General features: G+C 35.3%; 35 protein-coding genes and 1 pseudogene (1 of these 36 only partly in view). 17 read left to right on the top strand and 19 right to left on the bottom strand.

The window, feature by feature from the left end; all coding sequences use genetic code 11:
- Nucleotides 1-242: 242 nt before the first annotated feature.
- The 4 genes and pseudogenes from KO509_RS15265 to KO509_RS15255 all read right to left on the bottom strand — a co-directional run bounded on the left by KO509_RS15265 (nucleotide 243) and on the right by KO509_RS15255 (nucleotide 5,021).
- Nucleotides 243-461 (bottom strand): hypothetical protein, encoded by a 219-nt coding sequence (locus KO509_RS15265; RefSeq protein WP_215974134.1) that lies wholly within the window; start codon nucleotides 459-461, stop codon nucleotides 243-245.
- A gap of 130 nt (nucleotides 462-591) precedes the next feature.
- Nucleotides 592-2,433 (bottom strand): NACHT domain-containing protein, encoded by a 1,842-nt coding sequence (locus tag KO509_RS15260; protein WP_215974133.1) that lies wholly within the window; start codon nucleotides 2,431-2,433, stop codon nucleotides 592-594.
- A gap of 467 nt (nucleotides 2,434-2,900) precedes the next feature.
- A pseudogene (locus KO509_RS18130) lies at nucleotides 2,901-3,231 on the bottom strand (tyrosine--tRNA ligase); the annotation flags it as partial.
- A 74-nt stretch (nucleotides 3,232-3,305) separates the two neighbouring features.
- Nucleotides 3,306-5,021, bottom strand: a complete 1,716-nt coding sequence (locus KO509_RS15255; protein ID WP_215974132.1) for a cation:proton antiporter — start codon at nucleotides 5,019-5,021, stop codon at nucleotides 3,306-3,308.
- A 285-nt stretch (nucleotides 5,022-5,306) separates the two neighbouring features.
- On the opposite strand from KO509_RS15255, the gene recC reads away from it, so the two are divergent.
- Genes recC through KO509_RS15235 form a run of 4 tightly spaced genes read left to right on the top strand, consistent with a single transcriptional unit; the run spans nucleotide 5,307 to nucleotide 15,261 of the window.
- Entirely contained in the window at nucleotides 5,307-8,996 is a 3,690-nt protein-coding gene (gene recC / locus KO509_RS15250; protein WP_215974131.1) for an exodeoxyribonuclease V subunit gamma, read from the top strand.
- Nucleotides 8,993-12,748 carry an exodeoxyribonuclease V subunit beta gene (recB, locus tag KO509_RS15245; RefSeq protein WP_215974130.1) on the top strand — a complete coding sequence of 1,252 codons (3,756 nt, stop codon included), beginning with the start codon at nucleotides 8,993-8,995 and terminating at the stop codon, nucleotides 12,746-12,748. Before recC ends, recB begins: the two co-directional genes overlap by 4 nt.
- On the top strand, nucleotides 12,748-14,697 hold the full coding sequence (recD, locus tag KO509_RS15240; protein WP_215974129.1) for an exodeoxyribonuclease V subunit alpha: 1,950 nt from the start codon (nucleotides 12,748-12,750) through the stop codon (nucleotides 14,695-14,697). Before recB ends, recD begins: the two co-directional genes overlap by 1 nt.
- 54 nt (nucleotides 14,698-14,751) lie before the next feature.
- Nucleotides 14,752-15,261, top strand: a complete 510-nt coding sequence (locus tag KO509_RS15235; RefSeq protein WP_215974128.1) for a DUF3087 domain-containing protein — start codon at nucleotides 14,752-14,754, stop codon at nucleotides 15,259-15,261.
- Between the two features lie 137 nt (nucleotides 15,262-15,398).
- Here KO509_RS15235 and infA read toward each other — a convergent pair whose 3' ends face one another.
- The 5 genes from infA to ald form a co-directional block, all read right to left on the bottom strand.
- Nucleotides 15,399-15,617: a translation initiation factor IF-1 gene (gene infA / locus KO509_RS15230; RefSeq protein WP_011043571.1), complete on the bottom strand. Its 219-nt coding sequence runs from the start codon at nucleotides 15,615-15,617 to the stop codon at nucleotides 15,399-15,401.
- A gap of 171 nt (nucleotides 15,618-15,788) precedes the next feature.
- Nucleotides 15,789-16,505, bottom strand: a complete 717-nt coding sequence (locus KO509_RS15225) for an arginyltransferase (protein WP_215974127.1) — start codon at nucleotides 16,503-16,505, stop codon at nucleotides 15,789-15,791.
- 23 nt (nucleotides 16,506-16,528) lie between these two features.
- Nucleotides 16,529-17,263: a leucyl/phenylalanyl-tRNA--protein transferase gene (gene aat, locus KO509_RS15220; RefSeq protein WP_215974126.1), complete on the bottom strand. Its 735-nt coding sequence runs from the start codon at nucleotides 17,261-17,263 to the stop codon at nucleotides 16,529-16,531.
- Between the two features lie 98 nt (nucleotides 17,264-17,361).
- Nucleotides 17,362-18,309, bottom strand: a complete 948-nt coding sequence (trxB, locus tag KO509_RS15215; RefSeq protein WP_215974125.1) for a thioredoxin-disulfide reductase — start codon at nucleotides 18,307-18,309, stop codon at nucleotides 17,362-17,364.
- Between the two features lie 186 nt (nucleotides 18,310-18,495).
- The gene (gene ald / locus KO509_RS15210; protein WP_215974124.1) at nucleotides 18,496-19,614 is read right to left on the bottom strand and encodes an alanine dehydrogenase; all 1,119 of its coding nucleotides are present in this window, start codon (nucleotides 19,612-19,614) and stop codon (nucleotides 18,496-18,498) included.
- A 221-nt stretch (nucleotides 19,615-19,835) separates the two neighbouring features.
- On the opposite strand from ald, the gene lrp reads away from it, so the two are divergent.
- The 12 genes from lrp to KO509_RS15150 all read left to right on the top strand — a co-directional run bounded on the left by lrp (nucleotide 19,836) and on the right by KO509_RS15150 (nucleotide 34,492).
- A complete protein-coding gene (lrp, locus tag KO509_RS15205; protein ID WP_215974123.1) occupies nucleotides 19,836-20,318 on the top strand; it encodes a leucine-responsive transcriptional regulator Lrp in 483 nt (160 codons plus the stop codon).
- 105 nt (nucleotides 20,319-20,423) lie between these two features.
- Nucleotides 20,424-22,973: a DNA translocase FtsK gene (locus KO509_RS15200; RefSeq protein ID WP_215974122.1), complete on the top strand. Its 2,550-nt coding sequence runs from the start codon at nucleotides 20,424-20,426 to the stop codon at nucleotides 22,971-22,973.
- A gap of 11 nt (nucleotides 22,974-22,984) precedes the next feature.
- Nucleotides 22,985-23,725, top strand: a complete 741-nt coding sequence (lolA, locus tag KO509_RS15195; protein ID WP_215974121.1) for an outer membrane lipoprotein chaperone LolA — start codon at nucleotides 22,985-22,987, stop codon at nucleotides 23,723-23,725.
- Nucleotides 23,726-23,870: 145 nt separating this feature from the next.
- Nucleotides 23,871-25,199, top strand: a complete 1,329-nt coding sequence (locus tag KO509_RS15190; protein WP_215974138.1) for a replication-associated recombination protein A — start codon at nucleotides 23,871-23,873, stop codon at nucleotides 25,197-25,199.
- On the top strand, nucleotides 25,192-25,593 hold the full coding sequence (gene crcB, locus KO509_RS15185; RefSeq protein ID WP_215974120.1) for a fluoride efflux transporter CrcB: 402 nt from the start codon (nucleotides 25,192-25,194) through the stop codon (nucleotides 25,591-25,593). Before KO509_RS15190 ends, crcB begins: the two co-directional genes overlap by 8 nt.
- 59 nt (nucleotides 25,594-25,652) lie before the next feature.
- Nucleotides 25,653-26,933, top strand: coding sequence for a serine--tRNA ligase (gene serS / locus KO509_RS15180; protein ID WP_215974119.1), 1,281 nt, complete (start codon nucleotides 25,653-25,655; stop codon nucleotides 26,931-26,933).
- A gap of 376 nt (nucleotides 26,934-27,309) precedes the next feature.
- Nucleotides 27,310-27,816 carry a TlpA disulfide reductase family protein gene (locus tag KO509_RS15175; RefSeq protein WP_252727622.1) on the top strand — a complete coding sequence of 169 codons (507 nt, stop codon included), beginning with the start codon at nucleotides 27,310-27,312 and terminating at the stop codon, nucleotides 27,814-27,816.
- Between the two features lie 95 nt (nucleotides 27,817-27,911).
- A complete protein-coding gene (locus KO509_RS15170; RefSeq protein ID WP_215974118.1) occupies nucleotides 27,912-29,054 on the top strand; it encodes a M14-type cytosolic carboxypeptidase in 1,143 nt (380 codons plus the stop codon).
- Nucleotides 29,055-29,176: 122 nt separating this feature from the next.
- A complete protein-coding gene (locus KO509_RS15165) occupies nucleotides 29,177-30,685 on the top strand; it encodes an alanine/glycine:cation symporter family protein (RefSeq protein ID WP_215974117.1) in 1,509 nt (502 codons plus the stop codon).
- A gap of 107 nt (nucleotides 30,686-30,792) precedes the next feature.
- The gene (locus KO509_RS15160) at nucleotides 30,793-31,119 is read left to right on the top strand and encodes a hypothetical protein (RefSeq protein WP_215974116.1); all 327 of its coding nucleotides are present in this window, start codon (nucleotides 30,793-30,795) and stop codon (nucleotides 31,117-31,119) included.
- Nucleotides 31,120-31,131: 12 nt separating this feature from the next.
- Nucleotides 31,132-31,470 carry a DUF1315 family protein gene (locus KO509_RS15155; RefSeq protein WP_215974115.1) on the top strand — a complete coding sequence of 113 codons (339 nt, stop codon included), beginning with the start codon at nucleotides 31,132-31,134 and terminating at the stop codon, nucleotides 31,468-31,470.
- A gap of 76 nt (nucleotides 31,471-31,546) precedes the next feature.
- On the top strand, nucleotides 31,547-34,492 hold the full coding sequence (locus KO509_RS15150) for a DUF349 domain-containing protein (RefSeq protein ID WP_215974114.1): 2,946 nt from the start codon (nucleotides 31,547-31,549) through the stop codon (nucleotides 34,490-34,492).
- 122 nt (nucleotides 34,493-34,614) lie between these two features.
- Here the strand turns inward: KO509_RS15150 and KO509_RS15145 are convergent, their stop codons facing one another.
- The 10 genes from KO509_RS15145 to KO509_RS15100 form a co-directional block, all read right to left on the bottom strand.
- Nucleotides 34,615-35,484, bottom strand: coding sequence for a hypothetical protein (locus KO509_RS15145; protein ID WP_215974113.1), 870 nt, complete (start codon nucleotides 35,482-35,484; stop codon nucleotides 34,615-34,617).
- Between the two features lie 149 nt (nucleotides 35,485-35,633).
- Nucleotides 35,634-35,870, bottom strand: a complete 237-nt coding sequence (locus KO509_RS15140) for a hypothetical protein (protein ID WP_215974112.1) — start codon at nucleotides 35,868-35,870, stop codon at nucleotides 35,634-35,636.
- A gap of 180 nt (nucleotides 35,871-36,050) precedes the next feature.
- Nucleotides 36,051-37,070: an asparaginase gene (ansA, locus tag KO509_RS15135; protein WP_215974136.1), complete on the bottom strand. Its 1,020-nt coding sequence runs from the start codon at nucleotides 37,068-37,070 to the stop codon at nucleotides 36,051-36,053.
- Between the two features lie 2 nt (nucleotides 37,071-37,072).
- On the bottom strand, nucleotides 37,073-38,980 hold the full coding sequence (sppA, locus tag KO509_RS15130; protein ID WP_215974111.1) for a signal peptide peptidase SppA: 1,908 nt from the start codon (nucleotides 38,978-38,980) through the stop codon (nucleotides 37,073-37,075).
- Nucleotides 38,981-39,558: 578 nt separating this feature from the next.
- Nucleotides 39,559-39,807 (bottom strand): hypothetical protein, encoded by a 249-nt coding sequence (locus KO509_RS15125; protein ID WP_215974110.1) that lies wholly within the window; start codon nucleotides 39,805-39,807, stop codon nucleotides 39,559-39,561.
- Nucleotides 39,808-40,137: 330 nt separating this feature from the next.
- Nucleotides 40,138-42,132 (bottom strand): response regulator, encoded by a 1,995-nt coding sequence (locus tag KO509_RS15120; RefSeq protein ID WP_215974109.1) that lies wholly within the window; start codon nucleotides 42,130-42,132, stop codon nucleotides 40,138-40,140.
- Between the two features lie 20 nt (nucleotides 42,133-42,152).
- Nucleotides 42,153-42,635 carry a response regulator gene (locus KO509_RS15115; RefSeq protein WP_215974108.1) on the bottom strand — a complete coding sequence of 161 codons (483 nt, stop codon included), beginning with the start codon at nucleotides 42,633-42,635 and terminating at the stop codon, nucleotides 42,153-42,155.
- Between the two features lie 36 nt (nucleotides 42,636-42,671).
- Complete coding sequence (locus tag KO509_RS15110) at nucleotides 42,672-44,168, bottom strand: sensor histidine kinase (RefSeq protein ID WP_215974107.1); 1,497 nt, start codon at nucleotides 44,166-44,168, stop codon at nucleotides 42,672-42,674.
- Nucleotides 44,169-44,183: 15 nt separating this feature from the next.
- Nucleotides 44,184-44,414 (bottom strand): histidine kinase, encoded by a 231-nt coding sequence (locus KO509_RS15105; RefSeq protein ID WP_215974106.1) that lies wholly within the window; start codon nucleotides 44,412-44,414, stop codon nucleotides 44,184-44,186.
- A 37-nt stretch (nucleotides 44,415-44,451) separates the two neighbouring features.
- Complete coding sequence (locus KO509_RS15100; RefSeq protein ID WP_215974105.1) at nucleotides 44,452-45,798, bottom strand: sigma-54 dependent transcriptional regulator; 1,347 nt, start codon at nucleotides 45,796-45,798, stop codon at nucleotides 44,452-44,454.
- A 335-nt stretch (nucleotides 45,799-46,133) separates the two neighbouring features.
- Here KO509_RS15100 and KO509_RS15095 point away from each other — a divergent pair, with 335 nt between their 5' ends.
- Nucleotides 46,134-46,211 carry the 5' portion of a BON domain-containing protein gene (locus KO509_RS15095; protein WP_215974104.1) on the top strand. It continues 492 nt past the right edge of the window, so 78 of the gene's 570 nt are visible here — the first part of the coding sequence; the start codon lies at nucleotides 46,134-46,136; its stop codon lies beyond the right edge, outside the window.

Raw genomic sequence — 46,211 nt, 5'->3', positions numbered from 1 at the left:
ATTTTGCTATCGGTGAATAATATCTATTAGATCACAGTGAGGAACTTGCTTCAAGCTTAAAAAACAAACAATTGAGGAAATATAAAAAAAGACGTAAATACGTCTTTTTAGAGAAATTCTACAGCCTCAACGCCACTTTAAGCGGCAAATGATAGTTGGTTAAAATAGGCGACGAAGGAGCAAAAACCAACTGTTATTTGTCCGACTTTAAAGCCTTGTTATATGCAAAGCACCAAATTAATTTATGTATCCTCTTTTTCAGTAGGTAACAACTCAGATAATACTTTTTGAAAAACGTAAACCGCCAAGATAAATGAAAATATAAAAGTCATCAAAGGAGAAATACCACGTTCAAATAGAAAAGAGAATAATAGATCTAATAGTGAAATACTGATCATTCCAAATATAAATATTTTAGTTGAATGCTTATGCACTATCGCTTTGATTTTCTGCTCAGTCATATCGTAAAACTCCATTTTATGAAAGCATATAACGCTTTGCTAAGCGGCAAAAAATTAGCTGGCTAAAATTAGCGAGGAACGAGCAAAAGCCAGCTGTTTTTTGTCCGTTTAAGCAACTTGTTAGCTGTATTTAACTAAATAACAATTCAGACAATTCATTTTGTTTACAAGTATATTTTTCTCGTAAAGATGATAATTTTTCCTTTGAAAAATTCAGGTTAGTATTTACATGACCGTAACAGTTAGAAGTATAGAGTAATGAAATGACTTCAGATGGCATTGAAGATAGATCCTCTAAGCTAAGGAAATCCTGCTCTTCTCCTTCACCTTCAAGAATTATTTCAACTAACTGTTTCTCAGCTTCTTTAACTTCATCACTTTCATCAATATCTCTTTGAGTTTTATGATAATGATGAATCTCTTCACCATAAATTTTGAAAAGGATATGTATAAAACGTGTATGGTCGCCTTCTCGACTATATAACCTAAAAGCAATACTAAACTCTCCCTCATTGTCATGTGTTGTTAAGCCTTTATACATCAGCGACAATAACTTGGCTTTCCCTTGTTTCGTATCAGGAACTACAGACAATTCATCAATCATCGTTTCCATTCGTGGAATTACCCACTCCTGCTCCAAGAAATCTTGATTTATATCGAAAACCATAGGTATGACATCGTCTCTATCATTTACAAATGCAATTTTATCGATTATTTTAAATTTATTATCTGAGGCATAATTAACAATAAAGATCGAAGTAAAGTATTCTTGGAAAGAACGATGTGTGAAAGTATATCCATTACCATCGCGCTGCATGATGCAAACTGTATCTAATAGATCATTTAAAAAAAGGCTTTGATCTATTTTAATACCTGAAACCCGAATAGCATTTTCCAAGTATTTTTTTATTTCATCTTCAGAAAAGTAATATTTTCTATCCGCGTAACTTACTATTGAAAATGCCGATAATAATTTCTTAAAATCGTCTAATGGTAAGTTTGAAAATGACTTTCTTTTATATAAGCTTTTCAATGAATCATGTTTATTAAAAAGAGTTAAGAATGCTTGTTCATAAAATAAGTGTATCTTATTAGGTATTTCTGCAATTTGTTCATAAGTTAAAAGCATCATTGTTAATAACAATGGATTACTCGCAAAACTTTCGTGTTTTTCATAAAGGCTTTTATCTAAAACATCTAAAAACTTACGTTTTACTTGTCTGTCATAATCAAGTTTGCTTATAAGAGCTTTTGATTTATCTTTATCTAAAGGGAGAACTTTATATACATAAAACTCCTCCCATGAATGAAAACGCCCATCAGGGCGACTAGAAAGCAGCAATAAAATTTTTTGGTACTTTGAAGCTATATTTACAATCTCTTTTTCGTATTTTTCTCTTAACTCATTATTTAGCTCATCAAAACCATCAAAAATTAGTAAAACTTTACCTAAATCTAAGGAGTAATCTAATTGTGACTTTGTAAAAGTAGACTCTATATCGGTTAAAGTTTTTAATATAAAATCAAACAAACTAGTTTCAGAGTCAGTATTTAAATGTCTTAACTCAACAAAAATAGGAAAAATCCCTATTGGGTTCTCTATTAAATCCAAAAAAATACTTTTACAAAAAGTTGATTTCCCTGAACCAGCTGTACCAGAGATAACTAATCGTTTGTTTTTCTGAAGTTCTTTTATAAAATCAGATTCTTGAATTTTTTGACCAAAGCCTATTTCAAGATCGGTTCTAACATAGAACTCCTTAATGTTAACTGGCGCGTCACGATACAATAGTGTTTTTGTTTTAGAATATCTATCATAACTTCTAGTAATATATTTAGAAAAACAGGTATTTAAAGTGACTTTTAATTTATCATGCGCTTCCTTAGTTAACTTACCAACACCATCAAATATTGGTTTAGCAAACTGTTTAACTAATTCTACTGCAATCTTATTTGGATCTAATTCTTTCACACAAATTCCTTTTTAATTAATCATATTCATATGCGCCAATAATTTCGATAAACATTGACAGCTAACAGTATATTATCCATAATTCACGATAGTAACGGATTATGAAATAAAATAATAACAAAACAATAATAATTAAATCATTACCTGTCAAAGCTTTATAGTAAAATAGGTGGTTTTATTTTAAACATTAAGTTTGTAGAAACTAAGCACTGCGTCATACTCAGCTATTTTGTGCTGAGTATGACGCAGTCCTTAAAAAATTAAATACTAAAAATCAATAAATTAGAAGTTTAGCTATGTAGAAAGTGAGCATATTCGTGCTCACTTTCTACACAAAAAATTGTGTTTTTGGGGAAAATACATTATAACTGTATATAAATACAGCTTGGTAAAGTGTTTTTTTTATGATCATAAAATCTCCTTTTTTACAGCCTCTTCGAGATGTAATTCGAGTTAAACGCTATAGCTTACAAACAGAAAAAATTAACGGGGACGCCACTCAAAATAACTAAATTTCTATCCGTCATTTTTTCGCCATCTATTTTCGCAGCGCCTTATTTAATCATGCGGTAAGCATCTGACGTACTTCCCACTAAACCAGCTTCTTTTAATAAATTCTTGATGAGCCACTTCCGCTGCTGCTTGATCATGGAAACGTGCGATTAACTCTTTTGCTAAGTCAATTTTAACATCGCGTGGGTTTTTACCTTGTTCAATTTCAGTTTTATACCCTTCAATTTCTGTTAAAGGTTTAAAGCTTAATAATTCATAATAACGTCACATAAGCACATCGGTAATATTACCTTAACAGCTAAAGCAAAGGCCGACGCAGCATTCTGTTTCGACCTTTATTTTAATGAATATTTACCAACTTACTCTTTTAATTCATGACTTACAGAGCTGTCTGATTGAATAGCAAGACCCTCTAAAAGCATTTTAGCTGCTCGGTCTGCTGTATCCTGAAAAGGCTCTAATATGAGTTCAACATCGAGTAAGTTTAATTCTTCGGTATCTATACTGCTTTGTGAAACAGCAGCTAATTTACCCTTATACCCAGCTGATCGGGTTAATTGAATCACGGTTCTTCTAATATCTTCTGACGACAAGCCTGTATGTAAATGTGGGATTGTTGAAACAACCCAATTTGCATGATTTAATGGTAACTCGATGATAAATTCAGCATCGGTTGCGTCGCCATATTCACATTCTAAACCTAACAGTCGCCAATGTTTTATAGCAGCAGGGTTGAAGTCGATACCTAACACGCTAATACCTTGTTCTTTAAGTCGCATCGCAATAGCAGTGCCAAGGCGCCCTAAACCAAAGATAATAACGGGGTAGTGAGCATCAGTATGATCATCCGTCATATTTTCGCGAGGAACGCCTGAACGTTCAAACATACCAATAACGGGCGCAAAAATAGAATAGAGTTGATGTGAGTAGGTGATCATATACGTTGATGCGGCAATGGTGATAATACCAACTAATGTTACTAATCCCAGAATATCTTGTGGTACATGTCCTAAGCTAATACCCATCGCAATGAAAATTAATGAAAATTCACTAATTTGAGCTACGGTTAAACCAGCAAGGAAACCTGTTCTTTTACCATAGCCCATAAGCCCCATAATAATCATGACAATGAGTGGATTACCAATAAGTACAAACAGTGAGAAAAGCATTGCGCCTGGAAGATGCGCGCCTAATAAAGACAAGTCTAATGTTGCGCCTAAGGCGATAAAGAAAAACAGCAATAAAAAATCACGTAAGGGCGCAAGTCTGGCAGCGATACTTTCTCGATAAGGGGTTGAAGCTAAGGCAACACCTGCGAGTAATCCACCCACTTCCATACCTAAACCGACGATGTCTCCTATGGCGGCAAAAAGGGCTGCTTGTGCAATGGCGTATATTACTAATAGCTCAGGCGCTTTAGCTAGTTTTTCAGTAAGAGGGTTAGCTATATAACGCACAAAAATAATAACAAAACCCAGTAATCCCACACCTGAAATAGCGACTTGCCAAACAGATGAATTATTTGAATCGCCATGCCCAGAGCCAATACCAATAGTTGCTAATATAATCATAGCCACTACAACAACGAGATCTTGAACAATTAAAAAACCCAGTGCGATTTGGCCATGTAATGATTCAATTTCTCGTTTATCAGAGAGTAACTTTACAATAATAATCGTTGAAGAAAAGGTAAGTGATACTGCAACATAAAGACTAGTGATATGGTCTAAGCCAATACCTAAGCCTATGTAATAACCAAATAAGGATGTGAAAGCAACTTGACCAAGACCCGTTAGAACAGAAACGCCACCAATAGACTTAATTAACTTTACATCTAATTTGATACCAACAAGAAATAACAGTACCGCGATGCCTAATTCAGAGAGTAGCTTGATTTGATCTTTGGAATGAACAATATCCAGTACGGAAGGTCCTGCTATTAACCCCACTGCAATGAAACTTACAATAAGGGGTTGCCTTAATAATAGTCCGATAAATCCCATGAGTGCAGCTAACACGAGCAGCGCTGCTATTTCAGTAAATGACGACTGTGAAATTAGTTCAATTAAATTCATTACATAATCCCTATCCTGTGAATATAGTATTAGATAATTTTACATTAATAGAGGGGGGAGTGAATATATTAATTATTGAATAACATAGTTTTTATAAGGTTATTTGATCTGGATACTTAATTATAATAATAACGATGAAGTTAGCGCGTTAATTTACGCTAAAGTGTTTGTTAGTTATTTAAGCTTTTTAGTAATCATTCGGTGTTTATTCTCTGAAATACATGGTGTTCAATTCCTGCTTGTGGTTAAATTTAGGGTATCAAGCTTTATACGGTAAACACTACATTGATCAATCTTTATCCCGCTAACAAAATGGAAAATTTGTTACTGCTGCTTAATAAAATTTCCCAACTATCTCCCCTAGGTGTATTCAGTCAAGAAGTGATTGTGGTGCAAAATCCAGGGATGCAGCATTGGTTAAACCTCGCTATTGCCGAAGAACGTGGTATTAGCATGAATATAGGTTACGCGTTACCAGCTCAGTATCTATGGAAGCTAATAAGAACGCTGGCTAGTGATGAAGATGTACCAGAACAGTCACCTTACTCAAGAGAAGTGTTAACTTGGCGTATTTATGCTTTATTAGCGACAAAAAGTGTAATTGATGACAGTGATTTTATCGCTGCAACTCGGTATTGGCATAAGTCATCAGCAACAGAAAACGCTTATTCAAATCAAGAGCAGCCGAACGCTAGCAAAGAAAATATTTTCAGCAGTCAGGAGAATTTAAAGCGCTATCAGTTAGCAGAGCAAATGGCTGATTTATATGAACAGTACTTAATATTTCGTCCTGAATGGTTAGACTCTTGGCAAAAGGGACAAGAAGTTGACTTACTGTCTAATGACAGTAGGTGGCAAGCTAAATTATGGCAACAACTTATTAAACAACTCGCTTATAACCCAGTAGAGTTATTAAATAATGCTATTGCTAATATTGAGAATAAGCTTGCAGCAGATCCCTTGTTATTACCTAAACGGTTAAGTTTTTTTGGTATTAACAGCATGGCTCCGATGTGGTTGACCTTTATAAACGCATTAAGCGAGTATATCGAAGTAGACTTTTATCATCTCAATCCTTGTTTTTCTTATTGGGGCGATATTATTAGTGAAAAACAAGCTATTAGTAAACTCTCTCACTGGTCTAACGGTGTTGATGATGAGCATCTATTTGTTGGTAACCCTTTATTAGCTAATTTAGGACAGCAAGGGCGTGAATTTTTAGCTTTATTACAAGATTACAGTACGGTTAATGTTGAGCTATTTGTTAAAGCGAGCTCGGATAACCAAGGTGCAGATAATAATTCAATCAGTAGTGACAATGATAGTGATAGCAACAAGCCAGCAGAGCGAATTTTACATAAGTTACAAAATGATATTTTAGCGTTACATGATGCCACGAAAGCACCAGAGGTGTTAATCGATGACTCTATTACATTCGTTAGTTGTCATAGTGCTTTACGCGAAGTACAAGCCTTACACGACTTCCTTCTTCATCAATTTAATACATCTGCTAGTCAATCAAACAATACAGATAAGCTAACACCAAAAGATGTATTGGTTATGTGTCCGCAAATCGAGCAATATGCACCTTATGTAAATGCAGTATTTACGCGTGGCTGGCAAGAATTAAACGATGAAGTACCGCCATTACCTTGTTCTATTGCTGATCGCAGTGCAAAAGATAGTGATCCCTTGATTGCTGCGTTTAGTGAGCTATTAACCTTACCTGATTCTCGTTTTCAAGTATCTCATTTATTAAGCTTTATTCGTTTGCCTGCCGTTGCTAATAAATTTTCTATTAATGAAGAAGACGGCGAAAAAATAGCGGTTTGGTTGAAACAAGCAACTGTTCATTGGGGCTTAGATAAGTCGCATAAAGCTAAAATACTGGGTGATAATGTCAGTAATAGCTTTACTTGGCAGCAAGGGTTATCTCGATTATTAAGAGGTTTTGCTTTTTCAGATACCGATACAATTTATCAAGAGCAACTCTTACTGGCAGCAGTTGAAGGTGATGACGCAATATTACTTGGGCAATTAATGTTATTTATTGAACAACTACAAAGCTTAGCCCAACAGTTAAATACACCCAGAACAGCTAAAGATTGGCAGACTTTCTTACTAAGCCAACTGTCATTGTTGTTTACTACTAATCGTTATTTTTCTAACGAGACGAAATCGAAAAGTGCTTCACAAGCAATAAATGCACAGCTAAATAATCAAATTGAAAATAGCTTAGCGATTATCGAACAGGCAATCAGTGCCTTGGTTGAATATTGCTCTCATGCACATTTTGAAGAAGTAATTGATTTAGCCATTGTTGTAGACTTTCTCAATAACCACTTCAGTCAAGGTGATGCTAGTCGTCAATTTATGGTTGGACAAGTAACATTCTGCTCTATGCTGCCTATGCGTAGTATTCCATTTAAAATTATTGCGGTCTTAGGTTTGAATGATGGTGAATTCCCAAGACAACGACAACCATTAGGTTTTGATTTAATGGCAACTAGTCCAGCAAGGTTAGGGGATAGATCTCGTCGTGGAGATGATCGTTATTTATTTCTAGAAGCAATCATCTCAGCAAGAAATTCACTGTATTTAAGCTATCAAGGCCGTAATATTAAAAACAATAACGAAAAGCAGCCTTCACTCGTGCTTAAAGAGTTAATGGATTATCTTACGCAAGGTTATGGCTGGAACTTTGATAAAGACAATGAAGATGAAAATCCACCGAATCAATTGCAGCAAATGCCTATGCAGCCTTTTAGTGAAGGTAATTACTTGGCCGCGCCAGACTTAACCGCTAAATCGTCAGCAGCTAATTCTTCCATAGTAATTACTGCTTCACCAATAAAGGCGAGTTTTAATGCTAACTGGTTTAAGTTAGCACAAAATAATGGTCAAAATGTCCAGCGTGATAAAACGTCGTTAGTCATAACAGATGAAGAAATTGAGTTAGAATCAATCACCGCAAACGATTTAATACGGTTTTTTCAACACCCAAGCAAGATGTTCGCTCAAAAGGCATTAAACTTATACTTAGATGATAATAGCGTGCAACTACATGATGTAGAGCCTTTTAGCGCAGATTATTTAGATCGCTATTTATTAAAACAAGATTTATTAACTGCAAGTTTAGCAATGCTATCCGAACAAACCACAATACCGATGGTCAATAGCATAGAGCAAGTATTACATGCTGCTAAATTATCCGGAAAATTCCCTGATGCCCCTAGTACTCAAGCTGATTTTGATAATTGGTTAGACGAAACGCAACAATTTAGCCAAGAAATTGTTGATCACGGCTGTGATAATCCAGAATTAATTGATTGCCAGATAACCGTCAATCCACATAAAACAGCAAATTCTAGTAGGAGTCTACAGGCAAGCGCCCCTATTATTTTGATGGCAAAAATACCGGTTAAACAGACTCATGATGGTGTTCAGTTAGTCTTTTATCGTAGCTCTGGTGCGAAAGTGAAAGATTTATTTACGTTGTTTTTACATCATTTGATTGTGCAGTTATGGCAACAACAAAATATGGGCACTAAAGATTATGGAAGTAATATTCTTAGTCAAGTACAGAGTACCTGTGGTTTCTACTTTAATGCTAAAGCGCAAAGTGTCGAACATTATAGTGTTACCAGTATCGAAAATGCTGAAGCTGAGCTTAATATGCTTTTAAGCACTTATGAACAAGGCCAAAAACAAGCCTTGTTATTGAATAGTGAATTAGCGGCTCATGTGTTTAAGCAAGTACGTGGTAAGGTTGTGGAAATGACACAAGATCGTTTTGAAAATCTTTGGTATGGCGATGATTCTGTTTCGGGGCTCGGCCATGATCCTTATATTGCGTATTTTTGGCAACAATGTCCTGACATTACCGCATACTTACCGCAATTTAATACTGTTTATCAAAGTTTATTTAAGCATGTAAGCAAGCGTAAAAGTAAGGCTAAAGGTGAAAAGTCATGAGTCAGTCATCAAAATTTACCTTAACTAATTTAGATTCATCCACCATCCCATTAACTGGCCGACATTTAATTGAAGCCAGTGCTGGTACAGGAAAAACTTACAACATAACTCGTATTTATTTACGTTTATTGCTTGAGCGTGAGTTGAAAGTTGAAGAGATTTTACTGATGACTTTCACTAAGGACGCGACTCAAGAGCTAAGAGGGCGTATTGATGCCTTTATTCGTGAAGCGCTTAATAACTGGCCTACCTTGTGTAGTCAGGATTCTTATTTTAAAGCCATTGATAAGCGAGTGAACCCAGATAACGCTAACCCTAATAAAATCGAGTTTTTATTAAAACGTGCATTATTGTTTTTAGATGAAGCGGCCATTTTTACTATCCATGGTTTTTGTCAACGCGCGTTAACGCAACATGCTTTTGCGAGTGGTTTACCTTTTAACGCGAATATGTCGACCAATAGTAACGAATTAGTACTAGAAGCAACGCAAGATTGGTATCGTCAATTGGCGAAACAAAGTATTGAAAATTTTGTCTTAGTTGAAGCTTTTTGGGCAACGCCTACGGCCTTTGTTTCAAGTTTTGCTAAAGCTATTTCACATCGAAGTGAGTTGTCGGTTATTGATGTACAAAGCTTAGTGGCTAATTTTATCCAATTAGCCAAACATGCCAGTGTAGCTTTAAATAATAATACAAGCTTACTTGATGAAGGATTAGTGGCACACAAAAAACCAGAAGAGCAAGAAAAGCGCGCTGAAGAGCTTGTTAAATTAAAGCAATGGTTAGATAACATCGCGCAGTGCCAAGACCACAACGCTTTATTGGACGCTGCCGCCTATCCTATGCCAGATTACTTGCTAAATGGTAGTCGCCATCCTAAAGCATTTAAAGTGCAATTAGCGCAGGTTTTAGACAGTGCTAAAGAAATTAAAGCGCAAGTGAAAAACTTAGCTAAAAACATCAATAAAGCCCAAGCTTATCAAATTGTAAGAGGCGCTATTTATCAAATCAGACAACAAGTAAAACAAACAAAAGAGCAGCTTAATTGTTTAGATTTTGACGACCTTATTAATACCTTGGCTGATTGTTTGCAACAAACGCCTAAAAAGGATTCCTCAAGTTCACAGCAAACAAGTAATATTTTAGCGCAAACTTTATTAGCGCAATACCCTGTGGCGTTAGTTGATGAATTTCAAGATACAGATCCTCAACAATTTGCTATTTTGCAGGGAATTTATTATCAAAAAGATCAATCAGGTGTGAGCAGTGATAACACTAGCAGTGATGAAGAGAGTAAAAATGCACTCTATTTAATTGGTGATCCTAAACAAGCTATTTATGGTTTTCGTGGTGGTGATATCTTTGCTTATTTAAATGCTCGTAGTGATTGTGATTATCATTGGTTGATGGATACTAATTGGCGCTCAAGTCCTGATGTTGTCGAAGCGTATAATCAGGTGTTTTCTGGCTCGGCTACTGAGAGCAGTGTGAAACAATCAGTTTTTGGTTATGGCATCGACTATCAACCGGTACTTGCAGGGAAGAAAGCCGATGCTAAGGTTGACTCATTAACCAATAAGGGACGAGCATTAAGGTTTGTACATTTTACTGGCGAGGGGTTTACTGACAAAGTGCCGCAGTCGGTAAGACCATTAATGGCTACCTGGTGTGCTAATGAAATTGTCAGTTTACTTAATAAAAATGATATTACTAATCTTGCTGCTGAGCAGACAACAGATAATAAACAAATAAAACCAAAAGATATTGCCATTTTGGTACGTGATGGACGAGAAGCAAGTGCTATTAAAGAAGCGTTGTTACAAGCTAATTTAGCGAGTGTCTTTTTATCTGATCGGGCTAATTTATTTGATAGTGAACAAGCAGAGCAGCTGATTAAATTATTAAGAGGTATATTAGCACCAGAAGACGAACGTCTCTATTTAAGTGCTATTACTTGTGGATTACTTGGTATTAACGCTTCTGCGTTGTATAAACTGCAACAAGATGAATCGGCATATCAAACATTAAAATTTCACTTCTTCGACTATCGAGAACAATGGCAGCGTCAGGGTTTTATCTCAATGGCGATTACTATTATGCATCAGCATTTTGATTTCTCTGGTGCTAATGACAGCGGTAATAAATCTCGTGCATTGACCAATCTTTTGCATTTATTTGAGATTTTACAATCAGCAAGCCAACAGTTTTTACAACCACAAGAATTACTCTATTGGTTTGAACAACAGTGCCATGATGATAATGCTCGGGCAACAAATGATTTAGAAACAGAGCAACGACTTGAAAGTGATGGCGATCTAATTCGTATTGTTACGCAACATGGTGCTAAAGGTCTTGAGTATCCAATTGTTTTTATTCCTTTTGCCACTCGTCATAACGATCCACTTAAGTTTGGCAATAAATCCGTTAGTTATATTGAATACCATAATGAGCAAGGACAGTTATGTCTTAGTTTAGATGGCGATGAACAGGCTAAAATTGCTATGGCAAATGAAGCTTATGCTGAAAGTATTCGCCTTTTATATGTTGCCATAACACGAGCTGAACGTCGGTGCTACATTTTAAGCACAGCCTTTGATAAGTATGCATTGTCGCCTTTAGGTAAAACCCTGCAATGGCAACCTGAGCAAGATATTGTTCAAAGTCTTAACCAGTTAGTGGCTAGTTCACCAGAGACTATTAGTTTACAACTTGAATCGTTTGATAGTCTTGCTAATGATATTGCTAGCAATGTTATTTCGCAAAAACAGCAAGTTGAAAAAACAGCTGAACTAGAAGTTAGTAAATTTATTGGTAAAATTGAACGAGATTGGTGGCTAAGTTCATTTTCTGCCTTAAGTAAAAACTTACGCCATGGTGGGATTTCTTCGCCGGATAGAGACTCGGTAGAAGTCGTTGATAGCAGTGTAACAAATCGGAAAAGTGAAAAAGCATTACTCCGCTTTCAATTAGTAAAAGGCGCACATAGTGGTAATTTATTACATGATATTTTAGAGCACAGTAATTTTAAAAGCAGTGATGTGATTGAAAATAACATGCTTGAAAGTACTAAGTGGCCTTTACTTAAATATGGAGAGCTAACAACAGGTTTTACTGACGTTGATCTAGTGTGTTGGCTCGATGAAATTGTAAAAACCCCAATGACTAATAAAAGCGATACGCTTGATACTTTTTGTTTAGCTGATATTCCTGTACAGAAAACCCTGCGTGAAAATGAGTTTTACTTCCCAATGAATGAAGCCAATATTACAGATTTAGAGAAATTGTTAACCGATCATCGAAATACTAATACAACTACAGTGAAGCAAAATAATGTTAGGTTACCAAGCTATAAATCCTTAAAGGGCATGATGCATGGCTTTATTGATTTAGTGTTTGAGCAAAACGGTAAATATTATGTCTGTGATTATAAGTCTAGCCATTTAGGTGATGACTATAACGATTATGATTACAATGCATTGCGTGATGATATAGAAAAAAACTACTATGATTTACAGTATCTTATTTATAGTTTAGCGTTACATCGTTATCTTCAACAAAACCTACCTGATTATGATGTAGCGGAACATTTTGGCGGTATATATTATTTATATCTACGTGGTATGACAAACGATGCCAGCCATCAAGGGAAGGGCGTTTATTATCGACAGATCACGGAGAATGAGCTAATTCAATTAGATGATCTTTTTTTGGGCAAGCCGTTAGCTAACAAGTTAATGAAGGAGCAACAATAATGGCTCACATAATCGTTAACTTTAACCAAGCGCAACAACAATTAGCTAATATAGAGGCGATAGATTATTTTTTTGGGAAAGAATTACTCGCAGCGTTAACCGTTCAGGCTGATTTGTCTGATGAACAACAACAGATCTTATTCCATTTATTAATAGCATTAAGTGTTAGCTTACGTGCAGGACATACATGTCTACCAATAACTGAGATTGCTGGGGAGCATTGGGGTGTTGCTTTCGATGAACTCGGTGAGTGTAGCCATCAAGGCTATCTTTTCCCAAGTATTGATATTTTAGAGGGGCTATTAGCAGCTCTTAATCTTACGGCTGAAGAACATCAACCCGTAGTTTTCGATAATAATAGCTTATATATGCGTCGCTATTACCAATTTGAATGGGAGCTTGCTCAAGGTATTCATAAACGTTTAACGCAAAAATCTGCCGTGTCAGTGAATGATATTAGTAGCATTGTTAGTCAATTATTTCCAACAAGTCAGGGAAAAGATATCCTTCAGAATGAAGCTGTTAATATTGTAGAAAATAAGCGTGAAGAAATTGATTGGCAAAAACTGGCTGTTGCTAACGCCATTGATAAAAATTTCACTGTTATTGCTGGTGGCCCAGGTACAGGTAAAACTTATACGGTAACCAAACTACTTGCTGCGCTCTTAATGTTACATGAAAAAAATCAGTTACAAGAAGATGCACCGGCTTTAGAAATTGCGTTAGTTGCCCCAACAGGTAAAGCTGCACAACGATTATCTGAATCTATCATAAACGCAATAGCTGGCTTTAAAGGGCTTATTGATGATGATATTTTGGCTGCTATGCCAACACAGGCAAAAACTATTCATCGATTATTAGGGGTTATTCCTAATAATCATAATTTTAGACATAATCAAAATAATTTATTGTCTTGTGATGTGTTATTGATCGATGAAGTGTCTATGGTTGATTTACCTATGATGACACGTATATTTCGTGCCTTAAAACCTGAAACAAAAGTTATCCTATTAGGTGATGCTGATCAGTTACCTTCTGTGGCTGTTGGCTGTGTACTCGCAGATATTGCGCCAAGGCCTCATTCTGGTTACAGCAAGGAAAACTTAGCTTATTTGGCAAAGGTATGTGAAATAGAGCAGACATTTCTCGCCAGCCAATTTCATCAAGCTTCTGCAGAGCCGATGACTTATCATGATCATTTAAGCTTCTTAATGAAAAGTCGTCGTTTTGATGGAGAAGGTGGAATAGGCATATTAGCAAATTATGTTATTCAAGGTGAGTCAACGCTCAGTTGGCAGCTGCTAACGGCTTCAGCAAGTGAAGGAGCGTTAGCTGATAATAACCAGTTAAGCCTTGCGGATAATACCTTAAGTAGTTGGTTGCCACCTTTAATTCAAAAGTATTACCAAGGCATAGCACAATGTCGTGATGTTTCTGGTGCTTTTGCATTATTGGCTAAATTTCGTGTTTTGTGTGTTACTCGCCAAGGTGAGTTTGGTGTAGATGCGTTAAATCAATGGATAAAAGAGCAATTATTTTCTCGTTTTCATACTGAGGTTAATTATCATGGCATGCCAATTATGATCAATGAAAATGACTACCGATTAGGGCTATATAATGGTGATATTGGTTTGCTTTGGCGTACTGAAGAAGGCCAATTAATGGCATATTTTGAAGACACTGAAGACGGTTATAAACTGTTTATGCCATCACGTTTACCTAAATATGACATGGTTTACGCCATGACTATTCATAAAACCCAAGGTAGTGAGTTTGATCATGTTGCTATGGTAATGCCAAAACAAGCTGAACATCAATTATTATCACGTGAATTACTTTATACAGGGATTACTCGAGCAAAAACAATGTTAACGATTTCGAGTAATAAGCCAACTTGGCAACATGGTGTAAAAACCAAAATAAAACGTTACTCAGGACTAACACTTTAATTTATAATTTACACTACACAGCATACTTTTATTTTCTAAGGAAAGCGTCTCTTAATGCAGTTAATCAATATAGATAAACAACGTTACAGAAAACATTTAAACATAGTAATAGCCGGATTTATTGGTACTTTATTAATTTTGTCTTTAATTTTTGGTCAACTGCTTATTGCCAGTTTTGCCCAAGAAGGGGTAAGTAACTTTAGGTATAATCTACTTGGCGTGATTCTCGCTTTGCTTGCATGTGCTGGCATTATGCATACATTAAAAAGCTCTGATGCATTTAAAGAGATTTACTATGTATGGCAGATAAAACAACTACAAAATCTAATTTATCGAAAATTGAAAAAAATTAAAGTGGGTGTAAGTAATGATGAGCACAATGCTTTAATTATTTTAGTTTTTTATTATCAAAGTTTAATACAAGTTTATCGACTCGATGATAATACCCTAACTATTTCTGAAGTAGAAAAAAGGCTCAGTGACTTACAAGATACTATTGCTGAAAAAAATCTAACGGTAAGTGCTGACCAGTTTGAGCAGAAGTTACTAGATGATTATCGTTAATCATTGTCCTTATTTATTATGAACAAAAAAAACCAGTATTTAATTAAATACTGGTTTTTTAATTTTTAACATTAACTAATAATAAGTAACTATAAAAATTATTAGTGGTAGTGCTATATTATCTTTAGCGCAATAAACTATCTGGCACGGAAAATAATGCGACCTTTAGATAAATCATATGGCGTTAACTCAACAGTTACTTTATCGCCAGTTAAAATACGAATATAGTTTTTACGCATTTTTCCTGAAATATGAGCAGTAACCACATGGCCATTCTCTAATTCAACTCGGAACATAGTGTTAGGTAACGTGTCTAAAACCGTACCTTGCATTTCAATATTTTCTTCTTTCGCCATGGGGCGCTAAACCTCTATATGTTGTGCAAACAAGCAATAAGTTCAAATTAAATTGTTATAAATTATTGCCGATAAAAAAAGCTGCGCGAATAATGCCTAATTGTGCAGCTAATGTAAAGCTTTGTGGCGGTTTATTTATGAGAGATATTAAATAACATTAGAGAAATTATATTATTTTTGAACAAGTAACCATTGTTGCTTGGTAAATATTTCATAAGGAAAATATCTATTTTTGTAATTCATTTTTTTACAATCATCTATTTGATAACCTAAGTATAAAAAGGGTAAATTGAATTTTTTACAAAACTCTATTTGAGTCAGAATAGAAAAAACACCTAAACCATTTGCTCTATAATCAGGGTGATAAAAGGTATACACCGCAGACAAACCATTAGTTAATACATCAGTTACTGCTAGACACACTAACTTTTTGTCGTTATTTTCTTCTAACCAAGTCTCAATAAATAATTGTTTAGTTAACTTACTAGAAAGAAAGGTTTGAAATTGCTCATAATTTGCAGGAAACATGCTGCCGTCTTGATGACAGGTATTAATATAAGTTTCATACAAAGGGTAATATTCATCTTTTAATTGCTCAGAGGTCGTAATTTTGAAATGTGCATTTCGTTTTAATGAACGTTTTTGGCTTTTAGAAGGATGAAATTCATTCACAATAACCCGCACAGAATTACAAGCATTGCAGCTAGGGCAATGAGGCCGATAAGATTGGTCGCCACTGCGACGAAAACCTTCCATCATCAATATGCTGTAACCACGATTATTTTGTAATCGTTCATCAATAGCAATTAATAAACGCTCTTCTTTGTTAGGCAAGTAACTACAAGGAAAGGTTTTTGTTATACCTACTTTAAAAGTATCATCATTCATAGAGGGTTATTACTTATCTGCGATTACTCACTTAAGTTTAGTTCACGAGTATGCCAAAAATTTTTATCGATCGTTAGATCGATAGCTTTATTTTTTAAATCAATAAAATCATCTCGAGTCACCTCGCTTGCGCCCATGTCGGCTAAAAAAGGGTTAAGTAACTGGCAATCAATAAAATCTACGTTAACCGAACTTAATAATTTACTTATTGCTACCAAGGCAAATTTAGAGGCATTAGGTTTGCTATAAAACATGGATTCACCAGAAAAGAAACCATTAATAGCGATGCCGTATAAGCCACCGACAAGCTCTTCTTTTGGTGATAATGTGTCATCATTATTTATTTGCCAAACTTCGATTGAATGGGCAAAGCCAAGTTGATGTAAGTTGATATAAGCTGATTCCATTTCAGGCAAAATCCAGGTGTCATCATTACGAAAGGGAGCATTAGCACATTGTTTAATAACTTGTTCAAAGGCTGAATTAAGGGTGATTTTATAAGGTGATTTTTTTATTGCTTTACGCAAGGTACGGTTCACATGTAAATCAGAAAATTTAATAATGGCTCTAGGATTTGGAGACCACCACATTAGCGGGTCACCTTCACTAAACCAAGGAAATATTCCATGGCTGTATGCATTTATTAATCGATTAGGTTGTAAATCGCCGCCTAAAGCTAATAAACCATTAGGATCAGTGAGCGCAGAGCTAACAGGAGGAAAGGCCACGTTATTATCGTTGAGTTGATATAGGCGCATATTATCCTAAAAATTTTATGCTAAGAGAATTGTAAGGCTTATTATAAGCATATAGTTCATCAAGCTAGTAAACTATATGCTTAAACTTTTTTTGGTTACTACTGAGCGTCTAGGTAGCGTTCAGCATCTAAAGCAGCCATACAACCAGCACCAGCAGAGGTAATGGCTTGACGATAGATGTGGTCAGCAACATCACCTGCCGCAAAAATGCCTTCTACGCTTGTTTGCGTTGCATTACCTTGCGTACCACTTTGAATAGTTAAGTAACCATTTTCCATTGCTAATTGGTCTTTAAAAATATCGGTATTTGGTTTGTGGCCAATGGCGATAAATACACCTGCAACATCAATAACTTCAGTAGCATCAGAGTTGGTTTCTTTTAAACGTAAACTTGTTACACCCATGTTATCACCTAAGACTTCATCTAAGGTGCGATCGGTGTGTAAAACGATATTACCGTTTTTCACTTTTTCGTATAAGCGATCCGTTAATATTTTTTCAGATTTAAAAGTATCACGACGGTGAACAAGGTGTACTTCGCTAGCAATATTTGATAAGTACAGTGCTTCTTCAACAGCAGTATTACCACCACCAACAACAGCAACTTTTTGATTTTTATAAAAGAAACCATCACAAGTAGCACAGGCTGACACACCACGGCCCATAAAGGCTTCTTCAGAAGGTAAACCTAAATATTGTGCCGATGCGCCAGTACAAATAATTAATGCATCACAAGTATATTCACTGCTGCCTGTTAATTTATAAGGTTTAGAAGAAAAATCTACTGATTCAATATGATCAAAAACAATTTCAGTATCGAATTTTTCAGCATGCTTCTGCATACGTTCCATCAATGCTGGACCGGTTAAATCGTCAGCATCTCCTGGCCAGTTTTCTACTTCTGTTGTTGTTGTTAATTGACCACCTTGTTGCATGCCGGTGATTATTACAGGTTTTAAATTTGCACGTGCTGCATATACAGCAGCAGTGTAACCTGCAGGGCCTGAGCCTAGAATAAGTAGTGGGCAATGTCTAACGTCGCTCATGAATGAGTTCTCCAGAATTTTTGATAGTAATATATTTGAAAGATGTATAGCTTTATTAATTGGGATGATAAGAGGTTCTATCAAGGGTGTATAGTGAGAATATGCATTTTTCGAAAAAGAAATAAAAAAAAGAGCACAAATTTTAATTTGTACTCTTAATAAAATTTACCTTTAAAGACTTAAATACTAAAAGTTAAGTGCTGTCTTTGCTTCGACAAACTCATAACCTAAAACATCAGCTACTGGCTTATAAGTAATTTTACCTGCAGCAACGTTTAACCCTGCTAATAAATGCTCATCTTCAAGTAAGGCTTGTTTAGCACCTTTATTGGCAATAGTAACAGCAAAAGGTAATGTTGCATTAGTGAGTGCCATTGTAGATGTTCTTGCTACGCCACCAGGCATATTAGCAACACAATAATGAACAACATCATCAACCACGTATGTTGGGTCTTGATGAGTTGTTGCTTTGGATGTTTCAAAACAACCGCCTTGATCAATCGCAACATCAACTACAACAGCGCCTTTTTTCATTGCTTTAATGTGTGCTTTAGTGACTAATTTCGGCGCTTCAGCGCCAGGTATTAAGACGGCACCAATGACTAAATCTGCTTCAACAATTAATTGTGCCATTGCATCAGCTGTTGAATAAACTGTTTTTAAACGTCCGTCAAATTCAGTATCTAATTGACGTAAACGTGTTAATGAACGATCTAATATTGTTACGTCTGCACCCATACCAACAGCCATACGAGCCGCTTGAGTACCAACAACACCACCACCAACAACGAGTACTTTTGCTGGTGCCACGCCAGGCACACCACCAAGTAAAGCGCCTAAACCACCTTGTGCTATCTCTAATGCATGTGCACCTGCTTGGATAGACATGCGACCAGCGACTTCAGACATAGGTGCTAGTAAAGGTAAACCACCGGTAGGAGACGTTACAGTTTCATAAGCAATACAAGTAGCACCTGAAGCAATTAATAACTCAGTTTGTTTAGGGTCTGGTGCTAAATGCAAATAGGTAAATAAAATTTGGCCAGGTCTTAGCATTTTACATTCAATAGGCTGTGGCTCTTTTACTTTAATTATCATATCTGCAGTTGCAAATATCTCTGTAGCGTTATCAATTATTTTTGCACCAGCTTCTATATATTGTGCATTGTCAAAACCAATAGCGGCGCCGCCATTATTTTCAACAAGTACTTGATGACCATTTACCGATAACTCTTTAACACCTGCGGGTGTTAAACCTATACGGTACTCGTGGTTTTTAATTTCTTTAGGTACACCAATAATCATAATCTTATCTCTCTTAAGTTAAATTATGATACCCAAGCTACCTCAAAATATAGTGTTGTGTACTACATCTAAGCTAGCTTGGGTATCAGGCAGCTTATTAAAGAAAACTGCCTCGTTAGAGTGAGTAGTATAAAAGTGTTTTAATAGAATAACCTGTCGAAATTTATCGTTTTCCATTATATAATCCTAGAATTAAATAAAAATATAGTGATATATCCAGTATGCCTTTAGTAACAAATAAAGTGATAGATCGTATTGATAAGAATATTCTTGTTGAACTGCAAAAAGACGGTAGGTTATCAAATGTAGAATTATCAAAGCGTATAGGTTTAAGTCCAACAGCTTGTTTAGAAAGGGTTAGGCGACTTGAAAAAGAAAAATATATCACAGGCTACCAAGCAAATTTGAATTCAACAAAGTTAAACCTTGCTTTATTGGTCTTCGTTGAAATAACCTTGTCTAAAACTAGTCCTGATGTTTTTGATGATTTTGCTAGTGCAGTGCATGATTTAGATGTTATACAAGAATGCCATTTAGTTTCTGGAAATTTTGATTTTCTTCTAAAAACCCGTGTAAAAGACATGCTAGCTTATCGGCAATTATTAGGCGATATCCTCTTAAGGTTACCTGGCGTAAGTGAAAGTAGGACTTATGTTGTTATGGATGAAATTAAATCCAGTAATATCTTACCAATTAAGCGATAATTTGTTATTTTAACCGTACCATTGCTTCTTCAAAATGCCTATTAGTCTATTTTGGGTTAACATGGTTACATATAACACTCATCTTCTTTTATCATGGAATTTTAATTGTCTTCAGAACTCGTAAAAAATACTGACGAAACCAGTCAAAAATCTGTTAATACGCCGACTGACGAGCTAACTACACAATTAAGCGGTGTACAACGCTTATTAGAAACAGGCTTACTGTTTTTTAGTGTCTTGGCTATGTTTTTAATGTTGGCATTATTTAGCTTTGATCCAGCTGATCCCGGCTGGGCACAAACTGGTTATCAAACCCAAATTAGAAACCTTGGTGGTGCTGTAGGCGCTTATCTTTCTGATTTATTATTAAACCTTTTCGGCTATATTGCTTATACCTTACCTTTTGTTGTTGCACTTATTGGCTGGCTATTATTCCAAAAATTTCATCAATTAATGCAATTAGATTATTTGACTATTGGCTTGAAACTGATCGGTTTTATCCTTTTTTATATGGGGATAACTTCATTAGCAAGTATGAATTTTAACGATATATACTATTTTTCGGCCGGTGGAATTTTAGGTAATGTATTAAGTGACACCTTCCGTCCTTACTTTTCATTTGTTGGTAGTACATTAATTTTCTTAATGTTTACTTGTTCAGGCTTTGTATTATTAACTGGTTTTTCGTGGTTGAACTTTATTGATGATGTAGGTCGTTACTGTATTTCTTTCTTTATGTTGTTAAAGAACCTTCCACAGTTGATAAAAACTCAGTTTGGTACGGGTGATGCCAATACAGATGAAAAAATTGACAATGAGTTAGAAAAAAATTCAATAGCAGAAGAGCTCAACAATGATGAACCGGTAGTTGAAGAACCTGCTAAGAAAAAAATATCAATACCGTTTTTTAATAAGAACTCACCCCCTGAAGTGTCAGAAAAACCTGAAACTCAAGAGCCATTTGTTGATATTGACGACTTAATGGATGGTCCTTTTAGTATCAATGTTCAAGAGCATGTTGATGATTCTGAAATTACAGCTGCTTTTAGCACAGTTGAAAAAATTGATGTTGCCGACGATTTGCAGCCACGTGGTAAACTGTCAGCTAGTTCTGATACCAGCCAAGTTAATTTGGTACCCAGTGTTGAAGATAAATTTGAGGGTATGCCGTCAATTGATTTATTAGATAGGGCAGACAAAGCGAAAAACCCAATTAATCAAGAAGAACTAGAGCAGGTTAGTCGTTTAGTTGAAGCTAAGTTACTTGACTTTAAAGTAGTGGCACAAGTTGTTGCTGTGTATCCTGGGCCTGTTATCACCCGTTTTGAATTAGATTTAGCACCAGGTATGAAGGTGAGTAAAATTAGTTCATTATCAAAAGATTTAGCGCGAGCCTTATCTGCTATAAGTGTCCGTGTAGTTGAGGTGATTCCAGGTAAGTCTGTGATCGGTTTAGAGTTACCTAATAAGCACAGAGAAATTGTTCGGTTAAGTGAAGTTATTTCTTGTAAAGAATTTGAAGAGTCAAGTTCATCATTAACTATGGTATTAGGTAAGGATATTGCGGGCGAGCCGGTTGTTGTTGATTTAGCAAAAATGCCTCATTTACTCGTGGCAGGTACTACAGGCTCTGGTAAGTCTGTTGGTGTTAATACCATGATTGTAAGTTTATTGTATAAATCGACTCCTGAAGATGTACGCTTAATTATGATTGACCCTAAAATGCTTGAATTAAGCGTTTATGAAGGTATTCCACATCTGTTAGCTGAAGTGGTTACAGACATGAAAGATGCCGCTAATGCTCTTCGTTGGTGTGTTGCTGAAATGGAACGTCGTTATAAGCTTATGTCAGCTTTGGGAGTTCGTAATTTAAAAGGCTATAACAAGAAAGTTTTAGGGGCGATGAAAGAAGGTGAGCCTATTATTGATCCGTTATGGCAACCTAGCGATGGTTTAGATCAAACACCACCACAATTAGAAAAATTACCGAGTATTGTTGTTATTGTTGATGAGTTTGCTGACATGATGATGATTGTTGGTAAAAAAGTAGAAGAATTAATCGCACGAATTGCACAAAAAGCCCGTGCTGCAGGCATTCATTTAATACTTGCAACGCAACGTCCTTCTGTAGATGTCATTACCGGGTTAATTAAAGCAAATATTCCGACACGTATGGCGTTCCAAGTATCATCAGGTTTAAACTCTCGAACAATTTTAGACCAACAAGGGGCAGAGCAGTTGCTTGGTATGGGCGATATGCTTTATTTACCGCCTGGCACAGGCGTTCCTACCCGTGTTCATGGTGCCTTTATTGATGATCATGAAGTACATGCTGTCGTTAAAGATTGGAAGTTACGCGGTGAGCCAAATTATATTGAAGAAATTTTAGCAGGTGGTAGTGATCCTGATATGTTACTACCTGGTGAGCAGCCTGAAGGCAGCGAAGATGAAGAATTAGATACACTTTATGATGAAGCTGTTAATTTTGTTACTGAAAAGCGCCGTGTATCTATCTCGAGTGTCCAAAGACAATTCAGAATTGGTTATAACCGTTCAGCAAGAATTGTTGAACAAATGGAAATTCAAGGCATCGTATCTACTGCTGGCAATAACGGTGCTCGCGAAGTACTCGCCCCACCACCAATTAGAGATTAATTCGGATTAAAATGAATATGAATTATGTGAATATTATTACCCTAGCGCTAACATTAAATGTTGCTATAAATAACGTAGTGCAAGCAAATCAACTTGAACTCAATACCACTATACCCGTAAATAATGACGTGGCAGTAAAAGCACAAACTATGGCGAATGAATCCGTGATCACTACACAAACATCAGCCGCTAAAATCGAACTAATGGCTAAACTTGCTAATTTACATCATTTTAGCGCTAAGTTTGATCAACAAGTACAGAGCGAATCAGGCGATATACTTGAACAAAGCTCAGGAAAGTTAGCCATTAGCAAACCAAATTTAGCTAATTGGCATACGGCAGAGCCAGACGAGCTTTTGATTGTGTCTGATGGTGAGAATGTTTGGTTTTATAACCCATGGATCGAGCAAGTGAGTGTGTATTCTTTATCAGCTGCGATTGCACAAACGCCTATTTTATTGTTAACCAGCCAAGATGAGGCAATGTGGCAAGAGTATAGTGTTACTAATGAGGAAGATAACAGTTTTGTTATCACAGCAAAGGATGTAAACAGCCAAATTAAAAGTTTAACTTTGCTTTTTGATACAGACAAAGCTGGGGGGAAATTGAAACAGTTTTCCTTTTTAGATGCTACCGGTCAATTAAGTCATATTAAGCTAAGTGATTTTGACGATCATACGCTTCCTGAGGCAAATTTATTTAACTTTGTCGTGCCAGAAGGTGTGCAAATAGATGATCAACGCGCCAATTAGCTTATAACAGGAATGTGTGACTATTGTGGAAGACAATCAACAAACTAATTTATTTGGCTTAGCGTTAGAAACTTTTGATAACGAGCCAGTGCAAGATACTGTCTTAAGTTCAGCGTTTTCTTCTAACGCGCCACTGGCAGCAAAAATGCGTCCTAAAAGCTTAGAGGACTATGTTGGGCAACAGCATATTCTTGGGGAAGAATCCCCTTTAAAACAAGCCATTATACAAGGCCATTGTCATTCGCTTATTTTCTGGGGCCCACCTGGCAGTGGCAAAACGACCCTAGCAGAAATTATAGCAACCCATGCTAATGCTAAAGTAGTTCGATTATCTGCAGTAACGTCAGGTATTAAAGATATTCGTCTTGCTATCGAACAAGCCAAAATTAGAGCTAATAATTCAACACCAGAAAGTAAAACAGTACTCTTTGTTGATGAAGTACACCGTTTTAATAAATCTCAACAAGATGCTTTTTTGCCCTTTATTGAAGATGGCACCATTATTTTTATTGGTGCGACTACTGAAAATCCAGCGTTTGAATTAAATCAGGCTATTTTATCTCGTGCGCGTGTTTATACGTTAAAAAAACTTAATGCGGATGAGTTATCTCAAGTACTAACCAGAGCAATTAGCTTGGTATCGCAGGAGCAGGGCGTTAGTATCATTATCGACCAAGATGCTAAACAGAGTTTATTAAACCGCAGCGATGGCGATGCTAGAAGACTACTTAACTTGTTAGAAAACTGTCTTGATAGCCAAACCGCTTTTTTATCGGGAAAAGAGCACCAGATAACAATATCTGTTGAACTAATAGCACAAGTAGCAGGCAGTAAAATAGCGCTTTATGATAAAGGTGGTGATGCCTTTTATGATTTAATTAGTGCCTTTCACAAATCCGTTAGAGGCTCAGATCCTAATGCTGCACTTTATTGGTATGCTAGAATTTTAACCGGCGGTGGTGATGCACTTTATGTAGCAAGACGCTTACTTGCGATAGCGAGTGAAGATATAGGTAATGCCGATCCACGTGCGATGCAATTAGCGATTAATGCCTGGGACACGTTTCATCGAGTAGGACCAAGTGAAGGTGAACGAGCTATTGCTCAAGCTGCGGTATACATGGCATTAGCGCCAAAAAGTAATGCCGTTTATATGGCTTTTAATCAAGCTAAAGTGTTAGCGGAGCAAACCTCAAGTTTAGATGTTCCCGATCACTTAAAAAATTCAACCAGTGAAATTACTAAAAATTTAGGCCATGGCGTTGATTATCGTTATGCTCATAATGAAATTAATGCTTTTGCCGCAGGTGAAAATTATTTTCCAGAAGCATTAGCGAAGGCGAATGAACAAGCCAGTGGCTATAATACCGATCTTTATCAACCTAGCGATCGTGGTTTAGAAAAACAATTAAAAGAAAAGCTCGATTATTTAAATCAGCTAAATCAAAACAGTAGTGAGCAACGCTATGAATAATGCGATTAGTAACCTAACTTTATATGCTTTTGTTGCTTTAGGTGGTGCTTGTGGTGCTAGTTTGCGTTTTTATATTTCGCAATTAGTGTTAAATTGGCTAGGAAAGGGGTTTCCTTTTGCAACATTGATGGTTAATATCACCGGCTCATTTATTATGGGTTTGTTATACCAATTAATAGAACATGAAATTTTAGATATTAATGTTCACAGAACTTTAATAGGTATTGGATTTTTAGGTGCTTTTACCACCTTTTCAACATTTTCATTAGACTCCTTGTTATTAATTCAACAAGGAGACTTACTAAAAGCCGGCATTAATATTATATTGAATGTGTCGCTTTGTATTGCTGCTGCTGGTTTAGGACTTTATTTAGTCTCAGCAATAGCCAAATAATATAACTTTTGTAGATTAATTTTAATCTTAATTTTAAACCAGAAATAACGTGAATAATTATGCTTGATGCCAAACAACTTAGAACAGATACAGATAACATTGCCACACAACTGGCAAAGCGTGGTTTTACCCTTGATATTGAAACCCTAAATGCGCTAGAAGAACAACGTAAAGCGATTCAAGTTAAAACCCAAGATTTACAAAATGAACGTAATACCCGTTCGAAATCTATTGGTCAAGCAAAAGCCCGCGGTGAAGATATTGCCCCATTACTTGCTGCTGTTAGCCAACTTGGTAATGACTTAGACGCTGCTAAAGCCGAGCAAGATGAAGTACTTGCTAAAATTAATGATATTGCCAGCGCAATACCTAATTTATTAGATGAATCAGTACCAGAAGGTAAAGATGAAGAGGATAACGTTGAAATTAAGCGTTGGGGTACACCACGTGAATTTGATTTTGAAGTTAAAGACCACGTAGACTTAGGCTTCTCTGTCGATAAAGGATTAGACTTTGAAAGCGGTGCAAAATTAGCAGGCACACGTTTTGCTGTAATGCGCGGTAAAATCGCTAAGTTACACCGTGCATTAGCGCAATTTATGCTTGATATGCACACAGAAGAGCATGGTTATCAAGAAATGTACGTACCATACTTAGTTAATGCTAATTCTTTATATGGTACTGGACAATTGCCAAAGTTTGGTGAAGATTTATTTCATACCGATTTATCAGGTAAAAAATTCTCTTTAATACCTACATCAGAAGTACCGTTAACTAATATGTACCGTGATGAAATTGTTGAAGAATCAGAATTACCAATAAAAATGACCGCGCACACACCTTGTTTCCGTAGTGAAGCTGGCTCAGGTGGACGTGATATCAGAGGTCTAATTCGCCAGCATCAGTTTGATAAAGTAGAAATGGTGCAGTTGGTGAAACCTGAAAATTCATTTGAAGCACTAGATGAATTAACTAGTCATGCAGAAGCTATTCTGGAAAAATTAGAGTTACCGTATCGTACTATGGCATTGTGTAGTGGTGATGTAGGTTTTAGCGCAACTAAAACATTTGATTTAGAAGTTTGGTTACCAGCACAAAATACTTACCGAGAAATTTCTTCTTGTTCAAATATGGGGGCTTTCCAAGCGCGTCGTATGCAAGCTCGTTTCCGTAATAGTGAAACTAATAAACCAGAATTATTACATACTTTAAATGGCTCTGGTTTAGCCGTAGGTCGAACGTTAGTTGCGGTATTAGAGAATTACCAACAAGCCGATGGTAGTATTAATATTCCAACAGCATTACAACCTTATATGAATGGCTTAACCAAAATTGGTTAATTAGTTCGTAAATTACCGTTAGTCATTATTGTCGTTATTACTTTACGTCGTTATTCCGTAGGTGACTTAATACGGAATCTCGTACAGCTAATTTTGTAAAGAAAGAGAGCCTGAATCAAGTTCAGGATGACAATAAGTCGTTGTTCGGATTGACGATAAATAGTTATTTAGGTTAATGGTAAACAACTATTTAGGGTGGCGTTAAATCGTTATTTAGAATAGTAATGGAACTACATTGATACTAACGATAATCCTTTGGAAAGAGCTATTAACACTTTATTAATAGCTCTTTTTATTATCTATTGAAATATTTCTGTAATAAATTATCACTTATCGGGTCTACTCCTTGTAACCTAAAATTTAAAGGAATATTCACTTGCTTACTACACTCCGTAATTTGTTCATTCAAGCGTTGATTGTTGTTGTCGTTTTTCAAACTGTATCTTATCTTCGCGAAACCAGCATGCTATCTTCTGATACTAAAATAACGCCAACGAGTGCATTGTCATTTACGCAAGTGCCAACACTGTTAGGCGAGACAGTGTCATTAAATTCACAAGGTAAAAAAACAATTATTTATTTTTTTGCGCCGTGGTGTAGAATTTGTCATGTCAGTATTAGTAATTTGCAATCACTGTATGAAAAAAATAGCAATATTGATGTTATTGCAGTTGCGTTAGATTATAGAAAGCTTAGTGAAGTATCTGATTTTTCAAAAGACAAAAAATTAACTTTTCCTATAGCACTGGGAAATGAAGAAATTAAAAATGCTTTTTTAATTACTGCATACCCTAGTTACTATGTTATCGACGAAGAAAATACAGTTATTGGCAAATCTTTAGGGTATTCTTCTGAACTTGGTCTTTATTTAAGATCTCTATAGTGATCTTATTTATGTTTGTGTACACTGTTTCCTTACTCTTTAGTCCATACCGAGCAATAGATAAGTCGGTATGAAAGAAAAAGGCTTTCAATTTTATGCAAATATCTGACAACTTTGACAGCGGTAATATCCGTGTTATTGATGCAAGTAATATCAACAATATTCAATTAGAAATAAAACACGATAATCAATCTGAATTTTATCAGTGGTTTCATTTCAAACTCCAGACAGATACTAGTCCAAGTAATACTCGTCAAGAACATGTTCTTAATATTATTAATGCTGGAAAATCCGCTTATGTTGAGGGTTGGAAAGGTTATCAAGCGGTAGCATCGTATGATCGTGACCATTGGTTTCGTGTTCCTACCACCTTTGATGGTGATAAATTAACAATAACGATGACTCCTGAATTTGATTCTGTTTATTTCGCTTACTTCTCACCTTACAGTTATGAACGTCATCAAGACTTATTACATAATGCCCAAATGGATCTTGACTGTCAGTTACAAGTGTTAGGCCAAACAATTGATGGCAGAGATGTTAGTTTATTAAAAATTGGTGAAGAAGGTGAGGGGAAGCGTGTTATTTGGTTAACAGCACGTCAACATCCAGGTGAAACCATGGCCGAGTGGTTTATTGAAGGATTTCTAGATCGTTTACTTGATGAAGATGATGGTGTTGCACGTGCCTTATTAAATAAAGCAGTATTTTATATTGTGCCTAACATGAATCCCGATGGCAGTGTTCGTGGTCACCTGCGTACCAATGCTGTAGGTACCAACTTAAACCGTGAATGGTTATCGCCTTCAATGGAGAGAAGTCCTGAAGTTTATTTAGTACGTGAAAAAATGCTTGAAACAGGTGTTGATATGTTTTTAGACGTACATGGTGATGAAGCATTACCTGTTAACTTTGTAGCAGGTTGTGAAGGTGTAGTTAATTATGATGAACGCCATAAAGCACTTGAAGACAAGTTTAAAAGCATTTTATTGTCATTAACACCTGAATTTCAAGATGAACGTGGTTACGACAAAGATGAGCCTGGTCAAGCAAACCCTACAGTTGGAACAAATTGGGTCGGTAACCAATTTAAATGCTTAGCTTATACTATTGAAATGCCTTTTAAAGATAATGACTTACTTCCTGATTATAGTGTAGGTTGGTCTGATATTCGAAGTAGTCTACTAGGACGTGACTTCTTAACAGGTATCTATCACATGGTTGATGACTTAAGATAGATAACGCTTTACTGTATTCGTCAATGAAAATGTCACTAGAACATATAAATTGACGAATACATTTTCAAACTAAACACTATTTAATAAGTGTATAAAATAATAAAAATAAAGAGGAAGTTTACGTGCAAGATTTAGTCAATACTATTAATGGTTATATTTGGAGTAGTGCTCTGATCTACCTGTGCTTAGGTGCGGGTTTGTTTTTTACTGTGTTAACACGTTTTGTTCAAGTACGACAGTTTTCAGAAATGTGGCGTTTATTAATGTCAGGCCAAAGTTCAGAAAAGGGCATATCATCGTTTCAAGCTTTAGCCGTATCTTTATCTGGTCGTGTTGGTGCTGGTAATATCGCTGGTGTAGCTGCAGCTATAGGTTTTGGTGGGCCAGGTGCAGTTTTTTGGATGTGGATAGTTGCTTTTTTTGGTGCCGCGACAGCCTATATTGAATCTGCTAATGCACAAATTTATAAAGAAGAGCATGATGGTAAATATTATGGCGGTCCCGCTTATTATATTGAAAAAGCAATGGGACAAAAATGGTATGCATGGACTTTTGCCATAGCCACAATTCTTGCTACGGGTGTGTTATTACCTACCGTGCAATCGAATACAATAGGTACAGCTGTAGAGCAAGTATTTTCTAATAGTGGCAGTATTGCAACAGGCATTGGTGTAATAAGTTATGCCAAACTCTATACAGCAACAGGTATAGTATTATTGCTTGGTTTTATCATTTTTGGTGGTATTAAACGGATCGCTAATTTTACACAAGTTGTTGTGCCATTTATGGCGCTAGCCTATATTTTAATTTCATTAATTATTATCGCGTTAAATATCACTGAACTACCCAGAGCATTTATGATGATTATTAGTGATGCCTTTACGCCAATGGCCGGTTTTGGTGCTGCAATAGGTTGGGGGGTTAAACGTGGTGTCTATTCTAATGAAGCTGGTCAAGGTACTGGGCCTCATGCCGCAGCTGCAGCTGAAGTTGATCATCCTGCTCAGCAAGGGTTAGTACAATCATTCTCAGTATATATCGATACGCTATTTATTTGTTCTGCTACTGCATTTATGATTATTATTACCGGTGCTTATAATGTTCATGGTGTAGGTGATGGATTTATTGTGCAGAATGTAGCAAGTGATATTGCAGCCAATGGTCCAGAGTTTACGCAAATTGCAGTGGAAAGTGTTTTTACTGGCGTGGGTAAACCTTTTGTTGCTTTGGCATTATTCTTCTTTGCCTTTACAACTATATTGGCATATTACTTTATTGCTGAAAATAATATTTACTACATTAAGCGAACGTTTAAACTCCCAGGGGCAGTATTTATCCTAAAAGCCGTCATTATGATCGCTACTTTTTATGGTACTGTGAAAGCTGCTAATATTGCTTGGGGCTTAGGTGACATCGGTGTTGGGCTAATGGCTTGGTTAAATATTATTGGTATTATCATCATTTTCTTTATGTCGAAACCCGCGATAAAAGCGTTAAAAGATTATGAAGAACAACAAAAAGCCAATGTTGATAAATATACTTTTGATCCACAGAAACTAGGGATTAAAAATGCAACATTTTGGGAAAATCGTTTAGCAAAAGCTAAGAGTAACAAGATTAACGAGCCATAGTGCTGTATTAAGAGAAATAATAGTAAAAAACGTCTTTAGGGACGTTTTTTTTTGCCTGAAAAAGGGTAGAATATTGATAAAATAATGCGTTACAAAGGTTTATCAAAATGGCAGTAATTAATTGCCCTAGTTGCAAAAAAAAAATATCAGATAAAGCAAAAGACTGTAGCCACTGTGGATTAGCTTTACAAGCATTAGACAGTGAAAAGATCGCTAGTATAAATCGCGTCAATAGAATTAATAAAGCACAACGATTAATGAATTATTCTTTTGTTGCTATGTTAATGTTTTGTGGCGGCTTTTTGTTTATGTTTTGGGATAATGTTGAACAAGGCACTTGGCAACATACATTAGCGATGATTTGTACCATTATTGGTTTTATTATGTATTTAGTTATCCGAGTAAAATTACTTCTCTTTAAACGAAAAAAATAACCTGAGTCTCTTATGAATTTACAAGATACAATTGAACATATGCCAGAGGCAATGTATTTACGTCTAAAATGTGCAGCTGAAACGGGTAAATGGCCAGAAGGCACTGTGGTAGAACAAGCTCAACGTGATACCGCGCTACAATTAATTATGGCCTATCAGGCTCGTCACTTAAATAGTGATGAAATGTTAACCATTGGTAGTGATGGTCAAATGGTACACAAAAATAAACGTCAATTAAAAGAACAATTTTCCTCCAATACTAAAGAAGAAACTGTTAGCGCAAGCTCCATAGCTAACTCAGAAAATGAAAGTTCAATTAAGAGCGATATTGCTCATTTTACCAACCTATAATAATCAAAAGTATATTTTCTAATTCATTTTTCTTAGAAGTATTGGATGTTTATTTATCATCAAAATGTGATTTCCTATGATTTTCAATTTGTTTAAAAGTAAAAAAAGCTGGCAACATAAAGATAGCAATGTACGTATCGGCGCTATAAATGATGAATTAACTAATAATAATAGTGAGGATAAAGCGGTATTATTATCGTTACTACATGACGATGATAGCGAATTAGTCCGTCGTGCTGTGTTATTAAAACTCAATAGTTTAGAGCACTATTTGAACGAGAGTGTTGTTAATAATAATAAAAATGTAAGATCATTTGCTAAAGCGCAAGTACAAGATATTTTATCTGGCAAACATAATATTATTTTATCCACCAATGAAAAACAGGATTTTTTATCTAAAGTAATTGAATCAACAAAAACCAATCAAGAACTTGGTGTTGATAGTTCGGTGTTAAACCAATGGCTTGATCATGAAAATGAACCGTGTTTGGTGGTAAGCTTATTTGAAATTTTGGTTCACAATAAAAATACAGCGCAATTTCTATTACAAACGTTTACTAAAAAACAATCAGCTGAAATACAAAAGCACTTAATGTCGCTAGAACTTAATGAACTCAACGATGTGTCATTACTAACAAAGTTAAGTAAAAAAGCAATAAATGATGAAGTTGTTCAAGTTATCAACACCCGTTTATCACAGCTAATTGAAGAAAAAGAAAAGCCTATACGCGTACTAAAACAAAAACAATTAATACTTTCAAAGTTATTAGCACTGAAAGATCAATCAGATTATGCACATTACTTAACAAACAAATCAGTGTTAGTCGAAGCGTGGGAGCAAGATAATTCTGATATAACTTGTTTACCAAAAGAGGAGCAAGAAATTTTATTAAATAAATTTAATAAAATTATGGGGCAACTAACGCAAATTTTTGCGCCAAAAGAAGAGGCATACCAACAAGCAAAAATTGCAGAAAAATTGCTTAACGAAAAAAATTCAGCGAAAGAACGTTTTAATAAAACTATTGCTCAGTTAAATGAAAAAATAACCGCAGCAGTTTTCGATGGTAGCATAGAAGGGGCAACTTCTGATAAACAGGGTGATAACAATACAGAAGAGAAATTTCTAACCACCTTGGATACACTTAACGATAATATCACTGCAAGTGTTTTAAACAATAAAGAACAAAATGAGTTTTTACAAAAAAGCGAACAATTGAGAGTACGATTAACGCAATTGCCTGAAATTGCTCAATCGGTAAGTGAAGCAACTTACCTTATTTCCAATATTTCTCAATTGACGTTACCTGAATCACTTAATGAGTTAAATGAACGTCAACAAACATATAATGATTGGTTAAGTAATTACAAAGCGGTAAATAAAAAGGCACACGGTGTGTTGCCACAGTCTATTACTGAGTCTTATAAAGAGATTACACAGAGTTGGCAAAATGGCTTACGACCTTTGCAGCAAGAGCAAAAAAAATTATTTGAGCAAACTAAGAAAAAATTGATTGATTTAAAACGTTTATTACTTGGCGGCAAGTACAAAGTTTGTTTCGGTTTATTTAAAGGTGTTAATCAAGCAATTACCTTATTATCGATCCAACAACAGCAACAATTACAGCGTGATTTTGATAATGTCAGTAAAAGAATGGCCGAAATTAGCGATTGGGAACATTATATTGCAACGCCACGCAAACAAGAGTTATTAGTTGAAATAAATGCTTTAGTAACAACACCGTTAGATGATCCTAATGCGCAAGCGAATAAAGTAAAGCAATACAGAAAAACGTGGAATTCATTAGGCCACGCAGATGAAGACATTGATAAAGAGTTAAATGAGCAGTTTAACCTTGCGTGTGAACAAGCATTCGCGCCATGTCGCTTATTTTATGCTGAACAAGAGAAAATGCGAGCGCAACATTTAGTTACTCGTAATGAAATAATAACTCAAGCGCAAGACTTAGCAGAAATGTTACAACCTGAAAATACTGACAGCACTACAGTAGACTTTAAAGCAATTGATGGAAAATTAAATAAATTACAACAACGCTGGCAGCAAGCAGGTGAGGTTGATAGGGAGCAGTATCAAAAACTGTTTAAGCAATTTAAAAATATCATCCAACCTATCAAAAATGCAATTAAGGCTTTTCACGATGCTAATAGTAATAAAAAACAAGCATTAATTGTAGAAGCGGAACAACAGCTTGCTAATGAAGATACCTATCAAGCAATCGAAAATGTTAAAAAATTACAAGCACAATGGCGTGAGATTAGTTTTGCTGGTGCTCATCAAGAGTCTAAACTTTGGCAAAAGTTTAGAGCGATTAATGATCAAGTGTTCGCCAAACGAGATCAGGCTAAGTCTGAGCAAAAATCAGAATTAGCGCAGGTAGCTGAAGCGTTTAATAAAACGCTTATTGATATAAAAGTAAGTCTTAATGATGTAGCCGACGATAGTAAAGAAAACAGTATAGAAAAAAATACTATTATTAATGCTAAAACACAGGCGGAAGAATTATTATCACAAGTGATTGCCAATAAACCTGTTATTAAATCAGTGGCCAGCGAGATTGAAGTATTTATAAAACAGCTTAATAAAAAAATTGAACATATAATCGCCGAAGAAGAAAAGGAAAGTTGGCAGAGTTTATTTATTATGCTTGAGAAAGTGGCAAAGTCAGAAATTATGGCTGAAAATCTTATTAGTTTACCTGAGTATCAAGCGCTAACGAATTTTTGGCAAAAACGATTATCAGATCTATGTTTGACCACAGAGCAGGCTGATCCAAATGAACGTGCTGAAAAAACATTAGAGCTGGAAATTTTGGCTCAAGTTGAATCACCTGATGAACTTGCGTCACAACGAATGGCAGTACAAGTAAAGTTAATACAAGAACAAATGCAATCATCAGGTATTATTGATTTAAATAAACGTTTAATTGATTGGTTAGCATTAGGAAAATTAAATGCGTCAGATGTTGAATTATTGATTCGATTAAAGAAAGTATTTGTTTAATAATAACCTAAATAAGCATGGCTGCTCAGTTAAAACTGCTAATGCCGTTTACCGATAGTGAACGGCATTACTAATTAAAAGCCTTTATATTGTTTTATTTAAATGAATACATTGATTTTTAATTACATACAGCTTCCTAAACAAATTAAACCTCCTCCTTCTCTTTCTACACAAGAGACAGTAACTGGAATACATGAGTGTTCCCATTGAAGTGTAATTCCCCAATACCCCAAATATTGACTAAAACTTTGGGTATTTTCTTTTGACGAAAAAATATAATTTCCATTTACAACAGCTTTAGATAGTGGAATTGTATTCCCATCTGACTCCCGAGCAGAATTAGCAACAATGTCATATGTTTCTGTTTGTGGATTAGGAATAACTGTCAAAAGACTATCATCATTAAAAATTAACTTAATGCCCAATTTTATATCTTTTAAGTGAATAGATCCTAAACTTAGTTTAGATGTAATGCTGTTAACAACAACGGAAAACGCATTTACTTTTGTTGCTAAATGCAGTTGATACAAATCAGATCTCATCTTGCTTGTTTTAATGAAATCATAAGCGCTATCTCCATTAGGACCACTTGCTATTACAATATCCGCAATTAATTCACCAGAATGACTGTTTCGGTATTGTTTTCCGGAATAAAGTTCGCTAATGCCTTCAAGTAATTCAGTACCCGCTTCTTGTTCTAAACTAGTTAATGTTCTCTCTATACCTCGCCTGACAGGAACATTATGATCTCCAGTATTGGTCCATTCAGTGTAAACTGTATATTTTCTAAATGAATTGTTTTTCTTATCAACAACATAACTAATTCCATTTTGAGTTATTTCATATGCATTTAAGGCTGCTGACTTTGTATTTTCTGCATCACAACCATGACAAGCTGTTAATTTGAATCCATCAGCATGACTGGTATTACTGTAAAATGTAGAAATCGCTAAAAGTGCGCCTAAAAAAATACTATTTAAAGTTAACTTCATATTTCATCCTTATAAATATTTCGGTTAATATCGCTCATAAAAAATACTAATATTCTATTTATGATTGTCAATAATAGTTCGATATTCAATCAATATATGTATAATTTACACTCGTACTTATATTATGAATAGTAGATAATAAGTATAATTTAACTTCCTAAAATTATAGAAATCAAAATTAATCCTATACCTACTAGCCACATAAAAAATGGAATTTTAGCTTCCTGCCAATATATGTATAAGAATATAATTGTAATCGGCGGGAAAAATAAGCAGCCCAACCCCCACAAGATACTTTGTCTAAACGCTGTAGCTACAAATATAATGACACCTGCAAGCGTAACTCCGTAACCTATATTTACCAAATATAATAAAATATCCAACATAGTGATTCTTGTTATTTCAGTTAATCATCCTTTTTAACCTTGCTATGGTTATGAAAAAATACTTATGCTCTTTTCATCATACATGTACTAATTTCACAAATACAAATTCAAAATTTTTATATAATAATTATTTTTTGCTTGCTGTTTATTTATCTAAATATAAAAAAACTTGGTAGGGGGCTAACTTGTTAATTCGCCTCGTAAATTCACTTCCATCAAATGACACGTTTTCGCATAACTTAAATTTTGACTAAGCAAATAGTGAAGCTTAGTTAATGTTGCTTCTAATGTCATATCATGGCCACTAATAACACCTGCTTGATTCAGGGCATTGCCTGTTGCATAGCCTGACATATTAACCATACCTTTAATGCATTGACTACAATTAATCACCACAATTTCTTGCTGTTTCGCTTTAGTTAAACAAGCGAGCAGCGCGGGATCTTGTGGCGCATTGCCAACGCCATAACTTCTGATTATTAGAGCTTTTACTGGTTGCCTAATAACATTCTCTATAACATCGCTACTAATGCCTGGGTACAAATGCACAACACCAATGGGTTGAGGTGTAATATCGCGAACAATTACGGGAGGTGCATATACACATTGATCTGAAATTTTCCCCGCGATCACGTTAATATTAATACCCGCTTCAATTAATGGCGGCATATTCGGTGAATCAAAGGCATTAAAACCATCGGCATAAGCTTTTATTGAGCGGTTGCCGCGGTAAAGCTTATTATTAAAAAATAAACCCACTTCATTAATAGGGTAATTAGCTGCTATATACAGGGAGTTTAGCACATTAACCTGGCCATCAGAACGCAATTGACTAAGCGGTATTTGAGAGCCGGTGACAATAATGGGTTTGTTTAAATTTTCAAACATAAATGACAAGGCTGAACTAGTGTAAGCCATAGTATCCGTGCCATGTAATACAACAAAGCCATCATAATCATCATAATGTTTTTTTATATCATTAGCGATACGTTGCCAATCACTTGGTGTCATATTGGATGAATCAATTAACGGATGATATTCGTTAATGGTAAACTCTGGCATCTCCTCGCGATAAAACTCAGGTAATGCATGAATAGAGTCTGTTAAGTGACCTTTAACAGGAATATATCCTTGATCACTTTTTTTCATTCCAATTGTGCCACCAGTGTAGGCAACGTAGATTTTTTTCTTTTTAAGCATCATTATTGAACGTTACACGCTAAACATAAAGTATACATGCCTTGTGGATCATTAAATTGATTCATCTTGGTTATTTCCTTTTGCATTTGTTCAATAAATTGTGTCATTGGTTTTGCATTAACACTTTGTGGAGCTGATAAGTCGCTATCAAGCGGTAATAAAGTGTCGACAAACATAAATGATTGCGCTTCACCTATCATCTTTTGAAGAAATTTATCCCGTTCAGATACTTCTTTTTCAATTAATAACGTATCGTATTGTTCAATATTTGCTAAGTTAGCAGCAGCAATAATGGCATCGTTTAAATTACCTAATTCATCAACTAAGCCTAATTCTTTCGCTTTTGCACCTGACCAAACACGACCTTGAGCAATAGAATCTACTTGCGCTAAAGTCATGTCTCTATTTTCTGCTACTAAGGTAATAAAATCTTGGTAACCTTTATTGATAGAAAGTTGAAATAGCTGTGCCATACCTTCAGTTAATGGTCGAGTTGGACCAAAGCCCGCGATATCTGTTGTTCCGACACCATCAGTATAAACGCCTATCTTACTGAGTGAGTCTTCAAAGGTCATCATCATACCAAAAATACCAATAGAGCCAGTAATAGTAGCAGGAGAGGCATAAATTTTATTTGCAGGAGCTGATATCCAGTAACCACCTGAAGCAGCATAAGTACCCATTGAAGCAACAACAGGCTTACCTGCAAGTTTTAATAATTCGACTTCTTGACGAATTATTTCAGAAGCAAAAGCGCTACCACCAGGGCTATCAACACGCAGTACCACCGCTTTTACATTTTTATTTTCTCGTGCTTTACGTAATAAGGCTGCTGTTGAATCACCACCAATAGTTCCTGGCTTTTGCACACCATTTAAAATAGTACCTTTAGCAACTATTACGGCAACTTTATCTAATTGGGCAAGGGCGGTACTTTGATCAAAGGTTTTATCAAGATTTATAAGAGATAAGTAATCTTTAAAGCCAATATGACTATAGCTATCACCTTTTTTATTTTTACCAACCAGTTCAATTAATTCATCACGCATTTGAGTACGGGTTTTCAATTGATCAACCCAGTGATTATTCAGGGCATAATCAGCAAAACTGCCGTTGGCTTGTTCTATTTTTTTGACTAAATCTTCAATACTTTCATCAAAATTTTCAATATCAAAATCTCTTTGTTGTGCAACATCACTTTTATACTGAGTCCATAAATCATTTAGCCATAGTTCATTTGCTTCTTTTGCCGCGTCAGACATGTCGTCACGTAAGAAAGGCTCTACTGCTGATTTAAAAGTTCCAACACGAAAAATATGTTGGTTTATTGATAGCTTTTCTAACGCTGATTTAAAATACATTCCATATCTACCGTAACCTTCAAGTAACATATAGCCTTCGGTATTTAACCAAATATCATCAGCATAACTGGCAAGGTAATATTGATCTTGTGTATATTGATCACCTAGCGCAATAACTTTTTTACCTGAGTTTTTAAAGTCAACTAGTGCAGCACCAACATCTTGTAGTTTTGCTAAACCGGCTGAACCAAGTCCTTGTAACTGTAATACTAATATTTGCACCCGATCATCATTTTTAGCTTTGGTGATAACCTCGAGTAAATCTGAAAGTAAAACTTCAGGATTACCTTCTTTTTCACCTAGTGCTTCGACTAATAGAGTATCTAAAGGATTAACCTCTTTTTTTTGTTCTACTAAATCACCGGTCAAATTCAATACAAGCGCGGTATTATTCGGTACAGTGACACTCTTAGAGTCTGTGTTTAACATGGCTATTAGGCCGATAAAAAATACAATAAAAATAATATTAAGGACTACTGAGCGGGTAATCGTGAATACTCGCCAGAGGCTAGTGAAAATGGTTTTAAAAAAGTTAACTAAAGCGTTCATAAAAAATTATTCAAATAAAATTTAATAGGTAGCTATATATTACCTTAATCAAATAGCAAATAGACGATTAAGTGATAAATATATTAATATTTAACATGTACTTGATCTTGTTTAGACATATGAAGTGCTATGTATACAACGCTTGAATATATTTTATGGTTAATAAAAATAACGTTTGTCAGGGATATTCAAAAGTGGGGGATGAATAAGATTTAACTCTGTTGATGATTGTTTAGCGTTTAGTTACGTAAATGACGTCTTGAACGATAGTGATACATGAAAAAAGTATAAGTACATAAAGGAACTATAATCGCGGCGGCAAAACTCAAAAATAAACAAGTAATAGCTTTCGTAAATATTTTTTTAATCGTTATTAATAACATAAATTCCATTCTTATTTTTACGATGAAATAGGGGGCTTGGATAAATCATACGCTGATTTAGTCATTTAGTAAGAAAGGCTAGTTATTACACTAGCCTCTCTTTATCAGGCTATAATTTCTAAACCATATTCTTAAAGCTTTTAACTACGTCATTAGTATTTCAGTAGTTATTAACTTTAATCTATAGTTACAAAATTAACAGTCGGTATCTTCAGTATCCATTTTCTCTTTTGCGTCTTCACAGGCATCTTCGATAGCATTGCCTGTATCAGTGACTGCTTTTTGAATTTTGTCACCAGTATTCTTGGCAGCATCTTTGGTATTAGAAATCATATCATCAACTGTTTCGCCTGCTTCTTCTGCTTTATCATCACTACAGGCAGCTAAACTTAGTATTGCTGCAAATGAGATCGCCATTATTGAAAGTCTTTTATTGGTATTCATTTTGTACTCCTTAAAAATTTTAAAATAATTAAATTTGGGGATTTTTATTTTGTAATGCCATTATTATCAATAAGATGATGAGTAATACGACATAGGTACAAAAGTTAATGCTCAATCTAACATTATAGTTATCCTTAACTTAACGCTTAAAGATACTTATCTCTAATTATTGCAATTGTTGAGCCACATGTTAACTTGTTGTATTTTAAGTGTTTTGTGTTGGATTTTTTATCTGTGCTAGCGAAGAGTAGGTAAATATTACAGGGTGCTTTGCAGTATTTGCACAATGTTAGTACTTTTGTTATCTATAAAAGTTGCGCATAGCGACAATTAAGCTTCATTAAAAAGCTGTTGTAACATTGTTAAATTAACGGGCTTGAGAAGAGAGCTGTTTGCGCCATTTTCGGTTATTACTTGTTTGGATACTTCATAACCACTAACAATAGTGATAATAGTATTAGGCAATTGCGTTTTTAATGATGAACTTAATTCAAGCCCGTTACCATCAGGTAAGTTCATATCGACTAAAATATGTTGCCAATCTATATCGGTTTTCACAATATTTTTAGCTTGTTCAGCATTGTTTGCTACTTGCACGTGTTTACCCATAGTACTCAGTAATAACGCAGTTATTTCAGCAGCATCAATATCATCTTCAATCAGTAACACGCGTTGATTAGGTTTGTTTTCTTTATCGTTTTGTGTTGTGGGCACAGATGATATTACTGACTTTGTCTGGTTAAGAGCAGAAATTTGAAGGTTTAATTGTTGTTGTATTTTTTTGTGTAATTCATATTTATCAATAGGTTTCGCTACTACATCATTAAAGCCCAACCCCTTGAGTTCTTTCCGTACACCTTTCATTGTTGCTGCAGTGATTGCAATTATTGGCGTATTGACATGCATTTCTCTTAATTGTTTTATTGTTCGCTTACCATCTAAAACCGGCATATGAATATCCATTAAGACGAGATCATATTTCGTGTTTTCTTTGTCTGCAGACACTATTTTAGTGATGGCTTGTTGACCATTATTAGCATAACTTACTTCTAACCCAAAAGATCGACACACATAGCCAAGTAATCGTCTAATATCGTCAATATCATCAACAATCAGTATTTTACCTGAAATTTTATTGAGAACTTCAGTAGACGATTTATAGTCACTACGTTTAAAAGTTAAATTTTTACGTTCTGTATCGGCTATTTTTCCTGGGTCGATACAAACCACAAACTTACTACCAACACCAACGTTAGATTCTACTGAAATATTACCGCCCATATACTTTAGTAATTCACTACAAATGGACAAGCCAAGCCCTGAGCCTTCTTCGTTCCGTGACACAATGTCTTGTACTTGTTCAAAAGGTTTAAAGATTGTTGCTAATAAACTATCAGGAATCCCCATACCCGTATCGGTTATAGCAAAATACAAACGCGGTTGTTCGAGTAACTCATCTAACCACACGTCAATATTCACCGTTCCTTGATTAGTAAACTTGATCGCATTATGAATAATATTGATCAATACTTGGCGTAATCTAAGCGAATCAGCATTAATTTCAAGGGGTAAGGCTGATTTAGCTGATAAGGTTAAATTGATACCTTTATCTTGGGCTGCCATCGACATTAGTGTATAAACGTCTGCAATAAAGCTCTCTAGGGAGATAGTTGTAGCATTCAGCTCAAACTTTCCGGCAGCAATTTTAGAAAGATCGAGTACATTATTGAGTAATCCTAATAAGTGATTACCGTTATCTAATATAGTGGTTAATTCGGGTTGTATCTTTTTATTACTATCATCGCTGAGTAATAATTCGGTGTACCCAAGTATTGAGGTCAGCGGTGTGCGTAATTCATGACTCAAGTGCGCTAAAAACTTATCTTTAGAGCGACTTCTTGCTTCAGCTTTTATTCGTTCAACCCGTTCGTTTTCAATATCTTTCCTTGCTAAAGCGTAACGTATTGCTCTGTTAAATCTAGCACTGTTGAGTTCAGATTTTACTAAGTAGTCAACGGCACCGGCATCCAATGCATTATTATCTAATTCAGTATCTGTTTGGCCGGTAAGCATAATAATTGGTACTGTGCAGCCATCACCACTGGTTTGTTTAAGCACTGATAAACCGTTTACTCCGCCTAATTGATAGTCAAGTAAGCATATGTCGTGATTATTTTCTTTGAGTAACGCCAATGCTTCAATTGAGTTATCTACCCAATCAACGTTAAAGTGGTGGTTTGGCATTTGTTGAAGGTAATCTAGTGTGAGAATATAATCATCTTCATCATCTTCAACGAGCAAAATATGTTTAGTTAGCTTTGGCATAGCTTAATCATTGGCCTAATTTAATCATTGTTTGTCGTTGTACTATTTGACATTTTTTCTGATGAGGGAAGTTCAACAAATTCTACCCAATACTTACCTAACGCTTTCATTAAATCAACTAGCCCTTCGAAATTAACAGGTTTAGTAATATAGGAGGCAGCACCAAGATCATAGCCTTTAATCATGTCTTCTTCCTGTTTTGATGTAGTTAAAATAACAACGGGTATGCTTCTTAGGTTAGGGTCAGCTTTAATTTCTTTTAATGCTTCCCGCCCATCTTTGCGTGGCATATTCAAATCTAGCAAGATAAGCCCGGGTCTTGGTGCGCTAACTTTATCTTGAAACTTACCAGTGTGAGTTAAGTATTCGATCAGTTCAACGCCATCTTCTACAAAATAAAGTTCATTTAACACGCGGCTTTCTATCAGTGCATCCTGTGTGAGTAGGCGATCATCGTCGTCATCATCCGCCATTAATATGATAATCGGTGTACTTTTTTTCATGTAATAATTTCCTTTAGCATTGATAAACTTATGTGATTACAGTTCATTGATCACATTTAAGTTATTAGGAGCAATATAATTTTGTGGAATACGGATAGTAAAACAAGTACCTTTTCCTATCTCACTTCTTACATCAATTGTACCACCATGGCGCTCAACAATACGTCGACAAACAGCTAAACCTATACCTGTTCCCTTGTAAGCTGATCTTGCATGAAGGCGTTGAAAGGGAACAAATATTTTATCTTCAAACTCTTGGTCAAAGCCAATACCATTATCGCGTACAGTAATAATATTCCAAAGAATGTCAGCATTTAGAATTGAATCAAATACTGACTCATGGCTATGGCTGATACTAATTTTTGGTATCTTGTTTTCTTGTCTAAACTTTATCGCATTACTGAGTAAGTTTAAAAAGAGCTGGTTTAGCTGTGATATATCACCATTAATTTCAGGTAAGTCTTGATACTCAATAATTGCTGAGCTTTCTTCAATAGATACTTCTAAGTCGTCAATAACGTCAGTGATAATTTGTGTCAGTGGTACTGCTGCAAAGGCTTTACCGCGGGTATTAATGCGCGAATATTCTAATAAATCGCTGATTAAATTTGACATACGTTCAGCAGCATTTCGCATACGTTCAATAAAGTCTAACCCTCTTTCATCTATTACTTCGTTATAATTAGAGGATAGCCTATCACCAAATGCTCTAATTTTACGCAAAGGCTCTTGAAGATCATGTGAAGCAACAAAAGCGAAGTCTTCTAATTCACGGTTACTACGTGCTAGCTCTTCAGAATAGATGGTTAACTCTTTGGTGCGTAGTTTAACTTTTTCAGTTAACTCTTCATTTTTAGCCTCTAAAGACTGGCGATGTCGTAACTCATTTCTATTATTGAGTCGTACTAATGCACCAAGCCCTAACAGCAATAAAAAACTGGTAATTGCGGACACATTAAAAGTAAATTTTGCTTCTGTTTTAATGGTTTCTAATTTTTTATATAAACTATTGCGGTATAATATTTCCCGAGATTTTACCTCATTAAACAGTTTTTCCATTTTCTTGTATAAGTCTTTACCACGGCCAGTCATCACAATAGAGACGGCACGTTTTTCTTTGTCGTCTAATGCTAGATCAACCGTTGCACTTAGCTCTATCATTTTCATTTCAACTAAGTTAGTTAACTCAGTAATTTTATTGGCTTGTATACCAATGTCGGACTTTAATGATTGAACCAATTTTATTTGTTTTAGTACGTGATCAATGGCGTTTTGGTATGGTTGTAAAAAATCTTCGTTTTCGGTAAGTAAATATCCACGTTGGCCTGTTTCGGCAGAGAGCACTAAGTTATGAAGTTTATCTAAACTAAGAATTATTTCACCAGTATTAGCCATACTTTTTTGCGCTACTGATAAGTCATCAATGGTTTTTATTGATAGCATTACATTGATCACAATAACGATACTGACAATAGAGAATACTATACTCCATGAGACTTTTTTGTTTGCTAATAATCTTTCAATGTAGAACATTATAAATAACTTGCCTTAGCTTTTAGCTGTTTCTAATAGTTGCTCAAGTGTATGACTACAGTCTTGGCATGAAACAAGAATTTTGTTTGCGGCCTCTATTGCTTTTTCAGGTGGCATGTCATTTTCAAGTACTAATTTAATAAGCTCTGCCTGCATAGAGATTCTATTTAATGGACCTCGGGCGTCATGAACGAGTTGATTTAAATCAGGTTGCGCTGATTGTATATTACTTCCATCATCTTTCATTGCTGGTTCCTCCAAGATATCTTTAGTTCAATTAATATTATTCTTCAAATTCTCCGTAGGCATGTAAACGGTTATATAAAGTTTTCGTGCTAATGCCTAGCATTTTTGCAGCAAGTGATTTATTACCATCAACATCATCAAGCGTTACTTTAATTAACTCTCGCTCTACATCTTCAATAGTTCGACCTGCACTTAAATTATGTTGTTTTTCTGTGATAGACGAGAAGGGCGAACGAAAGTCTTTTGGTAAAGCTAAACTGTTACTGTCGGGATCAGACATAATAAAAGCACGATGAATCGCGTGTCGCATTTCCCTAATATTTCCTGGCCAGTCGTAGTCAGTTAATCGTTGAATTTGTTCGGCACTCCATTCATAGCTACGGTTATATTCTTCGTTTAATTCTTCTAGAAACACTCTGGCTAATAACGGAATATCTTCTTTTCGTTTTCTTAGCGGTGGAATGTTAATAGGAAAAACAGCCAGTCTGAAATAAATATCTTCTCTTAACACTTTATTTTGTGCTATTTCTTCAATAGAGCGGTTAGTGGCAGAAATAACTCGGCAGTTTACTTCAATCTCTTTTGTTCCACCTAAAGGGGTTATTTTATTACTTTCGAGTACGCGTAATAAGTTTGGTTGCATATCAATGGGCATTTCCGTTATTTCATCTAAAAATAATGTACCATTACCGGCACGTAAAAATACGCCATCTTTTTTGGTAATTGCGCCAGTAAATGCGCCTTTTTCATGCCCAAATAGTTCACTAGCGATTAAGTCTTTTGCTAATGCGCCACAGTTAGTTGCAACCAATTCAGCATCGTTTTTTGTTGTTAAATTACTTGCGCTATGAATAGCTTGCGCCACTAACTCTTTACCTACGCCACTTTCACCTAATAACATCACATTTGCTTTGGTTAGCGCAATACGAGATATCATAGTATACATTTCTTGCATCACGGCCGATTCACCAATAAGGCAATCAAAATGTTTTTTAGCTAGTGTGCTGTTATGCTTTGTTTCGCTAGTTTGCTTTGACTGGCGTGTTAAGGCTTGCTCTAGGTCTTCACGTTGTATGGGTTTAGCAATATAGTTAACTTTAGGTCCGCATAAGCCAGCTAGTAAGCCTTTAACTAAAGGGTGCCCAGTAATTAGAGTAATATAAGGGGTATCGTTTGATTTTTTAATGTGATCTATTAGGTGTAAGCCACTACCATCTGGCAGCATAAAATCTAAAAGAATGTGATCAAACGTATTGTTTTCTAGCCATTCATAGGCTTCTTCCAGACAACTAGCGATACTAATATCATGGCCTAAAAACTCAATTATTTGACAGGCAATTTCAGTAAACTCGGTATCATCATCTACCAATAATACTTTTAACACATTAACTCCTTAACTTTATTTAAGACTAGTATAAGCTCATTATATTTGTCTTACTCTTTTAATTTCAGAGCTTTATTGTTTATGTTTACGTATTTCAAGTGTTTTCACTATTAAATACAAGCATTATTATCATTTAGTGTAATATTTCTGCCGGACCTATCTACTCTATGATTAAAAATTCCAACAGTGTAACTATTACCAATGTATCAGTAATAGTTACACTGTTTGCTTGATGATTTTGTTGAGTGTTTATATTTATTCATTATATTTCAATGCGTTAAAGTTTGGCATCAAACTCGCAATAGTACTAATGAACTTTTAACAGGAGAACAAATATGAAAAATACAACTCTTTCAATTATTATCGCGACTGCTATTAGTACAGCTTCTTTAAATGTTAGTGCAGAAAACACT

This window comes from Colwellia sp. C2M11 (genome assembly GCF_018860915.1).
GTDB lineage: Bacteria > Pseudomonadota > Gammaproteobacteria > Enterobacterales > Alteromonadaceae > Colwellia.
Note: the sequence above shows the minus strand (reverse complement) of the source record. Positions and strands in the feature narration are given on the sequence as shown.

What these genes read in the sequence shown, in the direction of transcription:
- aat (WP_215974126.1), bottom strand. Translation starts at nt 17,263, where the DNA reads ATGCGCCTATATCAACTCAACGATAATAACGTGGCCTTTCCTCCTGTT.
- KO509_RS15255 (WP_215974132.1), bottom strand. Translation starts at nt 5,021, where the DNA reads ATGAATTTAATTGAACTAATTTCACAGTCGTCATTTACTGAAATAGCA.
- KO509_RS15190 (WP_215974138.1), top strand. Translation starts at nt 23,871, where the DNA reads ATGCGTCCTAAAAGCTTAGAGGACTATGTTGGGCAACAGCATATTCTT.
- serS (WP_215974119.1), top strand. Translation starts at nt 25,653, where the DNA reads ATGCTTGATGCCAAACAACTTAGAACAGATACAGATAACATTGCCACA.
- KO509_RS15170 (WP_215974118.1), top strand. Translation starts at nt 27,912, where the DNA reads ATGCAAATATCTGACAACTTTGACAGCGGTAATATCCGTGTTATTGAT.
- KO509_RS15150 (WP_215974114.1), top strand. Translation starts at nt 31,547, where the DNA reads ATGATTTTCAATTTGTTTAAAAGTAAAAAAAGCTGGCAACATAAAGAT.
- KO509_RS15140 (WP_215974112.1), bottom strand. Translation starts at nt 35,870, where the DNA reads ATGTTGGATATTTTATTATATTTGGTAAATATAGGTTACGGAGTTACG.
- ansA (WP_215974136.1), bottom strand. Translation starts at nt 37,070, where the DNA reads ATGCTTAAAAAGAAAAAAATCTACGTTGCCTACACTGGTGGCACAATT.
- KO509_RS15115 (WP_215974108.1), bottom strand. Translation starts at nt 42,635, where the DNA reads ATGAAAAAAAGTACACCGATTATCATATTAATGGCGGATGATGACGAC.
- lrp (WP_215974123.1), top strand. Translation starts at nt 19,836, where the DNA reads ATGCCTTTAGTAACAAATAAAGTGATAGATCGTATTGATAAGAATATT.
- KO509_RS15105 (WP_215974106.1), bottom strand. Translation starts at nt 44,414, where the DNA reads ATGAAAGATGATGGAAGTAATATACAATCAGCGCAACCTGATTTAAAT.
- ald (WP_215974124.1), bottom strand. Translation starts at nt 19,614, where the DNA reads ATGATTATTGGTGTACCTAAAGAAATTAAAAACCACGAGTACCGTATA.
- recB (WP_215974130.1), top strand. Translation starts at nt 8,993, where the DNA reads ATGAGTCAGTCATCAAAATTTACCTTAACTAATTTAGATTCATCCACC.
- KO509_RS15235 (WP_215974128.1), top strand. Translation starts at nt 14,752, where the DNA reads ATGCAGTTAATCAATATAGATAAACAACGTTACAGAAAACATTTAAAC.
- trxB (WP_215974125.1), bottom strand. Translation starts at nt 18,309, where the DNA reads ATGAGCGACGTTAGACATTGCCCACTACTTATTCTAGGCTCAGGCCCT.
- KO509_RS15160 (WP_215974116.1), top strand. Translation starts at nt 30,793, where the DNA reads ATGGCAGTAATTAATTGCCCTAGTTGCAAAAAAAAAATATCAGATAAA.
- sppA (WP_215974111.1), bottom strand. Translation starts at nt 38,980, where the DNA reads ATGAACGCTTTAGTTAACTTTTTTAAAACCATTTTCACTAGCCTCTGG.
- KO509_RS15125 (WP_215974110.1), bottom strand. Translation starts at nt 39,807, where the DNA reads ATGAATACCAATAAAAGACTTTCAATAATGGCGATCTCATTTGCAGCA.
- KO509_RS15145 (WP_215974113.1), bottom strand. Translation starts at nt 35,484, where the DNA reads ATGAAGTTAACTTTAAATAGTATTTTTTTAGGCGCACTTTTAGCGATT.
- infA (WP_011043571.1), bottom strand. Translation starts at nt 15,617, where the DNA reads ATGGCGAAAGAAGAAAATATTGAAATGCAAGGTACGGTTTTAGACACG.
- KO509_RS15155 (WP_215974115.1), top strand. Translation starts at nt 31,132, where the DNA reads ATGAATTTACAAGATACAATTGAACATATGCCAGAGGCAATGTATTTA.
- crcB (WP_215974120.1), top strand. Translation starts at nt 25,192, where the DNA reads ATGAATAATGCGATTAGTAACCTAACTTTATATGCTTTTGTTGCTTTA.
- lolA (WP_215974121.1), top strand. Translation starts at nt 22,985, where the DNA reads ATGAATATGAATTATGTGAATATTATTACCCTAGCGCTAACATTAAAT.
- KO509_RS15120 (WP_215974109.1), bottom strand. Translation starts at nt 42,132, where the DNA reads ATGCCAAAGCTAACTAAACATATTTTGCTCGTTGAAGATGATGAAGAT.
- KO509_RS15225 (WP_215974127.1), bottom strand. Translation starts at nt 16,505, where the DNA reads ATGAATGATGATACTTTTAAAGTAGGTATAACAAAAACCTTTCCTTGT.
- KO509_RS15110 (WP_215974107.1), bottom strand. Translation starts at nt 44,168, where the DNA reads ATGTTCTACATTGAAAGATTATTAGCAAACAAAAAAGTCTCATGGAGT.
- recD (WP_215974129.1), top strand. Translation starts at nt 12,748, where the DNA reads ATGGCTCACATAATCGTTAACTTTAACCAAGCGCAACAACAATTAGCT.
- KO509_RS15265 (WP_215974134.1), bottom strand. Translation starts at nt 461, where the DNA reads ATGACTGAGCAGAAAATCAAAGCGATAGTGCATAAGCATTCAACTAAA.